Origin of the sequence: Mucilaginibacter sp. (genome assembly GCF_028288205.1) — a bacterium.
Lineage (GTDB): Bacteria > Bacteroidota > Bacteroidia > Sphingobacteriales > Sphingobacteriaceae > Mucilaginibacter.
Map to the genome: position 1 here is coordinate 1 of NZ_JAQBOD010000042.1, position 57,671 is coordinate 57,671.

At 41.4% G+C, this 57,671-nt stretch carries 51 protein-coding genes (1 of these 51 running past the window's edge); 20 read left to right on the top strand and 31 right to left on the bottom strand.

Going from position 1 to position 57,671, the window contains the following annotated elements:
- From JWR23_RS09365 to JWR23_RS09385, 5 genes are all read right to left on the bottom strand, one after another.
- On the bottom strand, window positions 1-220 hold a 220-nt coding region (locus tag JWR23_RS09365; protein ID WP_299515565.1), incomplete at its 3' end, for a DEAD/DEAH box helicase.
- Window positions 221-441: 221 nt separating this feature from the next.
- On the bottom strand, window positions 442-990 hold the full coding sequence (locus JWR23_RS09370; RefSeq protein ID WP_299515567.1) for an NUDIX hydrolase: 549 nt from the start codon (window positions 988-990) through the stop codon (window positions 442-444).
- Window positions 991-1,088: 98 nt separating this feature from the next.
- A complete protein-coding gene (locus tag JWR23_RS09375) occupies window positions 1,089-1,886 on the bottom strand; it encodes a YgcG family protein (RefSeq protein WP_299515568.1) in 798 nt (265 codons plus the stop codon).
- A 10-nt stretch (window positions 1,887-1,896) separates the two neighbouring features.
- On the bottom strand, window positions 1,897-2,328 hold the full coding sequence (locus JWR23_RS09380) for a TPM domain-containing protein (protein ID WP_299515569.1): 432 nt from the start codon (window positions 2,326-2,328) through the stop codon (window positions 1,897-1,899).
- 96 nt (window positions 2,329-2,424) lie between these two features.
- Entirely contained in the window at window positions 2,425-3,003 is a 579-nt protein-coding gene (locus tag JWR23_RS09385; protein ID WP_299515571.1) for a LemA family protein, read from the bottom strand.
- 442 nt (window positions 3,004-3,445) lie between these two features.
- On the opposite strand from JWR23_RS09385, the gene JWR23_RS09390 reads away from it, so the two are divergent.
- On the top strand, window positions 3,446-5,734 hold the full coding sequence (locus JWR23_RS09390; protein ID WP_299515573.1) for a GH92 family glycosyl hydrolase: 2,289 nt from the start codon (window positions 3,446-3,448) through the stop codon (window positions 5,732-5,734).
- A gap of 596 nt (window positions 5,735-6,330) precedes the next feature.
- On the opposite strand, the gene JWR23_RS09395 is transcribed toward JWR23_RS09390, so the two are convergent.
- The 3 genes from JWR23_RS09395 to JWR23_RS09405 all read right to left on the bottom strand — a co-directional run bounded on the left by JWR23_RS09395 (window position 6,331) and on the right by JWR23_RS09405 (window position 10,377).
- Window positions 6,331-8,877, bottom strand: coding sequence for an AAA family ATPase (locus tag JWR23_RS09395; protein WP_299515574.1), 2,547 nt, complete (start codon window positions 8,875-8,877; stop codon window positions 6,331-6,333).
- A 157-nt stretch (window positions 8,878-9,034) separates the two neighbouring features.
- Entirely contained in the window at window positions 9,035-9,943 is a 909-nt protein-coding gene (locus tag JWR23_RS09400; RefSeq protein WP_299515575.1) for a serine hydrolase, read from the bottom strand.
- 134 nt (window positions 9,944-10,077) lie between these two features.
- Window positions 10,078-10,377 carry a hypothetical protein gene (locus JWR23_RS09405; RefSeq protein ID WP_299515576.1) on the bottom strand — a complete coding sequence of 100 codons (300 nt, stop codon included), beginning with the start codon at window positions 10,375-10,377 and terminating at the stop codon, window positions 10,078-10,080.
- A 160-nt stretch (window positions 10,378-10,537) separates the two neighbouring features.
- Here JWR23_RS09405 and JWR23_RS09410 point away from each other — a divergent pair, with 160 nt between their 5' ends.
- On the top strand, window positions 10,538-10,918 hold the full coding sequence (locus JWR23_RS09410; protein ID WP_299515577.1) for an endonuclease domain-containing protein: 381 nt from the start codon (window positions 10,538-10,540) through the stop codon (window positions 10,916-10,918).
- A gap of 180 nt (window positions 10,919-11,098) precedes the next feature.
- A complete protein-coding gene (locus tag JWR23_RS09415) occupies window positions 11,099-13,843 on the top strand; it encodes a PQQ-dependent sugar dehydrogenase (protein WP_299515578.1) in 2,745 nt (914 codons plus the stop codon).
- Between the two features lie 129 nt (window positions 13,844-13,972).
- On the opposite strand, the gene JWR23_RS09420 is transcribed toward JWR23_RS09415, so the two are convergent.
- Window positions 13,973-14,320: a hypothetical protein gene (locus tag JWR23_RS09420; RefSeq protein WP_299515580.1), complete on the bottom strand. Its 348-nt coding sequence runs from the start codon at window positions 14,318-14,320 to the stop codon at window positions 13,973-13,975.
- 92 nt (window positions 14,321-14,412) lie between these two features.
- Between JWR23_RS09420 and JWR23_RS09425 the strand changes: the two genes are divergently transcribed.
- Complete coding sequence (locus tag JWR23_RS09425) at window positions 14,413-15,297, top strand: TIM barrel protein (protein WP_299515582.1); 885 nt, start codon at window positions 14,413-14,415, stop codon at window positions 15,295-15,297.
- Window positions 15,298-15,301: 4 nt separating this feature from the next.
- Here the strand turns inward: JWR23_RS09425 and JWR23_RS09430 are convergent, their stop codons facing one another.
- The 3 genes from JWR23_RS09430 to JWR23_RS09440 form a co-directional block, all read right to left on the bottom strand.
- Window positions 15,302-15,703, bottom strand: coding sequence for a hypothetical protein (locus JWR23_RS09430; protein ID WP_299515584.1), 402 nt, complete (start codon window positions 15,701-15,703; stop codon window positions 15,302-15,304).
- A gap of 85 nt (window positions 15,704-15,788) precedes the next feature.
- The gene (locus JWR23_RS09435) at window positions 15,789-18,509 is read right to left on the bottom strand and encodes a beta-galactosidase (RefSeq protein ID WP_299515585.1); all 2,721 of its coding nucleotides are present in this window, start codon (window positions 18,507-18,509) and stop codon (window positions 15,789-15,791) included.
- A 275-nt stretch (window positions 18,510-18,784) separates the two neighbouring features.
- Window positions 18,785-20,305 carry a Gfo/Idh/MocA family oxidoreductase gene (locus JWR23_RS09440; protein WP_299515586.1) on the bottom strand — a complete coding sequence of 507 codons (1,521 nt, stop codon included), beginning with the start codon at window positions 20,303-20,305 and terminating at the stop codon, window positions 18,785-18,787.
- Between the two features lie 548 nt (window positions 20,306-20,853).
- On the opposite strand from JWR23_RS09440, the gene JWR23_RS09445 reads away from it, so the two are divergent.
- The 8 genes from JWR23_RS09445 (at window position 20,854) to pgl (ending at window position 30,062) form a co-directional block, all read left to right on the top strand.
- Window positions 20,854-21,615, top strand: coding sequence for an ROK family protein (locus JWR23_RS09445; protein ID WP_299515588.1), 762 nt, complete (start codon window positions 20,854-20,856; stop codon window positions 21,613-21,615).
- 22 nt (window positions 21,616-21,637) lie between these two features.
- Complete coding sequence (gene tkt / locus JWR23_RS09450) at window positions 21,638-23,647, top strand: transketolase (RefSeq protein WP_299515590.1); 2,010 nt, start codon at window positions 21,638-21,640, stop codon at window positions 23,645-23,647.
- A gap of 68 nt (window positions 23,648-23,715) precedes the next feature.
- Window positions 23,716-24,426, top strand: a complete 711-nt coding sequence (rpiA, locus tag JWR23_RS09455) for a ribose 5-phosphate isomerase A (protein WP_299515592.1) — start codon at window positions 23,716-23,718, stop codon at window positions 24,424-24,426.
- Window positions 24,427-24,532: 106 nt separating this feature from the next.
- The gene (tal, locus tag JWR23_RS09460; protein WP_299515594.1) at window positions 24,533-25,627 is read left to right on the top strand and encodes a transaldolase; all 1,095 of its coding nucleotides are present in this window, start codon (window positions 24,533-24,535) and stop codon (window positions 25,625-25,627) included.
- A gap of 13 nt (window positions 25,628-25,640) precedes the next feature.
- Window positions 25,641-26,264, top strand: coding sequence for an HAD family hydrolase (locus JWR23_RS09465; protein ID WP_299515595.1), 624 nt, complete (start codon window positions 25,641-25,643; stop codon window positions 26,262-26,264).
- A 1-nt stretch (window position 26,265) separates the two neighbouring features.
- Window positions 26,266-27,687 (top strand): NADP-dependent phosphogluconate dehydrogenase, encoded by a 1,422-nt coding sequence (gene gndA, locus JWR23_RS09470; RefSeq protein WP_299515597.1) that lies wholly within the window; start codon window positions 26,266-26,268, stop codon window positions 27,685-27,687.
- 18 nt (window positions 27,688-27,705) lie between these two features.
- Window positions 27,706-29,220 carry a glucose-6-phosphate dehydrogenase gene (zwf, locus tag JWR23_RS09475; RefSeq protein WP_299515598.1) on the top strand — a complete coding sequence of 505 codons (1,515 nt, stop codon included), beginning with the start codon at window positions 27,706-27,708 and terminating at the stop codon, window positions 29,218-29,220.
- Between the two features lie 113 nt (window positions 29,221-29,333).
- Window positions 29,334-30,062 carry a 6-phosphogluconolactonase gene (gene pgl, locus JWR23_RS09480; protein WP_299515599.1) on the top strand — a complete coding sequence of 243 codons (729 nt, stop codon included), beginning with the start codon at window positions 29,334-29,336 and terminating at the stop codon, window positions 30,060-30,062.
- Window positions 30,063-30,411: 349 nt separating this feature from the next.
- On the opposite strand, the gene JWR23_RS09485 is transcribed toward pgl, so the two are convergent.
- The 5 genes from JWR23_RS09485 to JWR23_RS09505 all read right to left on the bottom strand — a co-directional run bounded on the left by JWR23_RS09485 (window position 30,412) and on the right by JWR23_RS09505 (window position 36,359).
- The gene (locus JWR23_RS09485; protein WP_299515600.1) at window positions 30,412-32,175 is read right to left on the bottom strand and encodes an aromatic amino acid hydroxylase; all 1,764 of its coding nucleotides are present in this window, start codon (window positions 32,173-32,175) and stop codon (window positions 30,412-30,414) included.
- Between the two features lie 66 nt (window positions 32,176-32,241).
- Window positions 32,242-33,393, bottom strand: coding sequence for a 4-hydroxyphenylpyruvate dioxygenase (hppD, locus tag JWR23_RS09490; RefSeq protein ID WP_299515601.1), 1,152 nt, complete (start codon window positions 33,391-33,393; stop codon window positions 32,242-32,244).
- 165 nt (window positions 33,394-33,558) lie between these two features.
- Window positions 33,559-34,716 carry a homogentisate 1,2-dioxygenase gene (locus JWR23_RS09495; protein ID WP_299515603.1) on the bottom strand — a complete coding sequence of 386 codons (1,158 nt, stop codon included), beginning with the start codon at window positions 34,714-34,716 and terminating at the stop codon, window positions 33,559-33,561.
- Between the two features lie 4 nt (window positions 34,717-34,720).
- Window positions 34,721-35,359: a flavin reductase family protein gene (locus tag JWR23_RS09500; protein WP_299515604.1), complete on the bottom strand. Its 639-nt coding sequence runs from the start codon at window positions 35,357-35,359 to the stop codon at window positions 34,721-34,723.
- 4 nt (window positions 35,360-35,363) lie between these two features.
- A complete protein-coding gene (locus JWR23_RS09505; RefSeq protein ID WP_299515605.1) occupies window positions 35,364-36,359 on the bottom strand; it encodes a fumarylacetoacetate hydrolase family protein in 996 nt (331 codons plus the stop codon).
- A 230-nt stretch (window positions 36,360-36,589) separates the two neighbouring features.
- Here JWR23_RS09505 and JWR23_RS09510 point away from each other — a divergent pair, with 230 nt between their 5' ends.
- Both JWR23_RS09510 and JWR23_RS09515 read left to right on the top strand, forming a co-directional pair.
- A complete protein-coding gene (locus tag JWR23_RS09510) occupies window positions 36,590-37,060 on the top strand; it encodes an Lrp/AsnC family transcriptional regulator (RefSeq protein WP_299515607.1) in 471 nt (156 codons plus the stop codon).
- A gap of 354 nt (window positions 37,061-37,414) precedes the next feature.
- Window positions 37,415-39,148, top strand: a complete 1,734-nt coding sequence (locus JWR23_RS09515; RefSeq protein WP_299515608.1) for a glycoside hydrolase family 71/99-like protein — start codon at window positions 37,415-37,417, stop codon at window positions 39,146-39,148.
- Between the two features lie 74 nt (window positions 39,149-39,222).
- On the opposite strand, the gene JWR23_RS09520 is transcribed toward JWR23_RS09515, so the two are convergent.
- From JWR23_RS09520 to JWR23_RS09545, 6 genes are all read right to left on the bottom strand, one after another.
- A complete protein-coding gene (locus tag JWR23_RS09520; RefSeq protein WP_299515610.1) occupies window positions 39,223-40,005 on the bottom strand; it encodes a hypothetical protein in 783 nt (260 codons plus the stop codon).
- 121 nt (window positions 40,006-40,126) lie between these two features.
- Window positions 40,127-41,128, bottom strand: a complete 1,002-nt coding sequence (locus JWR23_RS09525; RefSeq protein ID WP_299515612.1) for a type IX secretion system membrane protein PorP/SprF — start codon at window positions 41,126-41,128, stop codon at window positions 40,127-40,129.
- The gene (locus JWR23_RS09530) at window positions 41,125-42,090 is read right to left on the bottom strand and encodes a gliding motility-associated C-terminal domain-containing protein (protein WP_299515614.1); all 966 of its coding nucleotides are present in this window, start codon (window positions 42,088-42,090) and stop codon (window positions 41,125-41,127) included. Before JWR23_RS09530 ends, JWR23_RS09525 begins: the two co-directional genes overlap by 4 nt.
- Window positions 42,090-42,362 carry a hypothetical protein gene (locus JWR23_RS09535; protein WP_299515616.1) on the bottom strand — a complete coding sequence of 91 codons (273 nt, stop codon included), beginning with the start codon at window positions 42,360-42,362 and terminating at the stop codon, window positions 42,090-42,092. Before JWR23_RS09535 ends, JWR23_RS09530 begins: the two co-directional genes overlap by 1 nt.
- Before the next feature lie 39 nt (window positions 42,363-42,401).
- On the bottom strand, window positions 42,402-43,100 hold the full coding sequence (locus tag JWR23_RS09540; RefSeq protein ID WP_299515618.1) for a hypothetical protein: 699 nt from the start codon (window positions 43,098-43,100) through the stop codon (window positions 42,402-42,404).
- Between the two features lie 626 nt (window positions 43,101-43,726).
- Entirely contained in the window at window positions 43,727-45,898 is a 2,172-nt protein-coding gene (locus JWR23_RS09545) for a hypothetical protein (RefSeq protein WP_299515619.1), read from the bottom strand.
- Between the two features lie 304 nt (window positions 45,899-46,202).
- Between JWR23_RS09545 and JWR23_RS09550 the strand changes: the two genes are divergently transcribed.
- Together JWR23_RS09550 and JWR23_RS09555 are read left to right on the top strand one after the other, a co-directional pair.
- Window positions 46,203-47,516, top strand: coding sequence for an APC family permease (locus JWR23_RS09550; protein ID WP_299515621.1), 1,314 nt, complete (start codon window positions 46,203-46,205; stop codon window positions 47,514-47,516).
- A gap of 155 nt (window positions 47,517-47,671) precedes the next feature.
- On the top strand, window positions 47,672-48,340 hold the full coding sequence (locus JWR23_RS09555) for an OmpA family protein (protein WP_299515623.1): 669 nt from the start codon (window positions 47,672-47,674) through the stop codon (window positions 48,338-48,340).
- 163 nt (window positions 48,341-48,503) lie between these two features.
- Here JWR23_RS09555 and hpt read toward each other — a convergent pair whose 3' ends face one another.
- Window positions 48,504-49,043 carry a hypoxanthine phosphoribosyltransferase gene (gene hpt, locus JWR23_RS09560; RefSeq protein WP_299515625.1) on the bottom strand — a complete coding sequence of 180 codons (540 nt, stop codon included), beginning with the start codon at window positions 49,041-49,043 and terminating at the stop codon, window positions 48,504-48,506.
- Between the two features lie 75 nt (window positions 49,044-49,118).
- Complete coding sequence (locus JWR23_RS09565; protein ID WP_299515626.1) at window positions 49,119-49,334, bottom strand: hypothetical protein; 216 nt, start codon at window positions 49,332-49,334, stop codon at window positions 49,119-49,121.
- 105 nt (window positions 49,335-49,439) lie between these two features.
- On the opposite strand from JWR23_RS09565, the gene JWR23_RS09570 reads away from it, so the two are divergent.
- Both JWR23_RS09570 and def read left to right on the top strand, forming a co-directional pair.
- Window positions 49,440-50,666, top strand: coding sequence for a pitrilysin family protein (locus tag JWR23_RS09570; protein ID WP_299515738.1), 1,227 nt, complete (start codon window positions 49,440-49,442; stop codon window positions 50,664-50,666).
- Window positions 50,667-50,687: 21 nt separating this feature from the next.
- Complete coding sequence (gene def / locus JWR23_RS09575; RefSeq protein WP_299515627.1) at window positions 50,688-51,260, top strand: peptide deformylase; 573 nt, start codon at window positions 50,688-50,690, stop codon at window positions 51,258-51,260.
- On the opposite strand, the gene JWR23_RS09580 is transcribed toward def, so the two are convergent.
- From JWR23_RS09580 to JWR23_RS09605, 6 genes are all read right to left on the bottom strand, one after another.
- On the bottom strand, window positions 51,261-51,878 hold the full coding sequence (locus JWR23_RS09580) for a hypothetical protein (protein WP_299515628.1): 618 nt from the start codon (window positions 51,876-51,878) through the stop codon (window positions 51,261-51,263). It lies immediately after the preceding gene.
- Between the two features lie 120 nt (window positions 51,879-51,998).
- Window positions 51,999-52,277, bottom strand: coding sequence for a NifU family protein (locus JWR23_RS09585; RefSeq protein WP_299515629.1), 279 nt, complete (start codon window positions 52,275-52,277; stop codon window positions 51,999-52,001).
- A gap of 25 nt (window positions 52,278-52,302) precedes the next feature.
- Entirely contained in the window at window positions 52,303-53,391 is a 1,089-nt protein-coding gene (locus tag JWR23_RS09590; RefSeq protein WP_299515630.1) for an Mrp/NBP35 family ATP-binding protein, read from the bottom strand.
- A gap of 646 nt (window positions 53,392-54,037) precedes the next feature.
- Window positions 54,038-54,316, bottom strand: a complete 279-nt coding sequence (locus JWR23_RS09595) for a hypothetical protein (protein WP_299515631.1) — start codon at window positions 54,314-54,316, stop codon at window positions 54,038-54,040.
- 50 nt (window positions 54,317-54,366) lie between these two features.
- Window positions 54,367-55,140, bottom strand: a complete 774-nt coding sequence (locus tag JWR23_RS09600) for an HNH endonuclease (RefSeq protein WP_299515632.1) — start codon at window positions 55,138-55,140, stop codon at window positions 54,367-54,369.
- 304 nt (window positions 55,141-55,444) lie between these two features.
- Window positions 55,445-56,035, bottom strand: coding sequence for a hypothetical protein (locus JWR23_RS09605; RefSeq protein WP_299515633.1), 591 nt, complete (start codon window positions 56,033-56,035; stop codon window positions 55,445-55,447).
- 272 nt (window positions 56,036-56,307) lie between these two features.
- On the opposite strand from JWR23_RS09605, the gene JWR23_RS09610 reads away from it, so the two are divergent.
- Both JWR23_RS09610 and JWR23_RS09615 read left to right on the top strand, forming a co-directional pair.
- Window positions 56,308-56,670 carry a hypothetical protein gene (locus JWR23_RS09610; protein ID WP_299515634.1) on the top strand — a complete coding sequence of 121 codons (363 nt, stop codon included), beginning with the start codon at window positions 56,308-56,310 and terminating at the stop codon, window positions 56,668-56,670.
- Window positions 56,671-56,893: 223 nt separating this feature from the next.
- Window positions 56,894-57,671, top strand: the 5' portion of a protein-coding gene (locus tag JWR23_RS09615; RefSeq protein ID WP_299515636.1) for a hypothetical protein. 26 nt of this gene lie beyond the right edge of the window; the window shows 778 of its 804 coding nt (coding positions 1-778); it begins with the start codon at window positions 56,894-56,896; its stop codon lies off the right edge, out of view.

Here is a 57,671-nt window from a genome sequence, read left to right on the forward strand (position 1 = left end):
CCTGCGGATGGTTTTCTTCAAAATCCAACAATTCCAACAGTGGTAGGCCAAAGGCAGCAGTCTTACCGGTCCCGGTTTGGGCTAATCCGACAAAATCGTTGCTGCCTGTTAACAATACCGGGATTGATTGTTCCTGGATTGGTGTAGGATTTTCAAATCCTAACTCAGAGATGGCATTAACAATATCATGACGGATTCCCAGTTCAATAAATGGGTTCATGATTAAAAATAACGTATCTGGCTTCATCGCCAAATCGGGCGCAAAGGTAGGGTTTATTTTTGATAATTCAAATATCTATTTCTGGAATAAAAAGACGAAATGGAAAAAGACTTAACAAACACAGACACTATTGAGGAAGTCGGGTAAAAATATTAAGCAATGGGTTTACTTATCAGATAAACAGCTCTAAGCCTATAATAAAGCGTATTCACCTTAAAGTATTACAATTCTCCCAACTTCATAAAAGCATAAAACAACCCGGTACAATGCAGGGACTGGGCAATTTTATTATCGGCTAAAAGTTGCTTTACTTCATCTATGGAATATTCTTCAACTATTAATTCTTCGTGATCGTCTAAAGTTTGCTCCTGCACTTTAATGCCGCCTTTAGCTAAATAGCAATAGGTATGATTGTTTGAGGTTGATGGATTAGCATAAACTGTACATAGCAGCTCTATTTCATCAAACTGGTAGCCGGTTTCTTCCAGCAACTCCCGGCGCATAGCTGCAGCCGGTTCTTCGTCGCCATCAATAACACCACCCGGAATTTCTAAGGAAACAATATTTGCCGCATGGCGATATTGGCGAACCATTATAACTTTATTATCAGCAGTTAAAGCTACTCCATTTACCCAGTTAGGGTATTCTAAAACAAAATATTCATCAACAACGCGGCCATCGGGCATTTCGCATTTATCGGTGCGCAATGTTGCCCATGGGCCCTTATGTATATATTCTGAATGGCAAATTTTCCATTTAAGTTCACTCATCTTTTATAATGATTACGCTGATTTAATAATAGATTGCACCGATTTTCGGGTAGATTTAATCGATGTAATCACCTTTAATAATCAGTGCAATCTTACCTCTACCAACTTCCGCCAGATCCGCCGCCGCCAAAATCGCCGCCGCCAAAACCGCCAAAGCCACCTCCGCCACTGTCACCACCGCTGCCGCCAGAGAAACCTCCCCAACCGCCACCACCGCCACGATTACCGCCACCCAGCATTGAGCCGGCAAGAAACCACCAGAACGGACTGGCGCCCCCACGGCTGCCAATAACCTGGCCGTCGCCGCCGCCACGGTTACGAAATACAGCTATCAGTATAACTACAATTATAATAACTATAAAACCAATCGGGCTTCCGCCATTACCTTTGCTTTGACGGGCTTTCTTCTCGGCCTTGTATTCGCCTTTTGTATATTTAATAATATCATCAGTACCAGCGTCTAAGCCGCCATAATAATCACCCTGCTTAAAGCGCGGGTTCATATCATTAACACGTATTTGCTGAGTAATAATATCAGGTAATGCACCCTCAACACCATAGCCGGTTTGGATAGACAACTTGCGGTTATCCAACGCAACCAACACCATGATACCATTGTTTTTGCCTTTTTGCCCTACACCCCATGCGCGGCCAAGTTTTTGGGCGTACTCGTTAACATCATAGTCGCCAATAGATTTCATGATCACAACCGCAATTTGGGTGGAGGATGAATCATTAAAAGCAACTAATTTATTTTCAAGCCGCTGTTTTTCCTCTGCTGATAAAGTATTGGTATAATCTGTAACTATGGTGTTTGATTTGGGTGGAAAATCCTGCGCAAAAACACTTCGGGCACAAAGTAATAAGCCAACAAATAATATAATTTTTTTGAACATGGGTCTAAATTTAATCGCCATCCATAAAGGCAACATCGTCTGATAATTCGTTTTTATCCCGGTCATACGGAAAGTATTTTCCCAGTTGCCCGCCGGCAATTTTAATCCCGGTAACAATGCCTTCAACTATGTTGCCATTTTTAAAATGTTGCAGCATATCTTCCTTGGTGCTGTCCCAAAAGTTTTCGCTCACTACCTGGTTTATCCCTGCATCGCCAATAATGGCAAACTTGCGGTCTACAACGGCAACGTATATTAATACGCCATTACGCAGTTTGGTTTTATGCATATCCAATTGGTAAAAATATTTAGCCGAGCGGTCAAGCACATCTTCACTACAGGTTTTTTCAATACAAACCCGCAACTCGCCCGAAGTACATTTTTCGGCATCAGCTATCGCCTCGCGTATGCGCTGTTGCTCCTCGTCGTTAAATACTGCCATGGGGTTAGAGATTACACTGATTTTTAATAAGATTTCACCGATTAATTTTGATCACATCAATCGGTGAAATCAAAATTAATCGGTGTAATCTAAAAATTAGAATTGAACTTTCGGCGCTTTATCTGCACTTGCTTCAGCCTCAAAGTATCCTTTCTGGTTAAAGCTGAACATCTTAGCGGTAATGTTTGCCGGGAATGAACGGATCTTGGTGTTATAATCCTGCACGGCGCTGTTAAAATCGTTACGTGCAACAGTAATACGGTTCTCTGTACCTTCTATTTGTGCTTGCAGCCCCAAAAAGTTTTCGTTGGTTTTTAACTGCGGATAATTTTCGGTAACCACCATCAGTCTGCCCAAAGCAGAGCTTAATTGCCCTTGTGCAGCCTGGAAGGCCTTAATAGACTCAGGTGTTAATTTAGATGGGTCAACCTGTACAGATGTTGCTTTTGCACGGGCATTAATAACATCTGTTAAAGTGCTCTTTTCAAAATTAGCGGCACCTTTTACAGCTGCAACCAGGTTAGGTATCAGATCAGACCGGCGTTGGTACTGTGCTTGTACCACACCCCATTTGGCCTTAACGTTTTCATCCATTTGTACCATGCTGTTATAACTGCATGAGCTTAATGACATTGCTGCCACGATAACCAATATTGCCGAGAATAGCTTTTTCATTTTTTTAGTTTTTGTTTTTTTTTGTAATTAGAGCACAAAACGTATACCGTTGTTACAATTTATATTTTGTATGCCATATTGGCAAAGATGTTTGTAAATATAATTAAAAGATCGGGATCACTAACCTTCTTTACGGTAAGTGACGAAGGCAGACGCATTAAAATTTCTTTGCCCTCTTTCCGCGAAGCGAAGAGAGGGCCGACCAGCGTAGCGTAGTCGGGGTGAGTAATCGCCACCGTGCATTGGCGGTAATGTCGCCTTATTAATACTCACCCGATCATCGCTAAGCCGCTCGATCACCCTCTCTTCGCTTCGCGGAAAGAGGGTTGGGATGGTAAATATTTTTTAATGCGTCTGCCCTGTTTTAAGTGACGAAAAGCGGGTTAGAAAGTATAAGTAAGCTTTGCTTATATTTGGCTTTGATTAACTGGTCCATCTCTTCATGAAGAATATACTTACTGTCTTGCTTATTTGCACAGGCTTTATAGCCAACGCGCAAAAATCAACCGAAAATTTAATACAATATGTTAAACCCATTGTAGGTACCCAGCGCATGGGCCATACCTTCCCTGGCGCCACTGTGCCCTTTGGGATGGTGCAGCTAAGCCCCGAGACGGATACCATAGGCTATGAAATGGACGGTAAATATAACCCTGATGTTTATAAATATTGCGCGGGTTATCAATATGAAGATAAAACTATAGTAGGTTTTAGCCATACCCATTTTAGCGGTACGGGTCATTCAGATCTGGGCGATTTTTTAATTATGCCTACGATTGGTACGCTAAAGCTAAATCCCGGTACAGCAGATAAACCGCATAGCGGCTACCGCTCACCATACTCGCATCAGAATGAAGTAAGTGAGGCTAATTACTACAAAGTAAAATTGGACGAGCACAACATTATTGCCGAAATGACCACTACAACACGTGTTGGCTTTCATCAATACACTTTCCCAAAATCTGATAACGCGCATATTATTTTGGACCTGATGGCGGGCATATACAATTATCCTGATAAAAACGTGTGGACCTATTTGCGGGTGGTTAATGATACTTTGGTAATGGGTTTCCGCCAAACTAATGGCTGGGCACGCACCCGCACGCAGTATTTCGCTATGACGTTCTCTAAACCATTCATTGCCCACGGCTACAAAAATTATTCTAAACGCGAGGTGTATGGCGGTTTCTGGGGGAAATTCAATCAAACCAAAAACTTTCCTGAAATAGCCGGTAAGCAAATAAGAGCCTACTTTGATTTTAAAACAAATGAAGGCGAAAAGATAAAGATCAAATTCGCGTTATCGCCGGTTAGCATGGAGGGAGCTTTAGCCAATATGAAAGCCGAAGCCAGAACCTGGGATTTCAATAAAGTTAAAAATACAGGCCAGCAGCAATGGGAAAAAGAGCTGCATAAAATTGTAATAGCAGGCGACAAGGAAACAAAAGAAAATTTTTATACCTCCATGTACCATACCATGATAAACCCGACGGTTTATATGGATGTAGATGGCCGGTATAAAGGCTTGGATCAGAACATTCATAAAGCAAACGGTTTTACCAATTACACCACTTTTAGCTTATGGGATACCCACCGCGCGCTGCACCCCTTGTTTAATATTATTGAGCCACAGCGCAATGCCGACATGGTTAAATCCATGCTGGCGCATTACGATCAAAGCCCGGAAAACATGCTGCCGGTATGGAGCAACTCGGCTAATGAGAACTGGTGCATGAGTGGTTACCACAGTGTTTCTGTAATTGCTGACGCGATGATAAAAGGTAATGCGCCGTTTAACGTCCGTCATGCGTTAGAAGCTTGTGTAAACACGGCCCGCCATCGCGATTACCAGGGAATAGGTTACTATATGGACATGGGATATATCCCCGACGAAAAGGATGGCAACGCGGTATCATCAACTTTGGAGTATGCTTATGACGATTGGTGCATTGCGCAAATGGCTAAGAAACTGGGCAACAAGGCTATTTATAACGAGTTTAGCAAACGGGCAGAGAATTACAAAAATGTGTACGACCCTGCAACAGGTTTTATGCACCCTAAATTAGCAGATGGTACTTTCCGTAAAAAGTTTGATCCGCTTACTACTATTGGCCAGGGATTTATTGAGGGTAATGCGTGGAACTATACCTTATATGTACCGCATGACCCTGTGGGGCTGATTAAATTAATGGGCGGCAATAAGCGCTTTGTAACTTATGTAGATAGCCTGTTCAGCTTTAACCTGCCGGATAAATACTTTGCCGAAACTGAAGACATTACCCGCGACGGTATAATCGGCAATTATGTGCATGGCAACGAGCCATCACACCACGTAGCTTATTTATATAACTGGACCGATAAGCCCTGGAAAACACAGGAACGCGTACGCATGATACTGCCAAAGATGTACAAACCCACCCCGGATGGGCTGGGTGGCAATGACGATACCGGCCAGATGAGCGCCTGGTATATCTTCAGCTCGTTAGGGTTTTACCCTGTTGCGCCGGGATCAGACCAATATGCTATTGGCAGTCCGGCGGTTGATGGGGCGGTTATACAATTGGCCGGCGGTAAAACATTTACTATTCATGTAAATAACCAAAGCGCCAGGAATGTGTACGTGCAAAAGATAGTGCTAAACGGCAAACCACTAAATACCTTGTTCTTAAAACATGCTGATATTATTAATGGCGGCGAGATAACATTCTATATGGCGGCGACGCATCAATAAAAGTGTAAGTGTATACACCCATATACACTGGCAAAGCAATGACACCAAAAGATTAAATAATATTATTAATGTGTTTGGGTGCTAACTTCCTTTGGTACACAAGTTGAGCATCCGCCCGCTCAATTGCCGCGGGGGCTATTACTTTTGGCTTCAAGGGAAAAGTAACTGGTAGATGGCACGGAGCGAACAATACAGTTACCCTACGCGGCATTGTTTTGTTACACGCAAATGTGTAACAAAATGTAACAGGTGTAACAAGATTTTGACTTAAATACCTGTAAATAAGCTATTTACTAAAAAGTGATGTAACAAAATGTAACAACTTTTACGTCAGGATTTTTATGCTTAATTATTGATTAATTCATTGTAAATCAAATCATTATAAAATGGGTGATTTTTGACCAGTGAAACAAAAAAAATGGCAGATGAGACAGTCGCACTGTTTCATCTGCCGCTGTTCGATTTCCGCCTTCGGACGATTTTGTAAATAGTCTTTAGACTATTGTTAAAAAGATCATTGCGTAATGTAGTCGCAGACTACTGGCATTAGTAGTCCGAAGTTACAAACTTCGGACAGCAAGGGAATTCTCTGTTATTTAGGGGCTAAATAAGCTTCTAATTGTTTTAAATTCTGTAAAATCTCTATTTAAATCTGTTAAAGATGGATCATTGTGTATTTCCATGGGATTGCTATGGCCTTTAATATAACCACAGCATCGTTCAAATATTTCATTAAGTTTTTCTTTATTGGCATCAAGCAATTGTCCATCAACTTTGATAAACTGAGTTAGAGCAACGTTTTTTTGATATCGTTTTACTGTACCGTTAAATATTTCATGTTCAACGCACAATTCAATTGCAGACCTAAGATAGCCATATCCGTCTTCAGCCATTTCTACTTCAGGTCTATTTTTTGGGCCGTTTATTAAAACATTAATTTTGCCGATGTATGTTTTTACAGTATTTATTTCATCTGCACTATCGATTACGCCAGTTGTCTCATGCTCATTTTTAGAATTATAAAAAACAAAAAACAGCTCTTTATGTACAGGCAGAGATTTAAAATATAATAAACTGTTAAAAAGTAAAATACTATGAGTAAAAATAATTACTTGCCGAGATTTAGAAAGCGTAATAATGCGTCTTGAAAAATCATCAATTAAATGGTGATCTAAACTATTCACAGGATCATCAAAAATTACTGTCGAACTAACATTATCAAGTTGCAATTCGGTTAAAAACTCTGATAAAGCAATTGCTTTTTGTTCCCCTTCGCTCAAAATTTCAGTTAATATGTGCGATTTAACCCTTTGCTGAACTTTTGAGTTACCTCGATCTGTTGCGAAATTTAAGTCAATATTAAGGTGAGACTTTCTAAAAGCGGCTAATTCCGTCTTGAAAATAGAGTTAAAATTTTGACGGATAAGCTCTTCACGTGCCTCTGTTGTTTTTAAACTAATTGAACGAGTATTAAAGCTGCTTGAATTATTAAGAGTAGAAGATATTTTATGATTTTCTATAGTTTGTATTATTTCTGAATATTTACTAAATAGTGTTTTCCTATCTTTCAATTCATTTATTTCAGCAATTAATTCGGCTTCTTTAGCAGCAATATCATTTAAATCATTATGATGCTTAGTAATAAGCTCTGTAATGTCCAACTTTTTATCATCAAGTAATTGAATATAGTGCACATAATCAATAATAAAGTCTGGCACTTGTGTTTTATCCGTTACAATTAAATCTTTTAACTTATTTAATTCTATATTGTAATTCTGTAATTCGACGGTTTGCAATATATTTCCTTCAGCATCATATCCCCAAATAGCCTGTGATAATTTTATGTTGGCATCAAGATATATAACTTCAGCTTTGAAATGATTTATTTTCCCCTTTAATTCGTTAAGTTTTGCTTGTGCTGTATCATTTAAAAGTGTTCTATAATTCGCTATCAAATTCTTGCTCTCATTATCAAGTGTTTGTTTGCAAAATATACACGTATCTTCTTCTTGTGGATAATCTACCTTTGAAAGAATTTTAATATAATTTTCAGCTGAAGTTATAAACGATAGGAATTCTGTACTTGTATAAAATTCAATATTATAAGATTCGACTATTTCTTTTAATCCCTTTTGTGATTGATTTTCAAGCTGTTTAATGTCCTCTTTCCAAGTATGCAAATTTTCCCATGAGCTATGATTTATTACGGATTCAGTTTTTTTAATTTTACTCAGAACGTTATTAATTTCCGCTGCTTTTAGCCTTAATTCTCTCAAGGTTGCTTCAATAAGAGCCTTATTCAAAGCATTCAATTCAGTTACTTTAGCAGCAAGGCGGTTTTTACACTCCTCATCAAAATTGGAAATCGTTTTTAGATCGGTGATTAATGAGCTTTTAGATAGTTTTGATATATATGTATATTGAGGGGTATTAGGAGTTAATATTGATATCCAGTCTATCGTTGTTTTGTATTTTTGCTTTTCAGAAGTTAATAATAGCGTAAGCGCATTTAATTCATCTGTTACTAAATTAAATAACTCAAAACCAATCGGAGTAACTACAAGTTGACGATCGGATAATGAAATAGCAACACAGTGATTATTAAATACTGAAATACTATCAAGATCTATTGACCTGTTGGCACCGGTCCATAAAAAACTTTTTTTAATGCCATTCGCTTCAAAATCGATTTTAGCTGATTTTAATTCAACCGAAGGATTATAGACGTTTGGGTGTATTGTTCCGCTTGTTTCATAGCTAAATCCTAACGCTTTTAAAATTCTACTATACCCTGTTTTTCCAGTGCCATTTTCACCATAAACCACGGTAACATTTTCAGAAAAATTTATTGTTTGATTTTTAGCTAATCTATTTACTCCCGTTACTTCAGACAATGTTGATATTTTTATTGATTTATTAGAATTTGTATATATGGGCTTTACTATATTTATAGAAGGTAATCCACTATGTAATTTAAGTGATTGTAAGAAATACTGAAAAATAGTTATTCGTTCTTGTTGCGTTAAACACGAAGAAGATGTTAAAATATTATCCAATAATAACTTTGCCCATTCCCCATTAATTTCTGCCCATTCCCATAAGAAATCAATAACTTCTTTTTTTGCATTTGTAGTCGATGCCATATTTTATATGTTAATAGAAGTACGTCGCTGTACAATAATTAGAGCTAATAATAGAAATGTACATAGTCTGAATAATCATTAAATTTACACTTAATTTTGTAGTTTATACCCTCGCTGTTCGAAGTCTCCGAACAGCAAGGCACACCCACCCTCACTCTTACTCATTCAGCATATACCTCCCAATCCCCTCTACAGGTACCCATTTATCTTTGGGCTCATAATAATGATATAACAGGGCAGATACCTTGCGTATCAGCTGGTCCGCTTCGTTAGTGGGGGTCCAGCTTTGGTCCTTATTGTTTTTTGTGGTGATGCAAAAAACGTAGTCGCCATGCGGGGCGTTTACCAGCACAGTTTCAGACCGCGACGCGTTCACCATCCCCTGTTTACTTATAGCATGCACATAAGGCGGTATTTGCGACAGTGCGCGTTCGTCCCAATAAATACGGCCCATGTTGCGGTACATCCGTTCGCTGGCTGCGGCGCTAACAGCCTTGCCCTGGCGTATCATGGTGAACAACCGGCACATTTCGTAAGGCGATGTCATACCCCAGCCATATAGCTTTTGCATGGCTTGCCTGCCGGCGGTGCGGCTGTTTACACGGGTGGCCGTAAAGCCATTTTGGCTTAGCCAATTATTAATGTACTCGCCGCCAACAAGCTTTTGCAGCCACAGGCTGGCCGTATTATCGCTCATGGTTATCATCAGCATGGCTACTTTGCTTAGGGCAATAGTATCCTTATCTTTAAACGACCCCAAAATATCATTGCCGGCATATAGCAGCGAGTCGCGGTATACCAGTTTTTGGTTGTATTGCAGCTGGCCCTTTTCAATTTTATCCATCACCCCGCATTGAATGCTCACTTTTATCATACTGGCAGTGGGGAACAGCGTATCCGCGTCAATAGCTGCCGTTTTGCCCGTCTTCAGGTTTTGCACATATACGCCCGCTTGCCCGTTAAACCCTTTTAAAAGATCCTGCAATTTGGCAGTAAGTTTGGCATCTGTTTGCGCAAAACCTGCCGAAGCGATAAACAGCAGCAGGATAAGTAGCTTATATTTCATAATTGTGATTGTTGATTTCGACAGTGTAAAGACCTACGAGGTTTTTGAAATTCGCAGGTCTCAATTCAGCTATTCATATCCTTTACTCATCCCCCCATTAACCAACCGCCATATCCCTAACGGATTATCATTCTTCAATTCATCGGGCAATAAAGCCTGCGGCATGCATCTTTTGATTCCTCTATGCGGGCAGTACGACTGCGAAAATACGTAACACCCGATGCCCAAACCTCCTGGCCGAAAATAGGCGCGAGTGTGTCGCTTTCAATAGCCTCAGCCAAAGTATTATCATGCTTTAAATCAGACAGCTCCCCGCTTACTTTTTTAAAAAGTTGCTCACGGTTAACAAACGCGTCCCAATTGGTTTCTTTTGATAGAAAAAACTGTTCATTATGATTAATGATGATGCCTTTTTTAGTGTTGTAAATTTTCAATTTAGTTAGGCTTAAAATTTAGTTGAAGATAATAGTTTATTGAGAAAATATACAATGAAACAATGTTTTCCGGGGCCTGTACTCAACTCACCCCCTGGCCCCCTCTCTTAAGAAGAGAGGGGGAAGCATGATTTATAAAAGTAAATTTTTATCTTCAATCATGTTATCAATTAAGGAACTATGCCGCGAACTCAGACAAAGGCAAACCCCCGCTGAAGAAATTTTATGGTACCATTTGCGAAACAGAAATTTAACTGGTAAAAAATTTCAACGACAATACCCGCTATGTGTTCTGTATGCACTTGGACGAAGAGCATATTATATACCTGACTTTTATTGTCACGAAGCGAAATTGGTGATTGAGGCGGACGGACCTATACATGATTTTAAAAAGGAATATGATAAAAACCGGGACGAGGTAATGGTCTCATTGGGACTAAGTATTCTCAGATTCAGCAATGACGATATTATAAATCAAACGCAAAAGGTTTTGGACGAGATAGCTCAATACATAAAGAATTATCCCTCCCTCTCTTCTTAAGAGAGGGATGTCGAGCATAGCGAGACAGGGTGAGTTGCCGCCGGATGACAATGACATATAGGTGTTCCTCCATAACATTTTCCTTACAAAACACCATTAGTTAATAACTGTTATACATCAGCGTTTAAGTGTTGGTGCGCATTTATTATATTTACAGCCCGTAATAACCAATTAACCATTATGTTTAGCAACAAACCTGTTATCAAAATATCTGCCATAGTATTGTTTTTAGCCGCCGCGTTATTGTTCGCGTTTACCGGCGATGAACCTAAAAAACCCGACGAGAGCCGCTTTACCCCGGTAACCCTTACCCAACCCGGCGAACTGGATGAACCTAATACCTTCGAGGTGTTAAGCGATGGCCGTGTTTTGATAAGTGAACGCAAAGGTGCCATCAAATTATTCGACCCCATTACCAAAATGGTGAAAGTGGTTGCCACCCTGCCGGTTAATACCAAATATACCAGCGCAAGGGGTAAGGTTACCGAAGCCGAAGAAGGCTTAATGGGACTTACTGTTGACCCTGATTTTAATAAGAACCATTGGATATATACCTTTTACTCGCATCCGACAGAAAAAAAATGGATGCTTACCCGCTGGAAATTTGAGAATGATGCTTTAGTGGCAGGTTCAGAAAAAGTATTACTGCAGTTTGAGAGCCAGCGCGAAGTTTGCTGCCATACCGGCGGCGGCATGACCTGGGATGCCAAACATGACCTATATCTTACCATTGGTAATAACACAGGCGCGTTGCTGTCTTCATCAACAGATGAGCGCCCTGATAAACTGCACTGGGACGATCAGCGTGGCACCGCGAATACCAATAGCCTGTTAGGTAAAATATTAAAGATACATCCCGAAGCGAATGGCACCTACACCATCCCGGCGGGCAACCTGTTCCCGAAAGGAATGGATAAAACACGCCCTGAGATTTATACAATGGGTCACCGTAACCCGTGGCGACCATCTATTGACAGTAAAACCGGTTGGTTATATTGGGGCGATATTGGTCCGGATGCAACCGAGGACAGCGACCTGGGCCCCAAAGGCTATGACGAGCTGAACCAGGCCCGCAAACCGGGATTTTTTGGCTGGCCATATTTTGTTGGCCCTAACGCGGCCTTCCCTATTTTTGATTATGTAAACGGCGAGGCGGGACCTAAAAAAGATCCCAATAAACCCATTAATAATTCGGTTAACAATACCGGTTTAAAAGAACTGCCTGCAGTAGCGCCGCCATTTATTTATTATCCTTATTCAGCTTCGCCGGAGTTTCCGTTGGTGGGTACCGGCAGCCGCAGTTCGGTTGGGGGGCCCATATATCACCGTTCTGATCGTCCGCTTGCCAAACGTCCGTGGCCGGCTTATTATGAAGGCAAATGGCTGGCAACCGACCTGGCGCGCGGCTGGATCATGTCGATCTCTATGAAAGCTAATGGCGATTATAAGGGCATGGAGCAGTTCTTGCCAGGCTATCACCCTATTGAGCCCATAGATATGAAATTTGGCCCGGATGGCGACCTGTATGTATTAGAATATGGCAGTGTTTGGTTCGGCAAAAGCGATAATGCCAAATTAGTGCGGATTGAATATAACGCGGGCAACCGTAAACCAACCGTAATGGCATCTACTAATAAACAGGGTGGTACGGTTCCGTTAAATATTACACTGTCATCTGCCGGAACCTACGATGCAGACGGCGATGCCTTAAAATATAGCTGGAAGGTAACAACCGCAGGCGCGCAGCCTAAAATATATCCAACTGCAAACCCGGCTATAACATTAACCAAGCCCGGCGTTTATATGGCTACCCTAACTGTAACTGATGCGAAGGGCGCAAGCAACAGTAAATCTGTAAAAATAATTGCGGGCAATGAGGCGCCTGTAGTAAAAGTCGACCTGGATAATAACACTTCCTTCTACTTTAATAACAAGCCGATAAATTATACCGTAAATGTAAATGATAAAGAAGATGGCAGCTTAGTTGCAGGCACTATTAGTCCGGCGCAGGTTTCTATGAGCATTAATTATACATCCGAAGGCTTTGATTATGTGCAGGTAGCGCAGGAGCAAAGCAGCGTTGATGCTTCCACACAGTTTGCGGTGGCTATTGCCTTGATGAGCCATGCCGATTGTAAAAATTGCCATAGCGTTAATGCCGTAAATGTAGCGCCAAGCTTTACTGATATATCTGCCAAATACAAAGATAGCCCTGCCGAGATTGAGCGTTTGGCACATACCATCCGCAACGGTGGCAGCGGCCATTGGAACAGGCCGATTGCTATGCCTGCCCATCCCGGCATTACGTTAAATGACGCGCGTACCATTGTGAATTACATCATTAACGTTACTAATAACAACATTAATACCATGCCGGTAAAAGGCACTTATACGCCTAAAGTAGCTGCCGAAGATAATGGTAACGGCTCTTACATCATCCGCGCGGCATATACGGATAGGGGCAATAAAAACATCCCAAAACAAACTACGGTATCAACTATTGTTTTACATAACCCGCAGGTATGGGCGGCCACCGCGCCTATCATGAAGAATGCCGCTACCAAAGTTAATGGCTTAGATGGCACCACAAATGTTGTTGCTCGCAAGGATGGCTACATCGCCTTTAAAAAATTGGATATGACCGGTATTAAACAACTGGAGCTGGCAGCCACCGCAACCGCGTTAGAAAACAATCCGGGTGGAACGATAGAAGTCAGATTAGATTCGCCAACCGGAATCCTGTTGGGCCAAACCCAATTTGAGCAACTGGACCAAAAACCTAAAAGCTTAAATTGGATAAAAACCGATATTAAAGAAAGCGCCGGCATGCACGATGTGTACTTTGTGTTTAAGAATGATAAGGCCAAAGCTATTGACGCGTTGCTGTTATTTAGCGCGATAAGGTTTGAGGATGAGAAGAAATAATAATATAACCTGTCATTTCGACGAGGTACGAGGAGAACTATCTCTTGAGCGATAGCGAAAAAATCTATACAATTACTATTTGCGCGTGTATAGATTTCTCACTACGTTCGATGACAGGTTATATTATTATTACTTAACCCTATTCAAAATCCCACTAAAATTCATGCCCTGAAAAACTACGGTAACATTCATTTTATCCCCGTCTATTTTCCCTTTTACAGACGATACAGCGAGGCCGTTATAGGTAAATGGTTTAAATACAATATCATTGCCGGTTATAACGCCGTTATTTAGGGGGATATCGCCTATTTCGGTGGTTACTGTTCCGCTAACTTTGCCGTTGTCTTCCTTCATGTTTACGGTAACATCATACAACAGGGCGATGGTACCTGCCCACCTGCCGCTAACGCTATTAGCGTAACATACGGTAGCGATCAGTACAACACTAAACAACAGCAATACACACTTCTTCTTCATACCCATTTCTATTTCAGACAAAAATAAACTATTGACGTTTAATGCACTCAAAAAATTATACAGTATATATGAAAATAGGGTAATTTTAGCATATGAAATCTTCGTCAGGTCGCAGATCGGCAATAAAGAATATATTGGCAGGCACCGGGGCATTGGCTGCTGCTGGTACACTATCTGCTTTTCAATCTGCGGACGAAAAGCCTTACACACTAAAAGGCAACATTAATCATTCGGCTTGCAGATGGTGTTTCAGGGATATTCCGTTAGAACAGTTCTGCGCTGAAGCCAAAGCAATGGGACTTAAAGGCATTGACCTGGTTGGCCCGGAAGACTGGCCGACTTTAAAAAAGCACGGGCTCTATTCGTCCATGTGCAATGGTGCCGAGATCAGCATCCCGCGCGGGTGGAACGATAAACAATATCACGAACTGCTAATAGAAAAGTATACCGCTATGATACCCAAAGTGGCTGCAGCAGGGTACAAAAACCTGATATGCTTTAGCGGCAACCGAGATGGAAAGGATGATGAAACCGGTTGGGCCAATTGCGTTGAAGGCCTAAAAAACATACTGCCACTTGCCGAAAAACATGGCGTAGTAATCTGTATGGAACTGCTTAACAGCAAGCTCACCCATAAGGATTATCAATGCGACCATACCTCGTGGGGTATAGAGCTGGTGAAACGCCTGGGATCAGAAAATTTTAGGTTATTATATGATATCTTTCACATGCAGATGGATGAGGGGGATGTAATAGGCACCATACAGGCCAATCATCAACATATAGCTCATTACCATGTGGCCGGTGTACCCGGCAGGCATGAGCCCGACGAAACACAGGAACTGTATTACCCCGCCATTATGAAAGCCATATTAGCCACGGGCTTTAAAGGCTATGTTGCCCAGGAGTACCTGCCAAAAAATCCGAACAAAAAAATAGCCTCTTTAAAAGAGGCTATCAAAATTTGCGATGTTTAATTTCTTATTTAGCTTGCCTAAGTGTCGCTTTAATAGTTTGGGTACCAAAAGTAGTGGTCAGCACTAATTTATCATCAGTAATTGTGCCTTTGTACATAACAGGTTTGCCGTTAAAATTGGTGGTGAATGAAATATCATTTCCACTAATTTTACCATCTGTAATAGTATTTTTACCCATTTGTGCTGCCACAAAAGGGGTATAGCCTGCATCATCAGGGTTTTCAGATTTTGGGTTATTATCAACTAACGCAAAAACACCGGTTAATTTATCACCGTCAACTTTTAGCGTCAACGTTAAATTATACTGTCCTTCAACAAGTCCCTTCCAAACACCGTCTACACTTGCTGCTAAACATACCGTAACTACGGTAAGCAATAAAACGACTGATAACAATATTTTTTTCATTATTTTAAAATTGGTTTGTATTTACTTATTCGTTCGATCACAAAATTATCAAATTTCCCTGAGATTCTCTTGTAACAGTTTCGTTTTAAAAGTGTAACGTTTGCACATTACGGCTGGCCGCTACCTCTGCTTCAACAGAAACCTTGTTTGGCAACACACCATTTTCATCATATATAACCAGTTTATTAACTCCGGGTTTTAACCAGCACCCGGGGATATACAATCCGTTTATTTTTATCTTTTCGGGATATCGCCCCAAATTATGCCCGTTAACCCAAGCAGAGCCGTAACTTAAACGGGTAGTATTAACCCGCCATATAGGGTGAGAGCCTTTTAAAACCGGAAGGTTTAATGTGGTGCGATAATAGTGCGGCACATTTGAAAAAACATGGGTGTTATTCTGAGCCTGTAAAAGGGTGTGCGTAATGGCCTTCCCCGCATATCCTTCCCCAGGGCTGCCAATGACAGCGCTCTTTTGAACTTCTCCTCTTGAGAGGGGGTGCGGCCGGCGGCGCGATTGCAGGGGTGTATTATTCGTGCGTAAAGGACACACCCCTCCACCCCTCTCAAGAGGGGAATCGCACGGGGCCGGTCCGCCTTTCATGCGCCATTTGTTTACTGCAATAAGCGGCCCTGATCCATCTGCCTTTTGCAAGGTTACCGGGCCAGAAAGCCCTTTGGCATCAATGGTGTCTATTTCGCCTACACGGAATATCAATTTATTCCGCCCGTCATGTGCTGCAAATACCGCAATGGTATGATCCACGCCTGCCGTCAAATTTAAGGTAGGGGTTTTATTAAATACCGTCCCCGTATCTATTCGTTTGCCATCTAAAAATAATTCGGCTCTATCGCGAACATTTTTAAATTTCAATATATAATTGCCCGTTTCGGCTACTTTTATTTTTTTGCGATACCAGGCATTGGCTGTTATATCGCCGTCGGCTCCCATTTGCAGCGGGTTATCACTTTGTTTCCAACCGCTATCATCGTAGCCGGGGAGCGCTGCTGACGAAGCGTCTTTAACCTGCCATACACCTAACTTTAGTTTGACTATATGTTGAGCAGTTTGTGGTTTTTGATTTATTTTAATAACTGCCCCTGTTGGTTTAAATATCCATGTTGGGGAAGTACTTTTATCTGCCCACGGGTGCTCAATGAGCAAACTCAATTTGTTGTTTTTGCCAATCAGATCAGCAGCATAATCCGGGCCGATAACGATATGTGTTTGTCCGCCTGTTTCTGCAAACCAGCTATGAGAGGCAAGTACATTGTTAACTGTTATTATCCTGATACGTTGACCGCCTGCTTCAAAGTTATATGCTAAAGGTGATGAACCTATTTTAGCATTAAAGCTCATTATATCATCAACCATTTTAAAATTGGAAGCGCCTTTAATGATCTTAGCATCTTTTGGCATATTAAAATATAATTGGGCCGACGATCCGGCATCACCGTAAAGCAATATTGTAGTTGTATTTTCTTGCGAAATAATGCCATAAATTCTTGTTGGTGCCCACGCCAGTTTAACTTGTGGTGTTAATTGATAATCATGCACAACCGGCATAATTTCGCCGGGTGCCAGTTTAATTTCTGCGGATGTTTTAACGGTACCATTTGTGGGCGGGTGCAATTTAAATTGATGGGCAACAGAATCAGCATTATCCAAAAAAGCTATTGTCCCCGCCGGGCTTTTGCGAGCGGTAATTTTTATAGCGGTGTCTGATACGGTTGGTTTGCCATCATCCGCATTGATGCTATTTGCCAATATACTTTGGAAGCTCCGCGCAAACCAATTGGCGCGCTTAAAACTATAATACAACGGGCGCAGATCGCCTGCCTGACCAACGGATGCGCCATAATCATAGGATGCGGCGTTATCCCTATCGTTATTATAATCAAAGTTTGTGCCGCCATGCGCCATATATACATTGTAGCCATTGCCGCCATGGGCTATTATTTTCCAGGTGCGGCGATCGTACAGGGTCGAGTCCTGCTCCTGCGGACCATAATTTAAATACCAAACGCCCCAGTACTCGGTAGAGAACCAGGGATTGGGGCGTTTGGGATCATCCAAATTACTTACATCCCCGGCAGGGTCATTGCCCGAATGCAGTCCGCTAAAAAAATACGGCACTTCTAATCCTAAGGAAATTGTTTTATTTATCAGGTGTCTAAAATAATTGTTAGGGGTAACCGTACCCCATGCCGCGCGGTGCTCATTTTCTAACTGTACCATAATAACAGAGCCACCATGGTTAATCTGGTTATGGGTTACTATGGGCATTAACTTGTCAAAAAACTTGTCAACTGCTGATAAAAACTTCAGATTATCTTCGCGTACCCGCAAACCGGGTTTAAATTTTAACCAGATGGGGAAACCGCCCATGTTCCATTCGCCACAATAATAGGGGCCAATGCGAACAATGGCATACATGTCCATATCCTTTATCATTTTTAAAAATGCGTTAAGGTCATGATCGCCGGTGAAATTGAATTGACCCTCTTTTGGCTCGTGAAAATTCCAGAAAGTATACATTTCTATCGCGTTAAACCCGGCACGCTTTAAGCGCAATAAGCGGTCATGCCAAAGCGCGCGTGGCACACGGGCGTATTCCATTCCGGCTGATGTTATAAATGTTCGTTTGCCGTTGATTAAAAATCCCCGGGCATCATAATCAATATAAGGTTTGGCTTTGGGTGATGATGGAAAAATATGGTCATTGCGGGATGGGGTGCCTACGCCGGATTGAGCGCTGGTTTTTATAGCTATAGCTAATAAAATGACGAATAAAATATTCCGCATAAAAATAATCTTTAGCGCAATTCCCTCCCAACGGGAGGGGTGCTGTTGGTTGTGTAGTGGCAGGGAGGGGTTTCGCCGATATACATCATGTTCATTAAACCCCTTCCTCCCCTTCCCAAGGGAAGGAATCGCACAAGCCGTGCTCTCTATAACGTGATTTGACGACACCCTTATTATTAGTAGTAGCAATCATTCTGCTAATTTAAAACAACCATTTAACAAAAAAGGAGGCAACTTGTAGCAAGCGCCTCCTTTTTAATATTAAGAGCGGTAAATTATACGCCGCTAAGTTTCCATGGATCCCTGTACTGGCGTTTAACAAATTGATTTACTTCGTCAACATTGGTAACCTTCAGGTTTACAGCATCATAATTAAGATTAATGTAACGCGCTGGGTACGATGTGCGTTTACGTCCTAAACTATCGGCACCTGCACCTGTTTCAGAGGCTTTAGGAACATTAACGCCACGTATAGCTAAGTTACACATCAGCATGGCTTCGGTCAATAAAGCCGCCTCTTCAAACGGAGAGCTGGTTTTCATATTGCCATAACCTGCCAAGCACGCTTCAACCCATTGGGCATAATGGCCGTCTGTACTGCCTTTTACCCTATCATATTTTTGTGGAACGTTTACTTCATCCATGCGTGAAACCGGTAATAAACGGGCTCTTGCAGCATAGCAGCCGGCCATCATTTTACCTTTGGTGCCTATAAACAACATTCCACCGTCGCGCATTTGTCCGCCACCCCATAATTCACTTGGATCTAATTCTTCAGGGCGTGGAGGTATTATACCGCCATCCATCCAGTGTACTTTTACCGGCCCTTTTGTTTTATCGGATTTAGGGAAAGTCATGATCGTATAGCTTGAAGCAGGGCCTGTATCAAATGAACCTCCGCCACCTACGCTTGTTTGAACGGATGATACATACTGTAAGCCTAATACTTTCATTGGTCCATGTAAAATGTGTGCACCCATATCACCTAATACACCGGTGCCATAATCCCACCATCCGCGCCAGTTAAATGGCAATACGTTAATGCCACCAGGTTGATCTGTACCTATCGGGAAAGGTTTAGCTGGTGCTGTGCCTTGCCATAAATCCCAGTTTAAAGTACTTGGCGGGGTAGCCGATTGTTTAGGCCATTGCAAGCCGTTTGGCGTATTTGCCTGGTGATCTCCCTGTGGCCAAACCGGGCGGTCTGTCCAGCAGTATACTTCGGTTACATCACCAATTACGCCTGCTTCATACCATTCCATCATTTGTCTAACACCGTCAGCTGATGAGCCCTGGTTTCCCATTTGGGTTTGTACTTTATATTTATGCCCCATGTTGGCCAGCATACGCGCTTCGTACACATCATGGGCCATTGGTTTTTGTATCCAGGTATGTTTTTTTAACTGCATTGCTGCCGAACCAACTACCGCGTGGGTATGATCCGGCGTAGCGATGTGTACCGCGTCGAAGTTTTTATGTTCTTTCTCAAACATCTCTCTCCAATCGATATAACGCTTAGCATCCGGGTATTGGTTAAATACCTTAGCCGCTTTAACTGCATCCACATCGCATAAAAATGCCGATTTAGCTTTACCGCTTTTAACAAAGGCGGCGATATCGCTGTCTCCTTTTCCGCCGATACCCACACTGGCAATATAAAGGGTATCACTTGGTGCCCTAAAGCCTTTACCAAGCACAAAACGCGGCACAATAGTAAAAGCAGCAGCAGCAAGAGCGCCCTGCTTCACAAAATTTCTGCGTGAAGTGGCCCCTCCTTTTTCTTCATTTTCTTTCATGTTTATTAGTTTTAATTAGTTGTTGTTTTTTAGCTTATACTTGTCAAAAAAGGTTTAAAATACGTTATATAGAATAAATGACGATCTTAAACAGTTAATTCCTGAACGGCTTTTATAATTGGTTTTAATTAGTCGTGCTATCAATAGTTCATAGCCAAAGGCTGAAATTAAATAATTAAAAATGAATAACTAAAAAAAAGGAATGCAAAAACCGTAACATTTTTAATATATAGCATTACAATGCTTTTATGCGCTGATTTTTACGCAAACGTATTCGTGACAAAATCCCCTAAAAAATTTGCTAAAACCTATATGTTATCGATTGCAAACACTGTTTTTTAAAGTATTATTGCAGGTCACATTCATCATATTAAAGTATTTTTTTAAATTTTTTTTTATCAGAACACATTTAAAAAAAGTGCCTAATTTAGCTCCAGAAACCGATTTGTCTACTTTTCAGGCAGACTATGTATTAAAACCGTTTATAGTTTGACCGCAAGATTGTTATAATTACAAAATACATATTACTTTTGCCGTCCACAACAGTTATGGAAAACACTTCTTCACAGCTTAAAGTTCTCTCCGTTGATATTGGCGGTTCGCATATTAAAGCAACCGTTTTAGATAGTAATGGAACTTTGCTGATGGATTATAACAAAGTTGTAACCCCATTGCCGGCCAATCCGGATAATATAGTTAAAGCCATAGAAGAACTGGCAAAGGCATTCCCGAATTATAATAAGATATCAGTAGGTTTCCCGGGGTATGTTCGCGACAGCATTGTTAAAACCGCGCCTAATCTTGATAATGCGTCCTGGGTGAATTTTAACCTGGGTAAGAAACTGGAAGAAGTATTAGGTAAGCCTGCAAAAGTGGTGAATGATGCAGATATGCAGGGACTTGGCGTAATAAGTGGAAAAGGCCTTGAATTGGTACTAACCCTGGGCACCGGGTTTGGTACGGCGTTATTTTTAGATGGTAAGCTATTGCCGCATCTGGAAATTGGCCAAAGCCCTATTACCCGGCATAATACCTATGACAATTATATAGGTGACAGGGCCTATGAAGAAGAAGGCAAAAAGAAATGGAACATTAGAATGGAACATGTATTACAGGTTCTGAAAACACTGTTCAATTACGACTATTTATATATAGGCGGCGGTAACGCCCGCGAGCTCAATTTTAAACTGGATGCTAATGTAAAAATAGTAACCAACCAGGACGGAATAAAAGGTGGCGCAAGGTTATGGGCCACAGATGCAAAACCTATGCCCGTTGTACCATCATCAACTATTAAATCAATTATCTAAAACTATTATATTAAAAAAAGAAATGGATTCAAAAAATCAAAGCGTTGAGGAATTAGGAATTAATACCGTACGAATTTTGTCGGCTGATGCTGTACAAAAAGCAAACTCGGGCCACCCGGGCACAGCTATGGCGTTGGCGCCTGTTGGCCATGTACTTTGGACGGAGTTTTTAAATTATAATCCTAAAAACCCTGATTGGGCAAACCGCGACAGGTTTATCTTATCTGCCGGCCACGCCTGTATTTTGCAATACAACTTTTTGCATTTGGTAGGTTATGATCTATCATTAGACGATATAAAAAACTTCAGGCAATTACACAGCAAAACCGCCGGCCACCCCGAGTATGGCTTGTGCCCTGGTATTGATGTAACAACCGGTCCGCTTGGACAAGGCTTTGCAAACGGTGTTGGTTTTGCCATCGCACAAAAACATTTGGCTGGCCGTTATAACAAACCGGGCTTTAATTTATTTGATTACCATATCTACGCTATTTGCAGTGATGGCGATATGATGGAGGGTGTAACATCAGAGGCTGCTTCGTTAGCAGGTCACTTAGAGTTGGGTAACCTGATCTATATATATGATGATAATAAAATTTCGATTGAAGGCAGTACAGATATAACCTTTAATGAGGATGTAGACGCGCGTTTCAGGGCATATGGCTGGCATGTACAGTCTGTTAATGATGCTAATGATGTGAATGGCTTATCATTAGCCTTAAGAAACGCTAAAGCCGAAACACAAAAACCATCGTTAATAAGGGTTCGTTCGCTAATTGCTTATGGCAGCCCAAATAAATCTGGCACCGCAGGTTCGCACGGTTCGCCGCTTGGTGCTGATGAAATTAAACTGGTTAAAGAGTTTTTTGGCTTTGATCCGGATAAATCATTCTATGTACCAAAAGAAGTTGAAGAATATTACAAAGCAAAAGGTGAAAGAGGTATAGGCTACGAGAAAAAATGGAATGAGCTGTTTGCAGATTACAAAACCAAATTCCCTGAACTGGCTGCCGAGTATGAATTAACCGTTAGCGGTGAACTACCAAAAGGCTGGTTGGATAAATTACCCGCGTTTAAAGGTTCTGACCCTAAAATGGCAACACGCCAGGCATCGGGCAAAGTATTAAATGCAATAGCGGGCAGCTTCCCTAACTTAATTGGCGGCGCTGCGGATCTTTCCCCATCAACAGAAACTAATCTTAAAGAATCAGATTCATTTACTTCTGAGAACCGTAACGGACGTAACTTCCACTTCGGTATCCGTGAGCATGCAATGGGTTCGGCTTTAAATGGTATGGCATTAACCAAGGGCTTAAAACCTTTTGGCGCAACATTTTTAATGTTTTCTGAGTATATGCGCCCGCCTATCCGTTTAGCGGCCATTATGAAAATAAGCCCGATATTTGTTTATACGCATGATAGTATTGGCTTAGGCGAGGACGGTACAACCCACCAGCCTGTTGAGCAATTGATATCATTACGCTCTATACCAAACATTACGGTTATTCGCCCGGCTGACGCTAACGAAACCGCACATGCATGGCGCGTGGCTATTGAAAAAACCGGTGGCCCAACTGTACTGGTATTTACCCGCCAGGGCCTGCCAATTTTAGACCAGGATAAATATGGTAAAGCAAGCCAGTTAGAACAAGGCGCTTATATCTTGTCAGACTCTGACGGCACTCCTGACGTTATATTAATGGCAACCGGAAGCGAAGTTGCTTTGATAATGGACGCGCAAGCCAAGCTGAAAGAAGAAGGTATTGCTGCCCGCGTGGTAAGTATGCCATCATGGGAGCTGTTTGAAAAACAAGACGCTGCTTATAAAGAGAAAGTGTTCCCTAAAGCAATTAAAAAGCGTTTAGCTGTAGAAATGGCTTCACCGCTTGGCTGGCATAAATATGTTACCGACGAAGGTGATACCTTGTGTATGACAACCTTCGGCGAATCGGCCCCGGCAGAAGACCTTTATAAATTCTTTGGCTTTACGGTTGATAATGTAGTGGCAAAAGCAAAAGCGCTTTTAAAATAGATTTGAGTATTGAGATGTGAGATTTGAGACTTTTTTAGTTTCTGTCTCACATCTTATATCTAACAACAATGGATTGGAATAGCGACATCATCAAAAATCTGAGCTGGGCGGGCACTATAACAAATAGGGCCGGCAAGCAAAAGCTGGCTGATAAAATTGCCGAAAAGGTAAAGGATGGTGATGTAATAGGTATTGGCTCAGGCTCGACCGCTTATTTAGCTTTATTTGCAATAGCGGCCAAAATAAAAGCCGAGGAGCTGAATATTAAAGCGATACCAACTTCTATTGAAATTGCACTGGCTTGCACCAGTTTAGGCATACCGTTAACCACGCTATATGAGAACCGGCCCGACTGGTTGTTTGATGGCGCCGATGAGGTTGACCCCAATCATTGTTTAATAAAGGGGCGTGGCGGTGCATTGTTTAAAGAGAAGTTGCTGATAAGCTCGAGCAAGGTAAATTATATTATAATTGATGACACCAAACTGGTAGATAAATTAGGAGCGAAATTTCCTGTACCTATAGAGGTTTTTCCGGCAGCATTACCACACGTAGAGGAAAAGTTGAAAGAGCTGGGAGCCAATAGCCTGGTTTTAAGATTAGCAACCGGTAAAGATGGACCAGTTATAACCGAGAATGGTAACCTGTTGTTAGATGTCCGTTTCGCTGAAATAAGCAATGACCTGGAATTTAAAATAAAAGCTATCACCGGGGTAATTGAAAGCGGTTTGTTTATCAACTATGATGTAGAAGTTTTAGTAGCTTCAAACAGTAGTTAATAGTATTATTACATGACAATAGGCTGCATAGATGGTACACTTATTGTCGCATAACGCAAAAACAATCACAATTAATAAAATAGATCATTAAAAAAAAATTAATATAATGGAAACCAATAAAGTAAAACAAATACACAGTTTCGGTCAAAGCATCTGGCTTGATTTTATTGACCGGGCTTTTATAAGCAATGGCAAACTTAAAGCTTTAATAGATGACGACGGCATAAGAGGCGTAACCTCTAACCCGGCCATCTTTGAAAAAGCCATAAGCAGCAGCGATATGTATGATTCTGATATTGCAACACTATCAGATGGTGATAAAACCAATGAGGAAATTTTCTTCGGCCTGGCTATAAAAGATATTCAAAACGCATGCGATTTGTTTGCAGGTTTATATAATGAAAGTGCTAAAGGTGATGGATATGTTAGTTTAGAGGTATCTCCATTTTTAGCTTTAAAAGGTGCCGAAACTTTTGAGCAGGCAAAACTGCTTTGGAAACAAGTTGACCGCCAAAATGTAATGATTAAGATCCCGGGTACACAGCCAGGGTTAGATGCTATCCGCAAATCTATAGCGCAAGGCATTAACATTAACGTTACCCTGTTGTTTGGCTTGCCGCGTTACGAAGCCGTAACAGAAGCTTATATTTCCGGCTTAGAAGATCATTTGGCTGCGGGCCACAATATTGAGCACATCTCATCAGTAGCCAGTTTCTTTTTAAGCCGTATTGATGTATTGATCGATCCGATATTAGATGAAAAAGGCTTAGGCGATCTGAAAGGCGAAGTTGCCATTGCATCTGCCAAAAAAGCCTACGAAATTTATAAAAGAGTATTCAGCGGCCCGCGTTGGGAAAAACTGGCAGCTAAAGGCGCTAAACCACAACGTTTACTATGGGCAAGTACCAGCAGCAAGAACCCTGCATTTAAAGACACTAAATATGTTGAGGCTTTGATAGGCGCGGATACTGTTGATACCGTGCCGTTGGAAACTATTGAAGCATTCCGCGATCATGGTATTGCTGCAGATACATTAGAGCAAGGATTGGATAAAGCAACCGAAGCTTTAGATCGTGTTAAAGCGGCAGGTATTGATATTGATCAGATCACGCAGCAATTAGAAGACGAGGGTATTGATAAATTCAACCAACCTTTCGAAAAACTATTACAATCTATCGAAGATCAAAAAAGCAAGGTTTAAATAAGCTCCCGCAATGGAAACTAACGACCTTAAAATACTTTTTTTTGATATCGGCGGTATATTGTTAACCAATGGCTGGGGGCATGAATCGCGTAAGCTGGCTGCCGAAAAATTCGGGCTGGATTATGCCGAGGTAAATGCCCTGCATACCTTCATTTTCAATGTATATGAAATTGGCAGTGTAACGCTTGATGAATACCTTGATACTGTAGTATTTAATCATCCGCGCGATTTTGCGCGGGAAGACTTTAAAGAGTTTATTTATCAGCAATCTGTTGAGCTGCCTACGCTGGCCTGGTTAAAAGAATGGAAGAAAAATTGCGGCTTCCGCATCATTTCCATTAATAATGAAGGCAAGGAGCTAAATGATTACCGGGTGAAGAAGTTTAAACTGCATGATTTTTTTGATGCTTTTGTGTCATCATGTGAGGTTAAGCTACGCAAACCCGATCCAAGTATCTGGAAACTGGCCATGGGTATTGCACAAGTTAACCCAAACCAATGTGTTTATTTTGACGACCGGATAATGTTTGTTAACGCGGCACAGCAATTGGGTATCAGGTCCTTTCAGCACACCGACCTGGAATCGACCCAAAAAATATTACAACAATTAAAAGAGGAAAACCACAACAATTAATATGAGCACACCAAATAAATATGATTTCGGCATGATAGGCTTAGGCACTATGGGCCGTAACTTACTATTAAACATGGGCGACCATGGTGTAAAAGGGGCAGGTTTTGATAAAGACGCGTCAAAAGGCGCTTTGTTAGAGCAGGAAAGCAAGCACGGAAACCTTAAAGGTTTTAGCGATGTAAAAGAATTTACAGCCAGCCTTAACAGCCCGAAAGCGATTATGATGTTGGTGCCTGCCGGTAAAATTGTTGATGATGTAATTGAAGAACTATTGCCTTTACTGAATAAGGGTGATTTAATTATAGATGGTGGAAACTCTTACTTTTTAGATACTAACCGCAGGGTGGAGTATTTGGAAGGTAAAGGTATTCACTTTTTCGGCATGGGCATATCAGGCGGTGAAGAAGGCGCGCGCAAAGGACCAAGCATGATGCCGGGTGGCGATAAAGAAGCTTACAATGTAATGAAGCCTATTTTAGAATCGATAGCGGCTAAGGTTGATGGCGCGCCATGCGTTACTTACATTGGCCCCGGAGCTGCCGGTCACTTTGTTAAAATGGTACATAACGGTATTGAGTATGGTGTAATGCAATTGCTTGCCGAAACCTACGAGATACTTAAAAAAGGGTTAAAGCTGGATAACGACGCTATTGGTAAGATATTTACCGAGTGGAACGAGGGCCGCTTAAAATCATTCCTGATGGAAGTTACCCGCGATATATTTCAATACAAAGCGCCGGGCACAGATCATTTATTATTAGATGACATTAAAGACGAAGCAAGAGCAAAAGGTACCGGTAAATGGACATCGCAAGTAGCTATGGATCTGCAGGCTCCCATACCAACTGTAGATTCATCGGTTGCCATGCGCGATCTTTCTAAATACAAAGCGTTAAGAGTAAAAGCGGCGGCTTTATACAGCCAGGAAGAGCCAAAGCTTGATGTTGATACTAAAACATTCTTAGCCGAATTAGAGCAGGCATTTTATTTTAACATGATCATCACCTATTCACAAGGCATGCACATGTTGTTAAGAGCGTCCGAAGAATATAAATACCAGCTTAAATTAGATGAGATAGCTAAAATATGGCGCGGTGGCTGTATCATAAGGTCGGTGTTTTTAAATGACATTTATAACGCTTATCAAAAAGATGCCAAATTAGAGCACTTGCTATTAGACAGCCAGGTACAAAAAGACGTGACTGATGCTGTTAAAGGTGCAAGATCAGTATTATCAAAAATAACAGCGGCAGGTATTGCTGCGCCTTGTTACGCGGCATCATTAAGTTATTTCGACGCGTTCCGCAGCGCAAGAATGCCTTCAAACCTTATACAGGCCCAGCGTGATTATTTTGGTGCGCATACTTATGAACTAATAGGTAAAGAAGGAACTTTCCATACCCAATGGGTAGCTAAAAATTAATTAAAATAGGATATTATCATGTCTACAATAAAATCAGACCCAACCATATTTATCATATTCGGCGGTACCGGCGATTTAAACTCGCGTAAACTTGCCCCCGCGTTATATAATTTATTTCTTGACGGATGGTTGCCCCAGCAATTTTCTATCATCGGTACCGGGCGTACCAAATTAACTGATGAGCAGTTTAGAGCAAATTTGCTTGAAGATATAAACAATTTCTCGCGTAGTGGTAAAGCCGTTAAAGCCAAATGGGACGAATTTGAAAAAAACATTTACTACCAGGTTTCGGATGCTAAAGACGCCGAAACTTATAAAGAGTTTGGCAAACGTGTGGAAGCACATAATGCCGAGTGGAAAACGAGAGCTAATGTTATTTATTATTTAGCGGTATCGCCTTCATTCTTCCCTATAATCACGTCAAATTTGGCTAAAGCCAAATTGACCACCGATGTAGAAAGAACGCGTATTGTAATTGAGAAACCATTTGGGCATGATCTGGAATCGGCAAAAGAATTGAATAAATTACTTGCCGGTCTTTTTAATGAAAAACAGATATACCATATAGACCATTATTTAGGTAAGGAAACCGTACAGAACATTATGGCCTTCCGTTTTGCCAACTCTATATTGGAGCCTATCTGGAACCGTAATTATATAGAGCACGTACAGATTTCTGTTACCGAGCAATTAGGGGTTGAGGACCGCGGCGATTATTATGACGGCGCAGGTGCCATGCGTGACATGATCCAAAATCACTTACTGCAATTGCTATGCCTGGTGGCCATGGAAACTCCGGTTAATTTTAATGCTGACGAGATCCGTAACCGCAAAGTTGATGTGTTACATGCTATGCGCAGGTTCTCGCCTGAGGATGTGCGTATGTCGGCTGTAAGGGGGCAATACGCTAAAGGCTGGATGGAAGGTAAAGAAGTACCGGGCTACCGCGAAGAACCTAAGGTTGATCCAAACTCAAATACCGAAACATTTGCAGCAATTAAATTCTTTGTTGATAACTGGCGCTGGCAGGGTGTGCCGTTTTATGTACGTACGGGTAAAAGGCTGCACCAATCATCATCCGTAATCTCTATACAGTTTAAAGACGTGCCGCATAAAGTATTCCCTACCGAGGCTACTGAAAGCTGGCAACAAAACAGGTTGATCATCAGCATACAGCCTGAAATGAGCATCCGCCTGCAAGTACAGGCCAAACGCCCGGGGTTGGATATGATATTAAATACCGTTGATATGGTATTTGATTATAAAGGAACTTATACTAACCAGGCACCAGAGGCCTATGAAACTTTATTATTGGATACCATGCTGGGCGATCAAACCCTATTTATGCGTGGCGACCAAATAGAAGCTGCATGGGAACTGATTATGCCGGTATTAAGCACCTGGACCAATAAAAAGAGCCTGAATTTCCCTAATTATTCTGCCGATTCATGGGGCCCTGAAAGTGCCGAGGCGCTTATTGCCCGTGATGGTTTTAACTGGTTCTCTTTACCGTTGAACGGTAATAAAAAATAATAAGCCCCTCCAACCCTCCCCGGAAGGGAGGGCTTTAAAAAAGATAGAAAAAGTTTCCCCTACCGGGGGAGATTTAGAGGGGGCTAATGATAGAGGATTTATAAAACTTAGCAATGAACTTAAACATTTTCAATACGGAAGGCGAAGTACTTGATGCTTTAGCTCAGTACTTTGTAAAAACAGCCAACGAAGCCATTGCCGCAAAAGGCAAATTCTCGGTGGCCCTATCAGGCGGCAGCTCTCCAAAAAAATTGTATGAGTTGTTGGCATCAACCACTTATGCGGATAGTGTAGAATGGGGAAAGGTTTATTTCTTTTTTGGTGATGAGCGCAATGTGCCGCAAACCGACAAGGACAGCAATTACCTGATGGCAAAAAAAGCTTTGTTTGAGCCTTTGTATATTGATACCGATCATATTTTCCCGGTTGATACAACGCTGACGCCAAAAGAAGCAGCACAAAAATATGCCGAAACCATAGCAGAATTTTTTGACGAGGATGAAATGAGCTTCGACCTTGTATTATTAGGTTTAGGTGATAACTCGCATACCGCGTCACTGTTCCCGCATACCCCGGTTTTGCATGATGTAACCCCATCGGTAAAAGAAGTTTGGCTGGAAGATCAGCAGGTGTACCGTATTACCTTAAATGCGCCGCTAATTAATGAGGCAAAGTATATAGCATTTTTAGTTTATGGCGAAGGTAAGGCAGAGGCCGTGCACCATGTACTGGAGGATGAAGAAGATATTGAAAATTATCCTGCCCAATTGATCGACTCCATTACCGGCGAGGTGGAATGGTTCTTAGATGAAGCCGCTGCCGCTAAGTTGGAAAACGAGTAGTAATAAAACCCCGCTTCTCTTATTTTCATTTTGACAATGCACAAGGAGAACTATCTCTTGAGCGATAGCGAAAAAATCTTAAATGCCAGGCATGGTTGCTGATATTTCAAAGCGGGACGATAACTCATCCAATTTTTGAGTACGAAGTTTATACTGTAACCCAGAAAGAGGAACGAAATTATATTTTTAGTTATAAAAACTCTGTGCTACTTTGTGCCTCTTCTCAGTGTACTCCGTGGTAAAATTTAAACACAAAGACCGCTAAGGAGTCACAAAGAGCACAGAGACCAAATATTATTTCGATGTATTTTTCAATAAGGGACTTTTTGGTCGGCCCAAGCTTTCTGCATTACTGCAGTACCGGGTGCTTTATTAAATAAAGGCCGTCTTCTATCAACTTTTTAAGCTCGGGTTGCACCGCTGCCTTATCTTTTAAAAATTGGGTTATTATTAAGGCTAATTCCTGTTCGTCGTTTTTATGATCCAGTATTTCTAATATCTCTAACGCGCATAACCAATCTCGCGGAAAATCCCGTTGAAGCTGATCCCAAATGTACGGCAGGCGCTCATATCCCGACTTCTGCTCGCGGCAGTTCCGTACCCGTTGGTATAGCCGGTGCAGGTCCAGTTTTTGCTCTGAGTAGGTTGGATGATAGGTACTGGTTTTAGGGCTATAACCTATTTCTTCAAATGTATTTTTATCGGCTGCGCCGCTATAAACCGATGTAATGCTTTCACCAACAGCCATATCATAAACACCCCAGGCAGGGTCGAACAGTATTTGCCCATCTGCCGATTTTACAGTACAATCTTCAAAAGTAATAAGCACGGTTTTCCCATTTTTAACTACAAGAGTTTTTACAATTCCTTTTAAATTTATCCCGCTTTCAAAATTTAGCTGTGCCTGCTCACCTACACTTGCGCCAACCGAAAGCAGTTCGTCCCTATTAAAGTCTTCAAAAGGTTTATCATATCCTTTTAATCGTCCAACCGGCGAGCTAAAGCCATCTTTATGATAATTCTTGTCATGCCCATTTAATTGCTTATCCGCATAAGCCAATGCCGCAGGGCCGGTAAGTTTTATAAACGCGGGTTGCCCGTTAGCATCCTTCATAAAATTAGTTAATGTACCCGATACTTGCAGGCCCGAGCTATAAACCATGGTGCAGGTATCGCTGCTTTCCACCGCTTTTTGCAAACCATAACTACCCCCAACACGGAAAGACATTTTATCTGCAAATTGCTCCAAAACGGCTATCAGGTTTTGAAAAGTTGGGGTTACAAATAATTGCTGTTGCGGTTGGGTAATATCATAAGCATAGTTCACCGCTTCGGGTGTATACCAAAGCTTTTTTATATGAGGTTGCATACAGGTCGCGCTTTCGCCGATGGAGGATAATAAACCGGCGCCGTATATCTTTGGGTTTTCCAGTGTGCCTATCAGGCCATATTCCACCGTCCACCAATGTAGGCGGCTAAGCAATGCCATTTCTGATGGTTCGCCCATATTTTGCTGCCAATAGGCTACCTGTTCTTCTGCATTTTTTAGCGATGTTGGATCAGCATCAGGCATTTCTTTCAGGATAGATAAGGCACGTATAGCCTCATACAATTCATAATCCTGCGCCGAAAACATAGCTTTTGCACCTATCGACCCAAAATAACTTAAATATTGATGATAGTCCGGATCGGCAATAATAGGCGCGTGCCCGGCAGATTCATGAATAATATCTGGCGCAGGTGTATATTCGATATGTTTTAACTGGCGTATATCCGCAGCAATAACCAATACTTTGTAAGCCTGGTACTCCATAAAGGCAGCGGGCGGTATAAAGCCATCAACTGTAACAGCACCCCAGCCAATTTTTGCCAGGGCATCGTTCATTTCCTGCAGGCGGGGAATATGTTCAATGGTCAACCCTGCTTCTTCTAATCCGGGGATGTACGGGTAATAGGCTACGTCTTTTAAATAACTGTAATTTTGGCGCATTACATAGCGCCATACTGCCTGGTCAATAGGCGTATAATGCTCGTAGTGTTGGTCTACAATATATTGCCTGAGGTGGCTTGGCAATGCCGCTACTTGCGGATTATTAAAGTCTTGAAAGTCCATTATATATTTTTTAATCTATTTAACAACACGCTTTCCCGCTTGCGGAAGAGAGGGTATTCGGGGGTTTTATAAGTTCCCCCTTAGTTCTTGTTCTCTTTCAATCGCCTCAAACAAGGCTTTAAAATTACCTGCACCGAATGATTTAGCACCTTTACGCTGTATGATCTCGAAAAACAAAGTTGGCCTGTCCTCTACCGGTTTGCTGAATATTTGCAGTAAATATCCTTCATCGTCGCGGTCAACCAAAATACCCAACTTTTCCAACGGGCCTAAATCTTCATCAATATGCCCTACACGCGCGGTCAATTCCTTATAGTAAGATGTTGGCACTGTTAAAAACTCAACACCACGGCTTTGCAGATCGGTTACTGTTTTTATAATATCATGTGTGGCAAGGGCTAAATGCTGTACGCCTTCACCCTCATAAAACTCTAAATATTCTTCAATTTGCGATTTCTTTTTACCTTCCGCAGGCTCATTTATCGGAAATTTCACATAGCCGTTTCCATTACTCATCACCTTGCTCATCAGGGCAGAATATTCTGTTGAGATCATTTTATCATCAAACGTAAGGATGTTTTTAAAACCCATTATGTCTTCATAAAAACTTACCCACCCATTCATTTTATGCCAGCCCACATTGCCTACACAATGATCAACATATAACAGACCGGTATCAGCCGGTTGATAATTGGTTTCCAGCTTTTGGTATCCCGGCAAAAATAATCCTGTATAATTTTTTCGTTCGATGAAAAGGTGCACCGTTTCGCCATATAGCTTAATGCCGCTGGTGCACACTTCGCCAAATTCATCGCCAATGGTTTGCGGCTGTTGGTATGGTTCTGCACCACGACTGATAGTTTGCTCAAAGGCGTCGTAAGCATCGTCAACCCATAGGGCCAAAACTTTTACACCATCGCCGTGCTTTTTAATATGTTCGGCTATTGGGTGGTCAGAGTGCAGGGGCGTGGTCAATACCAGCCTTATCTTTCCCTGCTGTAAAACGTACGATGCACGATCGCGCACACCGGTTTCAGGCCCGGCATAGGCCAGGTCCTGAAAGCCAAACGCGGTTTTATAATAATATGCAGCTTGTTTGGCATTGCCTACGTAAAACTCCACGTAATCTGTACCGTTAAGCGGCAGGAAATCGGCAGCTCCCTCTAAATCTCCCCCGGTAGAAGAGGCTTTTTTATTTTCTATTGTTTGTGTTCCCATGATATGGATAAATATTATGTTCTTTTAATCTGTTTTGAACAACCCTCTTTCCCGCTTGCGGAAGAGACCGACTTGCGATGAACGCGCGCCGTCAACTCACCCGGTCATCTCTTCGCTCGACCACCCTCTCTTCGCCTTTGGCGGAAAGAGGGTTATGATTGCTATTTAGCTTATCCAACTTTTATAATAATTCTCATCTTCAATTTTAACCGCATCTTCAGTTATCATAAGCGGGTGAAAGGGGTCTATCATGACTGCCAGTTCATTTGTTGATTCTTTCCCTATAGATCGCTCTACCGAACCTGGTGCAGGTCCGTGCGGTATACCGCCGGGATGTAAAGTAATTTGACCTTTCACTACACTTTTACGACTCGTAAAATCTCCATCTACATAATATAGCACCTCGTCACTATCCACATTGCTATGATTGTATGGTGCAGGGATAGAAAGCGGGTGATAATCAAACTTGCGCGGCACGAAAGAGCAGATCACGAAGTTATTTCCCTCAAAAGTTTGGTGTACGGGTGGTGGCTGATGCAGCCTACCGGTTATCGGCTCAAAATCATGGATGGAAAATGCCCATGGATAGTGAAAGCCATCCCACCCCACAAAATCAAACGGATGTGTGCCGTATATATAAGGGTATATTAATCCCTGCTTTTTGATGAGTATTTTAAAGTCGCCTTTTTCATCATTCGTTTGCAGGTTTTCGGGCTGGCGAATATCACGCTCACAATAAGGCGCGTGCTCCATTAGTTGCCCGTAGCTATTTAAATAACGTTTTGGCGAACGAATGGGGCTAAAGCTTTCTACAATAAACAAGCGGTTGGCTTCTGTATCAAATTCTATCTGGTAAATAGTACCGCGTGGAATAATCAGGTAATCGCCATAAGCAAATTTTATATTGCCGAAACCTGTTTTTAAAGCGCCTGTGCCTTCATGTATAAAAACCACCTCATCGGCCTGGCTGTTCTTGTAGAAATAGTCGGTCATTGATTTACGCGGTGCAGCCAGCGAAATGTGCAGATCATTGTTAACCAAAACCGGTTTGCGGCTTTGCAGATAATCATCGGCTGGTTCTATATTGAACCCCATCAGGCTGGTATGCTTCAAATGTTTTTCGCGGGCTATTTTTGGCGCTACCGAATACGGCTCGCCCAACTCTTTCACCATCGTTGGCGGATAAGTATGATATACCAGTGAGTATAAGCTCGAAAAACCTTCGGTTGATACCAGTTCTTCGGCATATAAAGTACCATCCGGCTTACGAAACTGTGTATGCCGTTTATGGGGGATCTTTCCTAAAGTGTGGTAGCTTGGCATAATTTTATGTATTTAATAGTTTCTCAATTGGTTTAGGCAGCGCGAACAGGCTTTGAGTTGTTACGCGGCTATACCAGTCGCCGCCGAGGCGGGCAACATGGTCAAAGTTTGCTTGTATGGGTTTACCTGCTTCGTCCAGCAGGTCTTCTCTAAAATGTATAGTTTTAATTTCGGCTAATACCAGGTTGCCCGCACCAGGGCCATCGCCCAATGGAATGATCTGTTTAATAATACACTCCAGCTGCACCGGCGATTCGGCAACACGTGGCGGTTTTATATGCAGCGATGCCAGCTCTGTTAAACCTACTTCGTGAAACTCATTTACACCTTTTGGATATTCGGCACTGGCCTGGTTTACTTTATAAACGATTTTATGGTCCACAATATTTATAACGCATTCCGCAACTTCCTGCACATTCTCTAAAGTATGCTTGGTAGTATTATCCCGAATCCTTCGTGACGGCGAAAATATGCACACAGGGGGGTTAGCACTAAATAAATTGAAGAAGCTAAAGGGGCTCAAATTAACTCTGCCATCTTTATCAATTGTTGAAACCAGCGCAATTGGCCTGGGCGCAATAGCATGCAGCAGGTAACTGTGTACCTGTGCTGTGCTCATTTCATTGGTTTCAAAGCTTTTCATGCGCTTATTTCTTTAATCTTAGTATTGACCAATTAGTCGGTTCGGCTATAATTGTATTTTTTAGGGCTCCCAGGCCGGTAATCTCCATTTCCACCTCGTCGCCATTTTTCAGCCATTGGGTTTGATAGTTGGGGTCGTTTAATAACCCTGTTCCATTAAGTTCAAGGAAACAACCCGTACCCACCGTACCCGAACCGATAACATCTCCCGGATAAATAGTACAGCCGTAGGATGCCCGCTCAATGATCTCGGCAAATGTCCAGTCCATATCTGCCATATTACCTTTAGAAACTTCTATGTCGTTAACCTTGCAGGTCATTTCCAGGTTATAGCTGGTACCAGTATGCCCCGGTTTAGCATTTACTTTATAATTCTCCAGTTCATCAGGTGTAATCAGCCACGGGCCAATAACCGTAGCAAAATCCTTTCCTTTAGCAGGCCCGAGGTTTAAAAGCATTTCTTCCATTTGCAGGGTACGCGCGCTCATATCATTCATTACCATATAGCCGGCTATGTAACTATCCGCTTTGTCTGCTTTTATATTTCTTCCTTGTTTGCCAATAACAATAGCTACTTCTAATTCAAAATCAAGCTTGTTAAAATGATCGGGCATACATGCAATATCACCCGGCCCATAAATAGCCTGGTGATTGGTAAAATAAAAAACAGGGTATTGATCAAACTCCTTTATCATTTCCAATCCGCGGTTGCGGCGCGCTGCTGCTACATGCTGCCTAAAAGCATAACCGTCACGACATGAGGCCGGCTTAGGTACCGGAGCCAACAGTTCATAATTTTCTACCGCTTTAATGTCTATTTGTTGTGACCGCAGCCCGGCTTCAATAATCGCGGCTTTTTTCATCGAGGTCTCACCATCTCTTAAAAACTCGTTCATGTTGTCTGGTATAGATGGGTCACAGGTATTCAAATCATATAGTTTATCATCTACAATAATGCCCAGGCCATCCCAATACACGGTTTTATAAGTAGCAAGTTTCATTTAGTTTCTTCTTAAACAGGCTGGATTATATTAATAACAACAATCCCAATTTCAATTAGTTTGTATACCGGCCTGTGTATTGGTTTATAATTCTATGTAAATTTGAGAATTTACAGAATAATTAACCGCATATTTGTATATAATCAGCTATCTGTCCTGCTTTTTAGAATCAATGCAGGACAAATAACAGTTTAGTGGGATGTATTTATAACTTTTCCGTATAGTTACTTATGTTAAATAAATTAGATGCTGTAGATATCCATATCCTGCAAATTCTACAGGATAATGCCCGCCTTACTAATAAAGAAATTGGCGAAAGGCTGCACAAAAGCGCAAGCGCTATTAACGACCGTATCCGCCGGATGCAGGAGCAAGGGTATATTAAAAAATATGTGGCCGTACTTGACAATAAAAAGATAGGCCGCGGCCTAATTGCTTTTACCCACGTGCAGCTTAGGGACCACAGTAAGGAAACGCTGAATTATTTTGAAAATGAAATTGTAAAACTGCCCGAGGTGCTGGAGTGCTATCACATGTCTGGCCAATATGATTTTATTTTGAGGGTAGCCGTAAAAGACCTGGATGCCTACCATCAATTTTTGATGAACCATTTATTTGAGACCGTACCCTTAGGTTCACTGCAAAGCACATTTGTAATGCGCGAGGCTAAGGCAGAAATGGCTTACCCTATACAGCCATAAACGGTTATTTAATCAAAAATAAGTTATTTCAAATATAGTCGGCATACAAGGTTTTTTCTGTTTTTACAGCTTTACTCCAACAATGAAACCTTTTATCACAAACACACGTTAAACCACTATTAGCCAATTAATTATAAAGTCAAAAAAAGACTTTAGCCTACCTAATATCTATTGATTAAATAATTTTTTTATAGCTGAAGTCATCTATCACTAAAAGGCATCAGTTTAACCTAAATTAAATAATCCTATGGCTCGCCTTATTTTAATTCCTCCTTAAAAGGAAAAAGGAATTCCTGTATCCAAAAAATTTAATCAATTTATTTTATTTAATCAATTATTATTAAACTTAATTAAATGAGAAAAGTAAACATAATCTGCTTAACAGCAATAATGGGATTGGCTGTTGGTTGTTCAAAAAACGAACTCAAAAACAGCGTCGTTGATGGAACAAAGCTAAACACTTCAAATAATACCGGAATTAGCCTCGTGGCTTCACCGGTAGGTGATGTTGTAGGAAAAATAGTTGTAGGCTATCAAGGTTGGTTTTCGGCTACCGGAGACGGGTCGCCAAATAACCATTGGGTTCATTGGGCTGGTAACGCCGGCGGAATAGCGCCATATCCCGCACATCAAACGTTTGAACTTTGGCCCGATGTTAGGGAGTATACAACCACCTACCAAACCGGGTATGCCGCTTTGGGTAACGGGCAACCCGCTAAATTATTTTCGCCATGGGATGCTCAAACTGTTAACACTCATTTTTTGTGGATGCAGCAATATGGCATTGATTGTGCCGCCCTGCAACGTTTTGGCAAGGGAAATACACAGCTTGATGGTATAGCTACCAGGGTAATGAACGCCGCACAAACTTATGGAAGAAAGTTTTATGTGATGTACGATATATCCGGCTGGACCAACTTCCAAACAGAAATAAAAACAGATTGGACCAATGATATTGTTGGCACGCTAAACCTAACATCGTCTACCGCTTATGCCAAACAAAATGGCAAACCTGTGGTATGCATCTGGGGCGTTGGTGTTTCTGGCAGGCCCGGTAATGTTACGTCGTGGACAGACGTTATAAACTATTTTAAAACCCAGGGATGTTATGTAATTGTAGGCGGCCCAAGAGACTGGCGCACCCAAACAGCCAATTTGCCGGCATTTACTGCTGCTAATATGGTAATGCCATGGGCAACAGGTAGTTTTAATGGTGTGGCAGGCGCAGATAGTTATGTGCCAACCTTAACGGCCGATTTTGCTTATTGTAACTCGAATAACATGGATTATCAGGCCGAGGCATTTCCGGGTTTTGCATGGTCAAACTGGAATGGCGGTGCACCCAACCAGATACCAAGGCTTCACGGTGATTTTTTATGGGAACAGTTCGCCAACATCAGGAACCAGGGAATACCCAATGTTTATGTAGGGATGTTTGACGAGTATGATGAGGGTACTGCCATTGCTAAAGCGGCAGAAGATGTCTCCATGATACCAACCAATCAATATTTTTTAACGCTTGACGCGGATGGTACACATGTTTCTTCTGATTTTTATTTGCGCCTGGCAAATGATGGCGCCCAAATGATAAAAGGTATAACGCCATTAGTATGGAGCCATCCTACCCAGCATGTGCTAGGAGGGTATCTTGACCACTGCGATGCTACAACCGGATGGCTATCAGCAAATACATTAAGCGTTAATACAAGCGATAAAAAGGAAGGAACGGGTTCGCTTCAGGCTGTTGGTAGTGGTACAGATGAATTTAAAAAAACTTTTTCTGCCTTTAATACCGGAGCAACCGCAGCCAATGGCTCTATTGATTTTTGGTACTATGTATCTGATGTTACCAAGTTTAGTGCTTCAAACCAAATTGAACTTGGAAGCGGTGGCGGTCCTGATGTAAATGAATATAACTGGAGCATTGGCACCGTTGTAAATGGCTGGAACCACATTGTTAAAACATTTAGTTCTGCAGGTACAACGGGCGGTACGCCTAATTTAAATGCAATTAACTGGTTCCGTATATATCATGCTAAAACAGCAAGCATAACAACCAAAGTTGATGCTATACAAATATTGCATTAAATTAATAACAAGTAAATAAACACACAAAAGCCAGCCATCTTTTACAGAGACTGGTTTTTGTTATTAAATATTTATCACCCTGCGGTTACCTCGGCTGTAATCAGATTAACGGTATATAATTTAGTTTGATTGCCGGTACTTATAGAAAGGTGCGCTATATGGTTACTCAAAAAAGTAATTGTACCTGTAAACACACTCGAATAACCACTAAAAGGTGTGGTAGGGTCAAGGTTTTTTACTTGTGCCGTAAACATTGCTGTACCGGATATTATATCGGCAGTACCACTGCTAATATCAACTTTAACACCACTTAAAACATATTTGGTATCTATGTTATTGTACTGCGTAACAACATGTGATGTATTAAGTACAGATGTGTGAAACGATGTGCTGATAGAACCTTCTACAGAAGATATTTTGTTGGTTTGGTTAAGTGCTTTTACCAAATAATTTTGGGTCAATATACTAGCATTAGCAAATAAAGGCCCCGTTTCTGCATTGGTTATGCTGTCAGCCAGTAAATAACTGTCAACTACATTGGCGGTACAACCATAAGTAAATTTAAAGTGACTGACAAATTTTCTAACGGTATCGCCTGCAGTTTGGTTGTAAGTATAGGTCGTATCAACGGTATAACCACAAAAAGGATTGCCGCTGCCAGGGGCATTTATTCCATCATTGATATTAGCGCCGCCGTACTGGCCTAATAATGAATTGTAAAAGCCAACGGCTATTTGTTTACTTAAATCAGGCGAATTAAAATAGGTGGTTGATGACGATTGCCCCTTTTTACAAGCAATATAAACACAGGCTACAGTTACCAGCAACGCTATTATATATTTAAGTATTGCTTTCATGATAAAGTTTTAACATACAATTGAACAACACAATTACAGCAAATGAATTAGTTATGTAAAACATCCTCCTTTAATATTAGGGCTCTTTTTTGATGTTATATTATACTGTTATAAAATTTTATTAAAAATAACACTTCCGCGTAGGGTCATTAAACCGCGAACGTGAACTTGCGCTGTTTTTCAAAAGAAAGCCTATAGATAATTCATGCGAGCCGTATCCTAAGCTGCCCAGTTTATTAAGCGAATAATCAAAAGCATAACCTATACGTACACTTTCTGTAGCAAAAAACTCTACCAATGCTACCGCCGCGCTTGAATTTGGCAGGCCCGACGGAAGGTTAGGCTTATTATAAATAGTTATACCTGTTCTGTAAGTCGCACCCAGCCAAAGCTTTTCATTTAATAATAAAAAGGCATTAATATCCATACTGGTTGGTGCGGTTTGGGTATCTTTTATTAAAATGGATGGTTTAAATTTTGTTTGCTCATTTAGATCAAAAAGAGCACCTATGGTAAAATATTCATGTGGTTTTGGGATAGGCACCCCCAATGCTACGGCATTTGCGGAATTGATGGTATACTGCGGCAACAGATTATCAACCGACGCCCCTATAAAATAACTGTCATTAGTATATAAAACACCAAGCCGCGCATCGGGCGACAGGAAGCTATGATAGCCGGTAGGAATATAATTATCACCGGTTTGTACCGGGTTTAATTTATTGCCGTCAAGACCAGCTTGTATAATTCCGAGACCTAATCCAAATGCCAGCCGGGAGTTTTCATCTTCTCCTATTTGTATACGATAGGCATAGTTGGTATAAACGGCAACATTGCTTTGTGCCCCTATATTATCACGCTGCAATAACAGCCCCAACCCTACCTTATCGTTAGCTACGGCACCATCAGCAGCAATAGAAACCGTTGTAGGCGCACCTGTCAAACCGGTCCATTGCGAGCGGAAAAAGCTATTAACATAAAAATCACTTTTGTAACCTGCATAAGCGGGATTAATGTACAAGCCATTAAAAATATACTGGCTAAATTGCGCATCCTGCTGAGCACTTGCTGTAATAAATGAAAATGCTAAAACAAATAGAAGCAGTGTTTTTTTCATCATCATATCCTTGTTCTTAAAAGAGTTATATAACCCTTATAAACATCCCAAACGCCAGCCTTGTTTTTTGCCTTAAGCACATAGAAATAGGTGCCCTCAACCATTCCCTGGCCATCCCAGTCGTTTTGATAATTTGTTTTTTGGTAAATAGTGTTGCCCCATCTGTTCATTATAGTTAGTTCGGTATCAGAATAGGTTTCTAAGCCGGGTATTACAAATTTATCATTCACGCCATCGCCATTAGGAGTAAATATATTTGGTATTACTAATGGATAAACTTGCTGAACGGTTTGGTCAATATTGTTTGCCATTATAGGATCCAACTCTTTCCCCTTAATATCAACTGTACTTTTTACCACACCCGGGGTTAAAGCCTTAACGGTTATAACTAATTTGGTAGGAACATTTTCTGCTAACGTACTAATGCTCCAGGTTAGTTTACGAGTGGTAATATCATAGGTTACTGTACCATTGCTGGTTATTTGTGGTACATAAACCAAGTTAGACGGAATAATATAGCTTACTTCTACATTAGTTCCATTAATTTGGCTATTGTTATTAGCAGTTAATAGATAATCAAAACTATCACCAAGCTGAACATGGGTGTTAGTTGATTGGATAGAAATCTGCAAATCAACTGCTGTATCGGGCTTTACAACCGAATTAACAATAACACGTACTGCATTTGACATATTAGATGGGCAACCGGCATTATTAAGAGCAACTACACTATATAAACCCGCAGAATTTGCTGTATAATCTTTTTTTACTGCTCCAGCTATTTCGTTTCCGTCTTTATCCCATTGATAGGCCGATGCGCGGTCTGCATTGGCGTGTAGAACAATAGTTGCCCCTTGGTTGATCGTATAAGAAGGATACCCCCCCGGGTTTCCCGAGGTTTGTGAGTACGCTAAGCTTGTAATGATCAACAATGCGCAAAAAACTATTGTTCTACACAGATGCTTCATTAAGATAAATGCCCCCTATTAATTTTGAATATTCCAAAATTCAAACTGTTTAATTTGCTGTATACTTTTTGTTTTGCTCCATTTATTTCTGTTCCGTCTTTATGCCATTGATAGGCCAATGCATTAACTGAGGCCCCATGTAAGACAATCGCCGTCCCCTCGTTGATCGTAAAAGTTGGCAAGGAGGGTATTCCCAAAGTTCGGGAATACCCTTTTGCACTTATAATGATCAACACCCCCCACATCACAATTGCCTTATTTAAATACTTCATGGTTATAACAGCCTACCTTGTAAGCCGTATTTTAACGGTTTAATTAACGGTAATGGCAGGCTGTCCTGGTAATGGTACTATTAAAATACTTTGGGAAGGACTTACTGAACAGCTGCTATTAAGGGCGTATGATATATTTACAGCATAGTTTAGAGTTGTATTAACCACTACTGTTGGACTCGATACAGTTAAAGTATTGCCTGTTTGAGCAGGGCTAATCGGCGTTCCGCCCAGTGTCCACTGATAATTAAGTGTATACCCTGTTGGCGCGGTTACATTTGCCGTTAACACGGTACTTCCGACTCCGGAGCATAAAGTAGTAAAGGTAGCTGTAACCGCAGCATTAATCGGCGGAAGTACATATACCTTAATCATATTAGACATTGGGGATAAACAACCATTAGCATTTTCTGTAACTAACCTGTACTCATAGTACCCAGGTGCACCGGATGCTTCTGAATAGTTTATGCCGGTTTGAGCGGTTGCTTCCTGCGTGCTTCCGCCAATAATTTTATACCAATGATACTTGGTATAAGCTGCGCCGCCAGCAGCCGGATCTCCAGGGCCCGATAGAGAAATAGATGTGCCAGAGCATACAAATTTATCGGCATCGGCCGTTACTGTAGGGATTGGGGTAGTAGTGCTTGGGCCGGCTGTTACCTGTGCTGATGCTACTTTGGTTAAAATAACCAACAATAATATCAATATTGATTTTAGGATTAAGTAATGCTTTTTCATGTTGTATTAGTTTTAGGGTAGGTTTAATTAGTGCGTTATTTACGATTATGATATGCCCGGCTTTGCGGGGTTTGAATTAATAGTTACAGTTGTTTGCTGAGGCGGTGATGTACAGCCTGTGCTTTTATTTTGCTTTGTTATGAAATAGGGACTAACTGAAATGTTTTTTGGTGAAGGCGATACAGAGATTCCGGCAAAAAAAATCTTAGCAATCCCCGACAGGAGAAAGCCACACAATAAATTTAGTTTACTAGTTAGTATTAACACACACATAATCAACCATGTATTTAATTAACAGGCAACACGTTTTACGTGTATTTATGTATAAGTGTTACGGGAGTTAAAAAAAAACTGAAAAAAGCTGCATTTTATTGAATAATATTAGCCTGGCAGGATAAATAATTTTAATAAAATATGACAAGTAAACCAATCGAATTAAACATACTTTATTGATTATTAATGATTTATATAAACAATAATTAACAATAGTTATTAACATCTGTTTATAATGAATAGGCTGATCATTAAACAAGGGATAGTAAGCAAGCCAAATATTAACCGTTTGGTTAACAAATGATTAACAGGAGTTACTTATATAGCGAATTTAATTAGCGTTATACTTATGATTATAATATGCCCGGCTTTGGCGGGTTTGGACTAATAGTTACAGTTGTTGGCTGAGGCAGTGATGTACAGCCTGTGCTTTTATTTTGCTCTGTTATAGTGTAAGTACCGCTTTGTGTTATGGCTTGTGCGTTGGCCAGGGTTATTACATTGCCCGATGGGTCTTTAAAAATGTAGGTATAGGTTGTCGGGTCATACCCCCCCACTATAGTTTGGGTAAGATCATAAGCTCCGCATGCCGTATGCGGGCCATTTAATGCCAATACAGGTAAAGGGACAATGGTGACATTCACTGTAGCGGTGGTTGAACATCCGTTTTTTGTTGCAGTTATGATATAAGCGCCCGACGTGCTAACCGAAGACCCGCCGCTGCTGTAGCTATAGGTTACCGTAGCGTCAGGACCGTTAATGGCTGAATTTAAGTCGAATGTACCGCCGCATTGTGCCGGTGGGCTGGTTACCGTTAAAACCGGAATAGGATTAATGGTGACATTCACCGTAGCGGTGGTTGAACATCCGTTTTTTGTTGCAGTTATGATATAAGCGCCCGACGTGCTAACCGAAGACCCGCCGCTGCTGTAGCTATAGGTTACCGTAGCGTCAGGACCGTTAATGGCTGAATGTAAGTCGAATGTACCACCGCATTGTGCCGGTGGGCTGGTTACCGTTAAAACCGGAATAGGATTAATGGTGACAGTAACCGGGGCAGTGGATTGACAGTTGGTTGAGTTATTGGTTTCAACAATGGTATAAGTACCTGATGCACTTACAACCGACGACCCGAGTGTGGTAGCGCCGTTTTTGTAGGTGTAGGTGTACGCTCCGGAGTTATTGTAGTTGGTGATGGCGCTTTTAAGATCATACGTACCGCCGCACTGTGCCGTCGGGCTGGTTACCGCCAATATTGGCAAAGGATTAATAGTGACATTCACCGTAGCCGAGGTTGAACACCCGTTTTTTGTTGCAGTTATGATATAAGCGCCCGACGTGCTAACCGAAGACGCCCCGCTGCTGTAGGTATAGGTTACCGTAGCGTCGGGACTGTTAATGGCTGAATGTAAGTCATACGTACCCCCGCACTGGGCCGGTGGGCTGGTTACCGACAAAACCGGAATAGGATTAATAGTGATGGTAACCGTTTGCGGGGCCGATACGCAGCCCGTTATCTTATTGGTTTCGGTGATGGTATACGTTCCGGACGTAGTAATGTTAGTTGGCCGGGTAAGCACGCTGCCGCTACCGTCCTTGTAGGTATAAGTAGTAGGGTCCCAGCCATTTATGGCCTGGGTAAGATCATACGTACCACCGCACTGTGCCGCCGGGCTGGTTACCGACAAAACCGGAATGGGGTTAAGGTTTACAATAATATTTTGGCGGTAAACCGGAGCAAATACAATATCATCGATCGCGAAATCGTTGCCGCTGGTTGATGTATTTTGATTTACAAGTGCGATAGGAAGACCCCCGCTATTGCCGCCTGAATTCCATGTTGTAGTAAAATATTGCCAGGTGCCATCAGCCAATGATGCCGAAGGGGTTATTGCAGTGCCCAATGGGGTGCCGTCAATAGAAAATTGCAATATTGCAGGGTTACTGGATGTGGCGGATGTTACCCAAACAGAAAAAACATAATTTGTATTGGCCACAATGTTGATATTTTGTGTCCATACGGTTACATTTGCTGCTGAGGCGCCGTTAACAATTAACATATTTCCGCTCCCGGTTGTATGGTCGCCAAACTGCGAAAAAGCAGTATGATAGGATTTTGGATTTGCACCTATCGCATATTTACCCTCAATATAGAGTTCAGAACCGTTGGGGGTGTTAGTGGTCGTGTTTGTATAAGAACTGGTAAAACCGGTAGGGCTGGTTGAAGAAAAATTACCGTTTGCTACCACGCTCGTTCCGGTTATCTGCCACCAGTAAGTTCCTGAACTGGTAACATTAAGCGTTGATCCTGTTGACCCATTGTTCCAGATTAGCGTACTATTAGTATATGTACCCGAGGGGGGGAATACTGGTGTTAATGTTGCACTGGTACCGCATACATTCATGGTTATATCGGGCGGGGTATTCGCCGGCAGTAATGAAGCCGCAATATGTTTTTTTATTAACCCGGAAACACGTTGATTATGCGGAGGTAATTCGGTTTTGGGTTGTATAACCTTAACCATTGGCGCTGTTACAGACTTGTGATTATATGCGAAAGAGAGAGCCGATATTAACAATATCAACAGGACACAAAACCATTTCAGTGGTTTTGACAATAAAACACGTATATTTTTTCCATAGACATTCATAAACCACAGGCAATGCCTTTTACGTGTATTTATATATAAGTGTTACACAAGAGAGGTAAACTTGCAAATATTATCCGGAAATAACCAATGATTAAAAAGGGCCTCGACTATGCCGTTAAATACTTTAAAAAACCTTAGCTATTTATTATACGCGGGTAAAACAATATTTTTATAGGCAATGGTATCAACATCTTATTTTAAAAAAATACGACCAGTACAGTTGGTGTCCGTTATATTTTTTACAGTATCTGGTGGCCCATACGGATTAGAACCACTGCTTACTTATGCCGGGCAGCATGCAGCTTTATTAGTGTTACTTATTACCCCTTTATTGTGGGATGTGCCTGCAATTTTTACAGTATTGGAGCTTAATAGCATGATGCCCGTAACCGGCGGATATTATAAATGGGTAAAATATGCATTAGGAACAAGGTGGGGATTTTACGAAGGTTGGTGGACCTGGCTATATACCTTTGTTGATCTGGCTATTTACCCCGTTTTGTTTGTACAATACGCATCATTCTTTTTTCCGGAACTAATAGTGTACAAAGTGCCGGTTTGCCTGGTTATTATATGGGCATCAGCCGGGTTAAATATATTTGGTATTGTACCGGTGGGCCGGGTTTCTTTGTTTTTAGGTGCCGCGGTACTTGCTCCATTTATTATATTATTTGTTTTGGCCTTTTACCATCATAGCGGTGGCTTACCTATCATTGCGCCTTCATTAAAAGGAGTAACGTTTCCATCATTGGGGATGGCGCTCTATACCGTTATGTGGAACTGTCTGGGGTGGGACAATACCACTACTTATGCAGAGGAGGTTGAAAAACCGGTGCGCTCTTACCTGGTATCTATGTTCATTGCTTTTGCAATGGTTATTGTAATTTACTTTTTAGTAATATGGATAGCGCAACTGTCAGGTATAGATACAGCTGTTTTAACTGATAAGGGTTTCCCGGCTTTAGGTACATTAATTGGCGGGCATTGGCTGGGGGTATTACTTGCATTAGGCGGAATGGCAAGTACTTTGGGGATATATGCCGCTGTGCTGCTATCGGTATCGCGGGTGCCGCAGGTAATGGCAGAAGATGGCCTTTTACCGGCCCGGCTAAATAAATTACATTCTCGTTTTCAAACTCCATATATTTCTATTATCATTTGCTCTGTTATTGTAAGCCTGATGATATTGTGGACGTTTGCAGACCTGCTTATTATTGATGTTACCGTTTATGGGGCCGGATTATCGTTAGAATATATTGCCTTAATAAAACTCCGTATAAGCCAACCATATACTACCCGGCCGTTTAAAATACCATTAAACATAACCGGATTATGTTTTTTATTGCTTTTACCGGCAACCGTATATTTTGTTGCGCTGGGTGGAGCTTTCTCATCATCAGCAGATACCATTAAGCCTGCTGTGTTTGCCATTATTGCCCTGCTAAGTGCAGAAGTTGTATGGCGCATTGTTTCATGGAAAAGGGTATTTTAATTACCACTTTTGCACTAAAAACAAGACAGTAAACCGCGCTCAATTTTACTATCCGCTGCCTTAATCGGGCTTGCATTTTTCGCTTGTAAGGTGTTATTATGCATTATATCTTAATTGGCATTGGGTTTGCCTTGTATTAATTACATTATAATAATATGCGAGCAATAAATAATAAGATAGTAGCCGTTGGATTAGTAATAAGCATTTTTGGCGCAGGTTGCAGTTCATTAACCAAAACTCAAAAAGGAGCAGCAATTGGTGCCGGCGCCGGTGGTACAATAGGGGCATTTATTGGCCATAGTGCTGGTAATACCGCATTAGGGGCTATAATTGGTGGTGCAGTTGGTGGTACGGCAGGAGCATTTATTGGCCATAAAATGGATAAACAGGCTGCCGAACTTAAACAAACTGTACCCGGTGCAACGGTAATACGCCAGGGCGAAGGCATTATTGTAAAGTTTGATTCGGGTATTTTATTTGACAGCGATAGGGCCGATTTAAAACCGGCTGCCCAATCTAACTTACATAATCTATCGGCATCACTGCAAAACAATCCGCAAACAAATATCACTATAATTGGCCATACAGATAACACCGGTACCGATGAGCATAACATGGATCTGTCTATTCGCAGAGCCGAAGCTGTGAGGTCATTTATTGTATCAAACCAAGTTGATGGCACGCGTTTAACTACGCAAGGCAAAGGTAAATCAGAGCCAATTGCAGATAATAGTACAATTGCGGGCCGCGCTCAAAATCGCCGTGTAGAAATAGCCATTGTTGCTAATGAACAGATGAAAAAGCAAGCCGTGCAAAGTAATTAAAATAATATCTAAATAGTTTTTTATGGGCCCTGGCTTTTATAGCCGGGGTTTGTTTTTTATAATGGTTAAAGCTAAATTTGTAGTATAATAAAAAGATTAGGAGCGCTTTTATTAACCATGCTGTACAGTATTCGGTTTTGCTCTTAATCTTCATTTTATATATTTACACCACCCTCTTATATATCCCATCCAAATTCCTGCCCAATTCCATATAATCCAAACCATAGCCCACCACAAATTCATTAGGTATCCGGAAGGCAACATGCTTCAGTTCTTTAATGCTGTATTCAATAGCATCAGGCTTTAGCAGCAAGGCGCATACGGTTATGGAGGCCGGTTTACGGTGGCTTAGTTTGGCAACTAAATAGTTTAGCGTGTTACCGGTGTCAACAATGTCTTCAACCAGTACTACATGGCGGTTAACAATATCAACCAGCAAATCAAAATCATCACGTATGCGGCGTGTTGTAGTTACGCCGCCGTGATAGGATGATAGCTTGGTAAAAGCCACCTCGCAGGGTATATTGATCTGCCTTACCAAATCGGCCATAAACATAAAGCAGCCGTTTAGCACACCAACAAATATGGGGGCCTTATCCGCATATTCCTCGTTTAGCTGCGCGGCAATTTCTTTTGTACGTGTTTGTATGGCCTCGCCCGAGATAAGCGGTTCAAATTCCAGGTCGGCAATCTTGATGTTCATGATACGGGAAGTTTGCGGTTATTTAATAAGTGTCCGTCCGGTTGGTTGCCGAACAGTTATGGACGGGCGGACGTTTCAATTATTAGTTTCTTCGCGCCTGTTATTTAACCATGCACCCACCCATATCCTTATATAGTAAAGTGTGAATATAATAAGCGTGGCCATTAATATCTTATCAAATACCGGGTCGTACGCCAGGTATTTATCAGGGAAAGCAAGTTTTAGAAACAACCTTGCACCAAACACAATCAGCAACACAATTGATGCTACCGGGTATTTTCCTATCCTCATTATTTAATTTTTTACTAATGTAATAAAAGTAATTATTTAAGCAATGTCATTGTAGCTTACACCGATAGTGAGCTGTGCTATAAATCCCTATCTTTGCCGCTCATGATGGATTATCAGCTCTACACCCTATCCAACGGCATCAGGATAATGTACAAATATGCGCCATCGGCAATAACGCATTGCTGCCTGTTGGTTAATGCAGGCTCGCGCGATGAGCAGCATAATAAAGAGGGACTGGCACATTTTATTGAACACCTGTTATTTAAAGAAACCGAACGCCGCAACACCAGCCAGATATTAAACCGCCTGGAACTGGTAGGTGCCGACCTGAACGCTTATACCACCAAAGAATATACCTGTATCCACGCATCGCTTTTAAACCCTTATTTAGAGCGCACCATTGATTTGTTTGAGGATATAGTGTTCCATTCTACCTTCCCCGAAGATGAGTTGGAAAAAGAACGTGGCGTAATACATGATGAGATAGCCTCCTACCTCGATCTGCCCGAAGAAGCTATACAGGATGATTTTGAGGAACTACTATTTAAAGATCACCCCATAGGGAAAAACGTATTAGGCACTACCGAGACGGTGGGTATATTAAGCAGGGACGATATGAAGCAATTCATAACTGCCAATTATAATACAGATGAAATTGTATTTGCTGTTTTTGGCGATTATAATTTTAAGAAGGTAATTAAACTGACTGATAAATACTTTGGCAACATCGCCCCAAACCATAGTAAAAAAATAAGGGTAACGCCCGTTCATAATGTAAGTAGTAAGCATATTGTCCACAAGCCTATATCGCAAACGCATTGCATTATTGGTAACCAGGCCTACGCTTCATCGCACGATAAAAAAACGGGGCTAATGCTATTAAATAACTTATTAGGCGGCATGGGCATGAGCAACCGCTTAAACCTGGAGATACGCGAAAAGCACGGCATTGCCTATACTATCGAATCTAACTATACCCCGCTAACCGATACCGGCATCTTTTCCATCTATTACGGTACGGATACAGAGAAGGCCGATAAAGCCAGCCGATTAGTGCATAAAGAATTAAAGAAACTACGTGAGCAAAGGCTGGGTACACTGCAACTGCATCAAACCAAACAAAAGTTTATAGGGCAGATAGCTTTGGCCGAGGAGAACCGCATGAGCCTGATTATATCTATGGCAAAAAGTTTGATCGACTTTAATTATGTGGATACGCTGCCGCAGATATTTGAAAAAATTAACAAAGTTACTGCCGATGAATTGTTAGCCATAAGCAACGAAATATTCGACGAAAGTAAAATGATAACCCTGCTATTTGAGCCTAAGTAATAAACCTGTATTTTTGTAAGCATGAAATTTCCAATAATAGCATATGGCGACCCGGTTCTGCGCAGAAAAGCACCCTCTATCGAGCCTGCCGAATATCCGCATATAAAACAACTGGCTGATGATATGTTCGAAACCATGTATGCTGCCCGTGGCGTTGGTTTGGCTGCCCCGCAGGTTGGCCTGTCTATGCGTTTGTTTGTAATTGATGCTTCTGTTTTTGATGATGAAGAACCGGCGCTAAAGAATTTTAAAAAGGTATTCATCAACGCCTGTGTTTTGGAAGAAACCGGAGAAGAATGGACGTTTAACGAGGGCTGCTTAAGTATACCTGATATAAGGGAAGATGTTTCGCGCAAGCCTGTAATAAAAATGTCTTACTACGATGAAGACTGGAAGCACCATGAAGAAACTTTTTCGGGTATGGCCGCACGCATTATCCAGCATGAGTATGACCATATAGAAGGTAAGCTATTTACTGATAAACTTAGCCCGCTACGCAGGCGCCTGTTAGAAAAAAAGCTGAACGATATCTCGAGAGGGATAGTAGATGTAGAATACAAGATGAAATTCCCTGCTGCTAAAAAAGGGCGATAATTATTTCGAGTTATCGCCGGCAGTAATCTCTCTTATCAAACTACCCCAGGCAAACGGATTCAACAACGGGTTAGTTATAGAGTGCGAATTTACAATGCTGTTATGCATATCTTCTACGCTAAAGCTCTCTGCCCCGCTGCGCGGTAAAGAGGCCTCAAGTGCATGAATAGATGCCGAGCTTAAATTTTTACGGGCAATCTCCAGGTCATCATCCGCAATTTTCATGGATAAGAAATCTTTCCTGAACTCATCTGTAGTGGCCCATGGAAATACCCGGAAAACCGGCAGATTAACTATCTGTGGTTTAAGCATTATCTCCATCACCAAGCTTTTATTAACCACATTAGCCGGAATAACCACCGTTACCGGTTTATAACCCACGCTGCTAAAGCGTATAGTATCCTGCTCATGTGCCACGAATGAGAAATAACCCTCGTAGTTAGCTATATAAACTTGTTTGTGTGTGGTAACATTGGTAACGTTTACATAGGGCACAATAGCCCGGGCGCTATCGGCATTATGGGTAACACCGGTAAACTGCACCAATGGCTTCTCGGCGGTTTGTGCGAATGTGTTTATGGTACAAAATAAAAGTAATATGCCAATCAGGTATTTCATTGTGCTGTTAAGCTTCTTCTCTATCTATAATTACTATCAACGGGTAAAAATAGTTTTTAGTTTTTAAACAACATAGTATTGCCTGTATGTCAATTATAATTTAACAATACTTAACATTGCTTAGCGCAAATTTTCTGGCAATACCGCGTTAGGGTCGTCAATATCTGTTAGGTTTACGGCCTCTATGCCGGTTATTTCGGGCACAGCTTTTTGTATGGCCTGTTCAATGCCCGCTTTAAGGGTCATGATGCTCATGGGGCATGAGCCGCACGAACCCAGTAACTTTATCCTCACTACATTTTCAGGAGTGATCTCCTCCACCGATACATTGCCCCCATCTGTTTCCAGATACGGCCTTATCGAATCCAACGCTGCTTCCACCCTTTCTAATAAACTCATTTTTACTAATTTATAAGTAAAGTTATTAATTATTTATAATATTCTTGCTCAATACCATCGCATTATTAATAGATACCTGCTGCGCCACCCGGTTTGCCATCTCGGTAAAGGCATTTACCATCAGCTCATTTTCTTCGGATATGATGATAGGCCTGCCCGCGTCGCCGCTATCGCTTATGCCTTTTATCAGGGGTATCTCGCCTAAAAACGGCACTTCCAGCTGCTCTGCCAGCTTTTTGCCCCCGCCTTGCCCAAAGATGTAATATTTATTATGCGGCAATTCCGCAGGGGTAAAGTAGGCCATGTTCTCTACAATACCCAGCAGCGGTACGTTTATCGACTCCATTAAAAACATACCGATACCTTTCTTAGCATCAGCCAACGCAACGGCCTGCGGAGTGGTAACTATAACCGCGCCCGTAACCGGGAACGATTGTGTAACGGTAATATGTATATCGCCGGTACCGGGTGGAAGGTCTACTACAAGGTAGTCCAGCTCGCCCCAGTCGGCATCATTGAATAGTTGTTTAACGGCGGTTGATACCATTGGTCCGCGCCATGGCACGGGTTGATTCGGGTCTGTAAAGAACCCTATAGATAGCAGCTTAATGCCGAACTTCTCTATCGGCTCAATACGGGTTTTACCATCTACCTGGCTGGCTTTGGGGCGTGCGCCCTCCAGGCCGAACATAATGGGGATACTCGGCCCGTAAATATCAGCATCAATCAGCCCTACTTTGGCGCCGCTTTTGGCCAGGCCCAGGGCCAGGTTAACCGCCACGGTGCTTTTACCAACCCCACCCTTGCCCGATGCTACGGCGATGATGTTCTTCACCCCCGGCACGCCGGTATTCTTCTGCGTGGTAACGCGCGAGGTCATGTGTACCGTAACCTCAATTTCTTTGCTGATGAAGTGGCCTATAGCATTGCGACAGGCATTCTCAATTAACGCCTTTAGGGGGCAGGCGGGCGTGGTCAAGATAACCGAAAAACTTAGCCGGTTACCGTCAATCACAATATCCTGTATCATGTTTAGGGTAACCAGGTCTTTTTTCAGGTCCGGTTCTTCCACATTGCTTAGCGCCTGCAGTACTTGTTCTTTAGTTATAGTCATGATAGCAAATAGCTAACAAAATTACAAAAACGGGCGGAAGTAGTGTCATGGTAATGCTTTTTTGAGTTTTGATTGGTGGGTGGTGAGTTTTGAGTTTTAGCGCAATCTGTAAAGTTGGCAAAGTGTAGGTGTATACGGTAGCGTATACACCCATATACACCGTATACACTGGCAAAATAGTGTCACCATTTAAGTGAGATGCTTTTTATAAGGGATTTATGATATGGGCGTTCCCCGATTAAAATCGGGGCCGCGCTATCCACTCATACGCCGCGAGGCCTTAGGCGCAGGGCCGGTATCCGTTTCTATCGCTAACGCGGCTTGTCTGAACCATGATTAAACGGATTAAATGATTATCGGATTAGTCGTTTTTGTTACACGCGAGAGTGAAACAAAATGTAACAAGTGAAACAAGATTTTGATTTAACAAATTGAAATACAATCATTTGCTAAAAAGTGATGTAACAAAATGTAACAACTTATTCGTCAGTATTTTTATGGGTGATTGTTAGTTAATTTGTTGGTAATCACATTATTGTGAAATGGGTGATTTTTAGGTGGTGAAACAAGATGAAACAGAATTGGTGACATCCAGATCGCTCATGCCACTCTCCATGCGTCATTGCGAGCGATAGCGTGGCAATCTCTACACGATAGGTGATGAACAATTAACCGGCTGGTTAGTGTATTCGATACTTTCAAACTCATGCCAGGTTGGGTCATAGTACGGATCAAAATGACTAAAAAACAAATCGGGTAGTTGCCATTCGTTGGCGTAAAACCATTCCCCGTAAATTAATTTTGATCGAATTAATTCCGCTAATTGTTCGAGGCTTTTGTTTTCTGGATTATCCAACACCACATAACCATATTTCTTATAATTGCCGCCATCGCGGTATAAATAAGAGAATTTAATATTTGCCATTCACTAAGATAGCTTAGTGGGTAATGCTTGTCAATCGGATATAAGTGAACTCAGGCTTTAAATCTTTCGTTATGAATTTTCAAAAACGAGATATCAGGAGAGAACTTTTGCGGTTCGATCAACAATTGACCATCATAAGCTAAAAAATTTTGTTGGATGCTTAATACATCTTTAGCTTTATAAAATCGAGAAGATATTTTGATTTTCAAATCTTCTGTAATGGTAATCAATCCGCAATCAAAAGCTTTATCGTGTAGAGTATTTAAGGCTAATCCATTTTTAGGATTTAGGCGATTACCCTCATCTTTGCTCCACGGTAATATGTGGCTGGCTACAATTAATTCGGGTACATCAATGCCGGTTATACAGCATTTGTTATTATAATTTGTTAATACAATTTTTCTAAATAACGATTGATTTACCCGCATCCTAACTAATCTTTCGCGCTCCTTGCCCTCTACATCTTTTAAATTATCTAAGTCGATATTGTTTAATTGCTCAATTGTGGTATGTTTCCTTTTCGCTAATAGCTTTTCTCCTTCAATAAACTCCTCATCCCAATTTTGCATAAATTCCTGCCAAACTTGTTTATCTAACTTGCTGGTATTCTCTAATCCTTTAACGCCTCGTTCTTGTAGTTTAGGATCAAAACTTGCAAAGTTTCCTAATTTTCGGGCTATTGCGCTTGGGCTTCTGTCAATCAGGATAGCGAGTTCAATTACATCTTTATTACGCGAATGCATTTGACCAAATGGGATTTTACAATATAAGTTTATGGCTAAAATTGACTCTTCTTTAGTCCATAAACTTTGGCCTTCTTTCATAATATGGTATTAGGTTTCTACCTCTAAAAATACATATTTACAATTGACATTTAAACATTCATTAATTTGCATCTGTGCGTTAGTATGATAAAAGGTGGCAATAATATCCGTTCTAGTTCCGCATATTGGGCAGGTTGTGGGTTGGTCTGTCATTAGATATAGCATGTAACTAAGCTATTTAATGATATTTGATTTAGCAATCGGCTATAAGTGAACTAAGAAGTTTGTGTATGATATGGAGATCGGAACCACCTATCCTCTCCACGCGTCATTGCGAGGAACGAAGCAATCTCTACGTAGGATATTAAAATGGATTTGATGTTGATGTAAGCAGCACACGTACACTTGCATTTGGATTAAAAATAAATTCAAAAGAACTTCGTGTTAGCTCAAATAGCAACATCATGTTATAAATTTCATAATCAGTTATTTCAATATCATAGTAGTTTCTTGGATGCGTTAATCGGTTTCTTGTGTTTTTAGCTGAAAATATTATTCCCTTTTCGCTTTTTTCGATAACAAATGGTGCATTACGCTCATTTAATATTTTATCCGCTAACTTAAACACCTTAAAAAAACCTTTATCAACGGGTGTAAAAACAGGGATGTTACTTTCACCTACTGAGATTTTTTCTTCATAAACAATTTCCCGTTCTTTTGGAGTTAACTTATATGTTGGTTGCTCAAGGCGGTATTTACGTTTGATTTCATATTTCAGGATTTGAATTACCCCTTCGACAAAACTAAATGTATTCCTAACGGCAACCCGCCTTAAAAATTGGGATTCTTGATCAGCCATTAATAACTCCATGGCTTTATTGTAATCTTTTATTAATTCATCTAATAAATCAAATGTTCTAAATAATCCCAAATGTGCTTTCGGTGCAGTTGCCATTGATACGAATTTATAGAAATATCCTGATATATAGATGGCTAAGTCCTATGCAGCGCAGGCCATAGCCGGGCATACTCGTGCCTGATGCATAATTGATTAGCTTACGTAGAGATTGCTTCGTTCCTCGCAATGACGCGATGAGGATTTAGTGGTAAAGTGTTATGCTACTACAATCCCGTCCGACCTTCAATCAAGCGTCGGTATCTCTGGTGGACGGACACCCTTCCTCCAACCTATCAAAACAAATCCCCCCTTTCATCCATTATCCATTTATGATAACAGTAATCGGAATATTTGCAGACCCAGCCCTTGCCGAGCAGGCCAGCGACTACCTATTAGCCAACGAGTTTGAAAGCGAAAACGTAGACATACACACCGCCGCCAACGGCGTAGCAGAAACGGACCGCGTAGGCAACTTCTTTGCTCATCTGTATGACGATGTGGACGAGGCCAGTCATTACGCCTCGCTGGGCCGCGATGGCACCATTGTTACTGTGCATGCCGCCTCTACCCGCGAAGCGCAGGAAGCCGTTGATGTATTTAATAATCATGGCGCAATTGAGGTTAATGCCGATGAGGGCCGCAGCTTAACGGTAAATCAGGTGGTGGAGCAGGGGGATCGTTTGAGGGGTTAGAGGGTAAAGATTGGTGATTAAAGATTGGGGCTTGGCGCAGTCCGTGACTGAGGGACTAACGGCATTCTTTAACACGATCATCCACCCGCTCAATCGCCGCGAGAAGGGCTGTTACTTTTGTCTTGATAGGAGATTATATACCTGTTAGACCATGAGGAAAATCAATAATAATTATTAACCCGCTCATTTCTTTGTCTATATTGTAAACCCAAACCAGTATAGCATGAGCCCAAACCCTAAAATTGTGATAGTAATTATTAGTACTATTATATTGGCTTTAACATTTCGACAAGATTTCATAAAGAATAAAAAAATAACCATTTATAAGGTGTTTCTTTTTACTTTATTTTTATTGATAGTTGGATATGGTATAGTGGATGTTATAAAAACGGTACACGACAGCAGTAAAGATAAGCAAGACATACTCGATGCTATAAACAAAAAACCTAAAGATAGCCATGATGAGTTTGGGCCTTTACAAGAAAAGCAAGCGGACATACAAAAAAGCTTAGATGACCTTAAAGGGAATTGGCTTCCTAAGCAGTCAACAACGCGTCCCTATGCTAAGCTTAGATTTGCTTTAACAGATACACCCAATCCAACCCTAATTAAAACCAATAATGCAGATTCTTTAGTAGAAAAATATAGGATTTCCAACTACGGAACTGGTGCAGCATATGATTTGGTGCTTTCTGCGTTTTGCGTTGGTATAGTCAATGGGGAAATAGTGCCACAACCAGAAGTAAAGGAGTTGAAGGCAAACAAAACGGTAGTTATTTATCCTAATAAGGGCGAAATGCTGCCGGGATTCGCTAATTTGAAAGTACCCAAAATAAAAGCCGATTCCTTGTTTTGGTGTTTTAAGTTAGATTTTAATGATAGCACTAAAAAAAGGAAATCTTTTGTTAAAATATTTAAGATTAATTTTAATACGTTAGAGTACATAGAAACAGATGAAATGTTATATAATAACATCGAAGCTTTTTTGCTTAAAAATAAGT

Excerpts from the sequence above, each read along its gene's own strand:
- JWR23_RS09525 (WP_299515612.1), bottom strand. The coding sequence starts at position 41,128 with ATGATGATGAAAAAAACACTGCTTCTATTTGTTTTAGCATTTTCATTT.
- JWR23_RS09555 (WP_299515623.1), top strand. The coding sequence starts at position 47,672 with ATGCGAGCAATAAATAATAAGATAGTAGCCGTTGGATTAGTAATAAGC.
- JWR23_RS09565 (WP_299515626.1), bottom strand. The coding sequence starts at position 49,334 with ATGAGGATAGGAAAATACCCGGTAGCATCAATTGTGTTGCTGATTGTG.
- gndA (WP_299515597.1), top strand. The coding sequence starts at position 26,266 with ATGAGCACACCAAATAAATATGATTTCGGCATGATAGGCTTAGGCACT.
- JWR23_RS09570 (WP_299515738.1), top strand. The coding sequence starts at position 49,440 with ATGGATTATCAGCTCTACACCCTATCCAACGGCATCAGGATAATGTAC.
- JWR23_RS09400 (WP_299515575.1), bottom strand. The coding sequence starts at position 9,943 with ATGAAATATAAGCTACTTATCCTGCTGCTGTTTATCGCTTCGGCAGGT.
- JWR23_RS09510 (WP_299515607.1), top strand. The coding sequence starts at position 36,590 with ATGTTAAATAAATTAGATGCTGTAGATATCCATATCCTGCAAATTCTA.
- JWR23_RS09515 (WP_299515608.1), top strand. The coding sequence starts at position 37,415 with ATGAGAAAAGTAAACATAATCTGCTTAACAGCAATAATGGGATTGGCT.
- JWR23_RS09530 (WP_299515614.1), bottom strand. The coding sequence starts at position 42,090 with ATGAAGCATCTGTGTAGAACAATAGTTTTTTGCGCATTGTTGATCATT.
- JWR23_RS09465 (WP_299515595.1), top strand. The coding sequence starts at position 25,641 with ATGGAAACTAACGACCTTAAAATACTTTTTTTTGATATCGGCGGTATA.
- JWR23_RS09375 (WP_299515568.1), bottom strand. The coding sequence starts at position 1,886 with ATGTTCAAAAAAATTATATTATTTGTTGGCTTATTACTTTGTGCCCGA.
- JWR23_RS09435 (WP_299515585.1), bottom strand. The coding sequence starts at position 18,509 with ATGCGGAATATTTTATTCGTCATTTTATTAGCTATAGCTATAAAAACC.
- def (WP_299515627.1), top strand. The coding sequence starts at position 50,688 with ATGAAATTTCCAATAATAGCATATGGCGACCCGGTTCTGCGCAGAAAA.
- JWR23_RS09520 (WP_299515610.1), bottom strand. The coding sequence starts at position 40,005 with ATGAAAGCAATACTTAAATATATAATAGCGTTGCTGGTAACTGTAGCC.
- JWR23_RS09390 (WP_299515573.1), top strand. The coding sequence starts at position 3,446 with ATGAAGAATATACTTACTGTCTTGCTTATTTGCACAGGCTTTATAGCC.
- JWR23_RS09500 (WP_299515604.1), bottom strand. The coding sequence starts at position 35,359 with ATGAAAAGCTTTGAAACCAATGAAATGAGCACAGCACAGGTACACAGT.
- hpt (WP_299515625.1), bottom strand. The coding sequence starts at position 49,043 with ATGAACATCAAGATTGCCGACCTGGAATTTGAACCGCTTATCTCGGGC.
- tkt (WP_299515590.1), top strand. The coding sequence starts at position 21,638 with ATGGATTCAAAAAATCAAAGCGTTGAGGAATTAGGAATTAATACCGTA.
- JWR23_RS09600 (WP_299515632.1), bottom strand. The coding sequence starts at position 55,140 with ATGAAAGAAGGCCAAAGTTTATGGACTAAAGAAGAGTCAATTTTAGCC.
- JWR23_RS09605 (WP_299515633.1), bottom strand. The coding sequence starts at position 56,035 with ATGGCAACTGCACCGAAAGCACATTTGGGATTATTTAGAACATTTGAT.
- zwf (WP_299515598.1), top strand. The coding sequence starts at position 27,706 with ATGTCTACAATAAAATCAGACCCAACCATATTTATCATATTCGGCGGT.
- JWR23_RS09430 (WP_299515584.1), bottom strand. The coding sequence starts at position 15,703 with ATGAAAAAAATATTGTTATCAGTCGTTTTATTGCTTACCGTAGTTACG.
- JWR23_RS09590 (WP_299515630.1), bottom strand. The coding sequence starts at position 53,391 with ATGACTATAACTAAAGAACAAGTACTGCAGGCGCTAAGCAATGTGGAA.
- JWR23_RS09425 (WP_299515582.1), top strand. The coding sequence starts at position 14,413 with ATGAAATCTTCGTCAGGTCGCAGATCGGCAATAAAGAATATATTGGCA.
- JWR23_RS09445 (WP_299515588.1), top strand. The coding sequence starts at position 20,854 with ATGGAAAACACTTCTTCACAGCTTAAAGTTCTCTCCGTTGATATTGGC.
- JWR23_RS09505 (WP_299515605.1), bottom strand. The coding sequence starts at position 36,359 with ATGAAACTTGCTACTTATAAAACCGTGTATTGGGATGGCCTGGGCATT.
- JWR23_RS09370 (WP_299515567.1), bottom strand. The coding sequence starts at position 990 with ATGAGTGAACTTAAATGGAAAATTTGCCATTCAGAATATATACATAAG.
- rpiA (WP_299515592.1), top strand. The coding sequence starts at position 23,716 with ATGGATTGGAATAGCGACATCATCAAAAATCTGAGCTGGGCGGGCACT.
- JWR23_RS09485 (WP_299515600.1), bottom strand. The coding sequence starts at position 32,175 with ATGGACTTTCAAGACTTTAATAATCCGCAAGTAGCGGCATTGCCAAGC.
- JWR23_RS09595 (WP_299515631.1), bottom strand. The coding sequence starts at position 54,316 with ATGGCAAATATTAAATTCTCTTATTTATACCGCGATGGCGGCAATTAT.
- JWR23_RS09415 (WP_299515578.1), top strand. The coding sequence starts at position 11,099 with ATGTTTAGCAACAAACCTGTTATCAAAATATCTGCCATAGTATTGTTT.
- JWR23_RS09495 (WP_299515603.1), bottom strand. The coding sequence starts at position 34,716 with ATGCCAAGCTACCACACTTTAGGAAAGATCCCCCATAAACGGCATACA.
- JWR23_RS09410 (WP_299515577.1), top strand. The coding sequence starts at position 10,538 with ATGTTATCAATTAAGGAACTATGCCGCGAACTCAGACAAAGGCAAACC.
- JWR23_RS09545 (WP_299515619.1), bottom strand. The coding sequence starts at position 45,898 with ATGGTTAAGGTTATACAACCCAAAACCGAATTACCTCCGCATAATCAA.
- JWR23_RS09550 (WP_299515621.1), top strand. The coding sequence starts at position 46,203 with ATGGTATCAACATCTTATTTTAAAAAAATACGACCAGTACAGTTGGTG.
- pgl (WP_299515599.1), top strand. The coding sequence starts at position 29,334 with ATGAACTTAAACATTTTCAATACGGAAGGCGAAGTACTTGATGCTTTA.
- JWR23_RS09540 (WP_299515618.1), bottom strand. The coding sequence starts at position 43,100 with ATGAAAAAGCATTACTTAATCCTAAAATCAATATTGATATTATTGTTG.
- JWR23_RS09440 (WP_299515586.1), bottom strand. The coding sequence starts at position 20,305 with ATGAAAGAAAATGAAGAAAAAGGAGGGGCCACTTCACGCAGAAATTTT.
- tal (WP_299515594.1), top strand. The coding sequence starts at position 24,533 with ATGGAAACCAATAAAGTAAAACAAATACACAGTTTCGGTCAAAGCATC.
- JWR23_RS09535 (WP_299515616.1), bottom strand. The coding sequence starts at position 42,362 with ATGAAGTATTTAAATAAGGCAATTGTGATGTGGGGGGTGTTGATCATT.
- JWR23_RS09420 (WP_299515580.1), bottom strand. The coding sequence starts at position 14,320 with ATGAAGAAGAAGTGTGTATTGCTGTTGTTTAGTGTTGTACTGATCGCT.
- JWR23_RS09380 (WP_299515569.1), bottom strand. The coding sequence starts at position 2,328 with ATGGCAGTATTTAACGACGAGGAGCAACAGCGCATACGCGAGGCGATA.
- JWR23_RS09610 (WP_299515634.1), top strand. The coding sequence starts at position 56,308 with ATGATAACAGTAATCGGAATATTTGCAGACCCAGCCCTTGCCGAGCAG.
- JWR23_RS09580 (WP_299515628.1), bottom strand. The coding sequence starts at position 51,878 with ATGAAATACCTGATTGGCATATTACTTTTATTTTGTACCATAAACACA.
- JWR23_RS09385 (WP_299515571.1), bottom strand. The coding sequence starts at position 3,003 with ATGAAAAAGCTATTCTCGGCAATATTGGTTATCGTGGCAGCAATGTCA.
- hppD (WP_299515601.1), bottom strand. The coding sequence starts at position 33,393 with ATGGGAACACAAACAATAGAAAATAAAAAAGCCTCTTCTACCGGGGGA.
- JWR23_RS09585 (WP_299515629.1), bottom strand. The coding sequence starts at position 52,277 with ATGAGTTTATTAGAAAGGGTGGAAGCAGCGTTGGATTCGATAAGGCCG.
- JWR23_RS09395 (WP_299515574.1), bottom strand. The coding sequence starts at position 8,877 with ATGGCATCGACTACAAATGCAAAAAAAGAAGTTATTGATTTCTTATGG.